This is a genomic window from Sharpea azabuensis DSM 18934 (assembly GCF_000702165.1).
Lineage (GTDB): Bacteria > Bacillota_I > Bacilli_A > Erysipelotrichales > Coprobacillaceae > Sharpea > Sharpea azabuensis.
Genome location: NZ_JNKU01000003.1, coordinates 1 through 57,671 on the forward strand (window position 1 = coordinate 1; position 57,671 = coordinate 57,671).

The 57,671-nt window shown below is 35.7% G+C and carries 61 protein-coding genes and 1 pseudogene (1 of these 62 running past the window's edge); 29 read left to right on the top strand and 33 right to left on the bottom strand.

The features are described 5' to 3' along the window. The 10 genes from T529_RS13440 to T529_RS0101065 form a co-directional block, all read left to right on the top strand. A partial coding sequence (locus T529_RS13440) for a transposase (protein ID WP_033161755.1) occupies window positions 1-216 on the top strand: 216 nt, incomplete at its 5' end. A gap of 239 nt (window positions 217-455) precedes the next feature. After that, entirely contained in the window at window positions 456-1,973 is a 1,518-nt protein-coding gene (locus T529_RS0101025) for an ABC transporter ATP-binding protein (protein WP_033161756.1), read from the top strand. Next, window positions 1,963-3,069 (top strand): ABC transporter permease, encoded by a 1,107-nt coding sequence (locus T529_RS0101030; RefSeq protein WP_033161757.1) that lies wholly within the window; start codon window positions 1,963-1,965, stop codon window positions 3,067-3,069. The genes T529_RS0101025 and T529_RS0101030 overlap by 11 nt, the downstream gene beginning before the upstream one ends. Continuing rightward, window positions 3,069-4,031 (top strand): ABC transporter permease, encoded by a 963-nt coding sequence (locus T529_RS0101035; protein ID WP_033161758.1) that lies wholly within the window; start codon window positions 3,069-3,071, stop codon window positions 4,029-4,031. Before T529_RS0101030 ends, T529_RS0101035 begins: the two co-directional genes overlap by 1 nt. A gap of 78 nt (window positions 4,032-4,109) precedes the next feature. Next, window positions 4,110-5,399, top strand: a complete 1,290-nt coding sequence (gene yfmF / locus T529_RS0101040; RefSeq protein ID WP_033161759.1) for an EF-P 5-aminopentanol modification-associated protein YfmF — start codon at window positions 4,110-4,112, stop codon at window positions 5,397-5,399. Further along, the gene (yfmH, locus tag T529_RS0101045; protein ID WP_033161760.1) at window positions 5,371-6,657 is read left to right on the top strand and encodes an EF-P 5-aminopentanol modification-associated protein YfmH; all 1,287 of its coding nucleotides are present in this window, start codon (window positions 5,371-5,373) and stop codon (window positions 6,655-6,657) included. Before yfmF ends, yfmH begins: the two co-directional genes overlap by 29 nt. Before the next feature lie 212 nt (window positions 6,658-6,869). Next, window positions 6,870-7,094: a DUF896 domain-containing protein gene (locus T529_RS0101050; RefSeq protein ID WP_033161761.1), complete on the top strand. Its 225-nt coding sequence runs from the start codon at window positions 6,870-6,872 to the stop codon at window positions 7,092-7,094. 64 nt (window positions 7,095-7,158) lie between these two features. After that, window positions 7,159-9,129 (top strand): transketolase, encoded by a 1,971-nt coding sequence (gene tkt, locus T529_RS0101055; RefSeq protein WP_033161762.1) that lies wholly within the window; start codon window positions 7,159-7,161, stop codon window positions 9,127-9,129. Window positions 9,130-9,216: 87 nt separating this feature from the next. Continuing rightward, a complete protein-coding gene (locus T529_RS0101060) occupies window positions 9,217-9,426 on the top strand; it encodes a YneF family protein (protein WP_033161763.1) in 210 nt (69 codons plus the stop codon). A 38-nt stretch (window positions 9,427-9,464) separates the two neighbouring features. Continuing rightward, entirely contained in the window at window positions 9,465-10,094 is a 630-nt protein-coding gene (locus T529_RS0101065) for a histidine phosphatase family protein (RefSeq protein ID WP_033161764.1), read from the top strand. A 28-nt stretch (window positions 10,095-10,122) separates the two neighbouring features. On the opposite strand, the gene plsY is transcribed toward T529_RS0101065, so the two are convergent. Next, entirely contained in the window at window positions 10,123-10,734 is a 612-nt protein-coding gene (gene plsY, locus T529_RS0101070) for a glycerol-3-phosphate 1-O-acyltransferase PlsY (RefSeq protein WP_033161765.1), read from the bottom strand. 154 nt (window positions 10,735-10,888) lie between these two features. Here plsY and parE point away from each other — a divergent pair, with 154 nt between their 5' ends. From parE to T529_RS0101120, 10 genes are all read left to right on the top strand, one after another. After that, entirely contained in the window at window positions 10,889-12,853 is a 1,965-nt protein-coding gene (gene parE, locus T529_RS0101075) for a DNA topoisomerase IV subunit B (protein WP_033161766.1), read from the top strand. A 10-nt stretch (window positions 12,854-12,863) separates the two neighbouring features. Beyond that, complete coding sequence (parC, locus tag T529_RS0101080; protein WP_033161767.1) at window positions 12,864-15,479, top strand: DNA topoisomerase IV subunit A; 2,616 nt, start codon at window positions 12,864-12,866, stop codon at window positions 15,477-15,479. 47 nt (window positions 15,480-15,526) lie between these two features. Continuing rightward, entirely contained in the window at window positions 15,527-16,612 is a 1,086-nt protein-coding gene (yqeH, locus tag T529_RS0101085; RefSeq protein ID WP_033161768.1) for a ribosome biogenesis GTPase YqeH, read from the top strand. A gap of 8 nt (window positions 16,613-16,620) precedes the next feature. Beyond that, the gene (gene yhbY, locus T529_RS0101090; RefSeq protein ID WP_033161769.1) at window positions 16,621-16,908 is read left to right on the top strand and encodes a ribosome assembly RNA-binding protein YhbY; all 288 of its coding nucleotides are present in this window, start codon (window positions 16,621-16,623) and stop codon (window positions 16,906-16,908) included. Further along, window positions 16,905-18,008 (top strand): nicotinate-nucleotide adenylyltransferase, encoded by a 1,104-nt coding sequence (locus tag T529_RS0101095; protein WP_033161770.1) that lies wholly within the window; start codon window positions 16,905-16,907, stop codon window positions 18,006-18,008. The genes yhbY and T529_RS0101095 overlap by 4 nt, the downstream gene beginning before the upstream one ends. Next, entirely contained in the window at window positions 17,996-18,340 is a 345-nt protein-coding gene (rsfS, locus tag T529_RS0101100; RefSeq protein ID WP_033161771.1) for a ribosome silencing factor, read from the top strand. Before T529_RS0101095 ends, rsfS begins: the two co-directional genes overlap by 13 nt. Continuing rightward, window positions 18,340-19,050, top strand: coding sequence for a class I SAM-dependent DNA methyltransferase (locus T529_RS0101105; RefSeq protein WP_033161772.1), 711 nt, complete (start codon window positions 18,340-18,342; stop codon window positions 19,048-19,050). Before rsfS ends, T529_RS0101105 begins: the two co-directional genes overlap by 1 nt. Before the next feature lie 2 nt (window positions 19,051-19,052). Continuing rightward, window positions 19,053-19,742, top strand: coding sequence for a 5'-methylthioadenosine/adenosylhomocysteine nucleosidase (locus tag T529_RS0101110; RefSeq protein ID WP_033161773.1), 690 nt, complete (start codon window positions 19,053-19,055; stop codon window positions 19,740-19,742). Beyond that, window positions 19,742-22,048 (top strand): U32 family peptidase, encoded by a 2,307-nt coding sequence (locus T529_RS0101115; RefSeq protein WP_033161774.1) that lies wholly within the window; start codon window positions 19,742-19,744, stop codon window positions 22,046-22,048. The genes T529_RS0101110 and T529_RS0101115 overlap by 1 nt, the downstream gene beginning before the upstream one ends. A gap of 79 nt (window positions 22,049-22,127) precedes the next feature. Then, entirely contained in the window at window positions 22,128-22,463 is a 336-nt protein-coding gene (locus T529_RS0101120; RefSeq protein WP_033161775.1) for a helix-turn-helix domain-containing protein, read from the top strand. 41 nt (window positions 22,464-22,504) lie between these two features. Here T529_RS0101120 and T529_RS0101125 read toward each other — a convergent pair whose 3' ends face one another. Beyond that, window positions 22,505-23,050 (bottom strand): metallophosphoesterase family protein, encoded by a 546-nt coding sequence (locus T529_RS0101125; RefSeq protein WP_033161851.1) that lies wholly within the window; start codon window positions 23,048-23,050, stop codon window positions 22,505-22,507. Between the two features lie 149 nt (window positions 23,051-23,199). On the opposite strand from T529_RS0101125, the gene T529_RS0101130 reads away from it, so the two are divergent. From T529_RS0101130 to purF, 5 genes are all read left to right on the top strand, one after another. After that, the gene (locus T529_RS0101130; RefSeq protein ID WP_033161776.1) at window positions 23,200-23,520 is read left to right on the top strand and encodes a PTS sugar transporter subunit IIB; all 321 of its coding nucleotides are present in this window, start codon (window positions 23,200-23,202) and stop codon (window positions 23,518-23,520) included. A gap of 88 nt (window positions 23,521-23,608) precedes the next feature. Beyond that, window positions 23,609-23,881, top strand: a complete 273-nt coding sequence (locus tag T529_RS0101135) for an ACT domain-containing protein (protein WP_033161777.1) — start codon at window positions 23,609-23,611, stop codon at window positions 23,879-23,881. 11 nt (window positions 23,882-23,892) lie between these two features. After that, on the top strand, window positions 23,893-25,257 hold the full coding sequence (locus T529_RS0101140) for a PFL family protein (RefSeq protein WP_033161778.1): 1,365 nt from the start codon (window positions 23,893-23,895) through the stop codon (window positions 25,255-25,257). Between the two features lie 113 nt (window positions 25,258-25,370). Next, window positions 25,371-27,077 carry a GNAT family N-acetyltransferase gene (locus T529_RS0101145; RefSeq protein WP_033161779.1) on the top strand — a complete coding sequence of 569 codons (1,707 nt, stop codon included), beginning with the start codon at window positions 25,371-25,373 and terminating at the stop codon, window positions 27,075-27,077. A 54-nt stretch (window positions 27,078-27,131) separates the two neighbouring features. Then, the gene (purF, locus tag T529_RS0101150) at window positions 27,132-28,544 is read left to right on the top strand and encodes an amidophosphoribosyltransferase (RefSeq protein WP_033161780.1); all 1,413 of its coding nucleotides are present in this window, start codon (window positions 27,132-27,134) and stop codon (window positions 28,542-28,544) included. 934 nt (window positions 28,545-29,478) lie between these two features. Here purF and T529_RS0101160 read toward each other — a convergent pair. Genes T529_RS0101160 through T529_RS0101175 form a run of 4 tightly spaced genes read right to left on the bottom strand, consistent with a single transcriptional unit; the run spans window position 29,479 to window position 34,855 of the window. Beyond that, window positions 29,479-29,955, bottom strand: a complete 477-nt coding sequence (locus T529_RS0101160; RefSeq protein ID WP_033161782.1) for a hypothetical protein — start codon at window positions 29,953-29,955, stop codon at window positions 29,479-29,481. Beyond that, complete coding sequence (locus T529_RS0101165; protein ID WP_033161783.1) at window positions 29,934-31,796, bottom strand: tyrosine-type recombinase/integrase; 1,863 nt, start codon at window positions 31,794-31,796, stop codon at window positions 29,934-29,936. Before T529_RS0101165 ends, T529_RS0101160 begins: the two co-directional genes overlap by 22 nt. Beyond that, the gene (locus tag T529_RS0101170) at window positions 31,797-33,551 is read right to left on the bottom strand and encodes a hypothetical protein (RefSeq protein ID WP_033161784.1); all 1,755 of its coding nucleotides are present in this window, start codon (window positions 33,549-33,551) and stop codon (window positions 31,797-31,799) included. Further along, window positions 33,548-34,855 (bottom strand): tyrosine-type recombinase/integrase, encoded by a 1,308-nt coding sequence (locus tag T529_RS0101175; RefSeq protein ID WP_033161785.1) that lies wholly within the window; start codon window positions 34,853-34,855, stop codon window positions 33,548-33,550. The genes T529_RS0101170 and T529_RS0101175 overlap by 4 nt, the downstream gene beginning before the upstream one ends. Between T529_RS0101175 and istA the strand changes: the two genes are divergently transcribed. The 4 genes from istA (at window position 34,854) to T529_RS12255 (ending at window position 37,314) form a co-directional block, all read left to right on the top strand. Continuing rightward, window positions 34,854-35,810, top strand: coding sequence for an IS21 family transposase (istA, locus tag T529_RS0101180; protein WP_238560762.1), 957 nt, complete (start codon window positions 34,854-34,856; stop codon window positions 35,808-35,810). The genes T529_RS0101175 and istA overlap by 2 nt on opposite strands. Window positions 35,811-35,837: 27 nt before the next feature. Further along, the gene (locus T529_RS13690) at window positions 35,838-35,963 is read left to right on the top strand and encodes a Mu transposase domain-containing protein (RefSeq protein WP_420801841.1); all 126 of its coding nucleotides are present in this window, start codon (window positions 35,838-35,840) and stop codon (window positions 35,961-35,963) included. Window positions 35,964-36,014: 51 nt separating this feature from the next. Then, the gene (locus tag T529_RS0101185) at window positions 36,015-36,437 is read left to right on the top strand and encodes a hypothetical protein (RefSeq protein ID WP_033161786.1); all 423 of its coding nucleotides are present in this window, start codon (window positions 36,015-36,017) and stop codon (window positions 36,435-36,437) included. Window positions 36,438-36,735: 298 nt separating this feature from the next. Further along, the gene (locus tag T529_RS12255) at window positions 36,736-37,314 is read left to right on the top strand and encodes an ATP-binding protein (protein WP_274518629.1); all 579 of its coding nucleotides are present in this window, start codon (window positions 36,736-36,738) and stop codon (window positions 37,312-37,314) included. A 171-nt stretch (window positions 37,315-37,485) separates the two neighbouring features. Here the strand turns inward: T529_RS12255 and T529_RS0101195 are convergent, their stop codons facing one another. The 27 genes and pseudogenes from T529_RS0101195 to T529_RS0101325 all read right to left on the bottom strand — a co-directional run. Next, window positions 37,486-37,809 (bottom strand): hypothetical protein, encoded by a 324-nt coding sequence (locus T529_RS0101195; RefSeq protein ID WP_033161787.1) that lies wholly within the window; start codon window positions 37,807-37,809, stop codon window positions 37,486-37,488. Window positions 37,810-37,915: 106 nt separating this feature from the next. Continuing rightward, window positions 37,916-38,413, bottom strand: coding sequence for a hypothetical protein (locus T529_RS0101200; RefSeq protein ID WP_033161788.1), 498 nt, complete (start codon window positions 38,411-38,413; stop codon window positions 37,916-37,918). 164 nt (window positions 38,414-38,577) lie between these two features. After that, complete coding sequence (locus T529_RS0101205) at window positions 38,578-38,913, bottom strand: hypothetical protein (RefSeq protein WP_051646787.1); 336 nt, start codon at window positions 38,911-38,913, stop codon at window positions 38,578-38,580. Further along, window positions 38,913-40,112 (bottom strand): phosphopentomutase, encoded by a 1,200-nt coding sequence (locus tag T529_RS0101210; protein ID WP_033161789.1) that lies wholly within the window; start codon window positions 40,110-40,112, stop codon window positions 38,913-38,915. Before T529_RS0101210 ends, T529_RS0101205 begins: the two co-directional genes overlap by 1 nt. A 4-nt stretch (window positions 40,113-40,116) precedes the next feature. After that, window positions 40,117-41,004: a site-specific tyrosine recombinase/integron integrase gene (gene xerA, locus T529_RS0101215; RefSeq protein ID WP_033161790.1), complete on the bottom strand. Its 888-nt coding sequence runs from the start codon at window positions 41,002-41,004 to the stop codon at window positions 40,117-40,119. Window positions 41,005-41,056: 52 nt separating this feature from the next. Further along, a complete protein-coding gene (gene dinB, locus T529_RS0101220; protein WP_033161791.1) occupies window positions 41,057-42,229 on the bottom strand; it encodes a DNA polymerase IV in 1,173 nt (390 codons plus the stop codon). A 160-nt stretch (window positions 42,230-42,389) separates the two neighbouring features. Further along, the gene (recN, locus tag T529_RS0101225) at window positions 42,390-44,036 is read right to left on the bottom strand and encodes a DNA repair protein RecN (protein WP_033161792.1); all 1,647 of its coding nucleotides are present in this window, start codon (window positions 44,034-44,036) and stop codon (window positions 42,390-42,392) included. Between the two features lie 3 nt (window positions 44,037-44,039). Further along, window positions 44,040-44,849, bottom strand: coding sequence for a TlyA family RNA methyltransferase (locus tag T529_RS0101230; RefSeq protein ID WP_033161793.1), 810 nt, complete (start codon window positions 44,847-44,849; stop codon window positions 44,040-44,042). Then, complete coding sequence (gene dxs / locus T529_RS0101235; protein ID WP_033161794.1) at window positions 44,842-46,701, bottom strand: 1-deoxy-D-xylulose-5-phosphate synthase; 1,860 nt, start codon at window positions 46,699-46,701, stop codon at window positions 44,842-44,844. The genes T529_RS0101230 and dxs overlap by 8 nt, the downstream gene beginning before the upstream one ends. A 1-nt stretch (window position 46,702) precedes the next feature. Beyond that, the gene (locus T529_RS0101240; protein WP_033161795.1) at window positions 46,703-47,548 is read right to left on the bottom strand and encodes a polyprenyl synthetase family protein; all 846 of its coding nucleotides are present in this window, start codon (window positions 47,546-47,548) and stop codon (window positions 46,703-46,705) included. Then, window positions 47,520-47,765 (bottom strand): exodeoxyribonuclease VII small subunit, encoded by a 246-nt coding sequence (gene xseB, locus T529_RS0101245; RefSeq protein ID WP_033161796.1) that lies wholly within the window; start codon window positions 47,763-47,765, stop codon window positions 47,520-47,522. The genes T529_RS0101240 and xseB overlap by 29 nt, the downstream gene beginning before the upstream one ends. 8 nt (window positions 47,766-47,773) lie before the next feature. Next, the gene (gene xseA, locus T529_RS0101250) at window positions 47,774-49,150 is read right to left on the bottom strand and encodes an exodeoxyribonuclease VII large subunit (RefSeq protein ID WP_033161797.1); all 1,377 of its coding nucleotides are present in this window, start codon (window positions 49,148-49,150) and stop codon (window positions 47,774-47,776) included. Beyond that, window positions 49,150-49,554, bottom strand: a complete 405-nt coding sequence (nusB, locus tag T529_RS0101255) for a transcription antitermination factor NusB (RefSeq protein WP_033161798.1) — start codon at window positions 49,552-49,554, stop codon at window positions 49,150-49,152. The genes xseA and nusB overlap by 1 nt, the downstream gene beginning before the upstream one ends. Before the next feature lie 99 nt (window positions 49,555-49,653). Next, window positions 49,654-49,998 carry an Asp23/Gls24 family envelope stress response protein gene (locus tag T529_RS0101260; protein ID WP_033161799.1) on the bottom strand — a complete coding sequence of 115 codons (345 nt, stop codon included), beginning with the start codon at window positions 49,996-49,998 and terminating at the stop codon, window positions 49,654-49,656. 94 nt (window positions 49,999-50,092) lie between these two features. Next, entirely contained in the window at window positions 50,093-50,650 is a 558-nt protein-coding gene (gene efp, locus T529_RS0101265; protein ID WP_033161800.1) for an elongation factor P, read from the bottom strand. A 91-nt stretch (window positions 50,651-50,741) separates the two neighbouring features. Continuing rightward, window positions 50,742-51,137 carry a hypothetical protein gene (locus T529_RS0101270; protein ID WP_156032132.1) on the bottom strand — a complete coding sequence of 132 codons (396 nt, stop codon included), beginning with the start codon at window positions 51,135-51,137 and terminating at the stop codon, window positions 50,742-50,744. Then, window positions 51,091-51,444: a ComGF family competence protein gene (locus tag T529_RS0101275; RefSeq protein ID WP_162172983.1), complete on the bottom strand. Its 354-nt coding sequence runs from the start codon at window positions 51,442-51,444 to the stop codon at window positions 51,091-51,093. The genes T529_RS0101270 and T529_RS0101275 overlap by 47 nt, the downstream gene beginning before the upstream one ends. Window positions 51,445-51,477: 33 nt before the next feature. Continuing rightward, window positions 51,478-51,546, bottom strand: a pseudogene (locus T529_RS13695) (prepilin-type N-terminal cleavage/methylation domain-containing protein); the annotation flags it as partial. A 168-nt stretch (window positions 51,547-51,714) separates the two neighbouring features. After that, complete coding sequence (gene comGD / locus T529_RS0101285) at window positions 51,715-52,116, bottom strand: competence type IV pilus minor pilin ComGD (RefSeq protein WP_033161804.1); 402 nt, start codon at window positions 52,114-52,116, stop codon at window positions 51,715-51,717. After that, on the bottom strand, window positions 52,103-52,411 hold the full coding sequence (comGC, locus tag T529_RS0101290; RefSeq protein ID WP_173363820.1) for a competence type IV pilus major pilin ComGC: 309 nt from the start codon (window positions 52,409-52,411) through the stop codon (window positions 52,103-52,105). The genes comGD and comGC overlap by 14 nt, the downstream gene beginning before the upstream one ends. Next, the gene (locus tag T529_RS0101295) at window positions 52,380-52,844 is read right to left on the bottom strand and encodes a hypothetical protein (RefSeq protein WP_033161805.1); all 465 of its coding nucleotides are present in this window, start codon (window positions 52,842-52,844) and stop codon (window positions 52,380-52,382) included. The genes comGC and T529_RS0101295 overlap by 32 nt, the downstream gene beginning before the upstream one ends. Continuing rightward, window positions 52,822-53,265: a hypothetical protein gene (locus T529_RS0101300; protein WP_033161806.1), complete on the bottom strand. Its 444-nt coding sequence runs from the start codon at window positions 53,263-53,265 to the stop codon at window positions 52,822-52,824. Before T529_RS0101300 ends, T529_RS0101295 begins: the two co-directional genes overlap by 23 nt. Then, window positions 53,266-54,264, bottom strand: a complete 999-nt coding sequence (locus tag T529_RS0101305) for a type II secretion system F family protein (protein ID WP_033161807.1) — start codon at window positions 54,262-54,264, stop codon at window positions 53,266-53,268. Next, window positions 54,254-55,243, bottom strand: a complete 990-nt coding sequence (locus T529_RS0101310) for an ATPase, T2SS/T4P/T4SS family (protein ID WP_033161808.1) — start codon at window positions 55,241-55,243, stop codon at window positions 54,254-54,256. Before T529_RS0101310 ends, T529_RS0101305 begins: the two co-directional genes overlap by 11 nt. Continuing rightward, the gene (locus T529_RS0101315; RefSeq protein WP_033161809.1) at window positions 55,236-55,694 is read right to left on the bottom strand and encodes a hypothetical protein; all 459 of its coding nucleotides are present in this window, start codon (window positions 55,692-55,694) and stop codon (window positions 55,236-55,238) included. Before T529_RS0101315 ends, T529_RS0101310 begins: the two co-directional genes overlap by 8 nt. 141 nt (window positions 55,695-55,835) lie before the next feature. Continuing rightward, on the bottom strand, window positions 55,836-57,131 hold the full coding sequence (locus tag T529_RS0101320; RefSeq protein WP_033161810.1) for a dicarboxylate/amino acid:cation symporter: 1,296 nt from the start codon (window positions 57,129-57,131) through the stop codon (window positions 55,836-55,838). Then, a protein-coding gene (locus tag T529_RS0101325; RefSeq protein ID WP_033161811.1) for an SDR family oxidoreductase crosses the window boundary here: on the bottom strand, window positions 57,128-57,671 show its 3' portion. Its footprint extends 308 nt past the window's final position; the window shows 544 of its 852 coding nt (coding positions 309-852); its start codon lies beyond the right edge, outside the window; its stop codon occupies window positions 57,128-57,130. The genes T529_RS0101320 and T529_RS0101325 overlap by 4 nt, the downstream gene beginning before the upstream one ends.

The window sequence follows — 57,671 nt, forward strand, 5'->3', positions numbered from 1 at the left end:
AAGGTATTTGCGGATGGCAAGAGAAGACACGGGCTGGACTATACGCTATATACAGGATTCGAAAGAGTGTATGATAATCTTATGTTGATATTCACAGGAATGAATCTCAAGAAGTTATGCACATACCTTGGAAGGATGCAGGAGGCGCATTGCGCCCAAAATTCCTGCTTTGAGCATCAAAATGAGGAAACGTTAAAGGCGATGGGGATAGGATAGAAGAATCTAGACCCAATTTTTTTATTATCTGGAGAAATATATTCAGAAAAAAGAGGATGAATCATAAAATATATCAATCTATAAAAAAAGACCGCCAACGATGTGGTTAATCGTCAACAGTCTGGAGAGATGAGCTATGCTCATCTCTTTTTCAAAGAAAAAAGCATATCTTTTCACTAAACTTTATAGTATAATACCGAAAGAAAGGGGTGGCGATATTGGACGATTATGCAATCGAGATGCTTAATATCACAAAAGAGTTCCCAGGTATTAAAGCAAACGACAATATCACTCTTCAAGTAAAAAAAGGCGAAATTCATGCTCTGCTTGGAGAAAACGGAGCCGGTAAATCAACCTTGATGAGTATTCTCTTTGGCCTATATCAGCCTGATGAAGGAGAGATTCGCATTAATGGTAAAGCTGTAAAGATCAATGACCCTAACGATGCAAATAAGTATCGTATCGGCATGGTTCATCAGCATTTCAAACTGGTTCATAATTTCACAGTTCTTGAAAATATCATTCTAGGTATTGAAGAGACTGGATTTGGGGGAAAATTAGTAAAGGGAAACGCACGCAAGAAAGTCATGGAGCTTTCTGAAAAATACAAGCTGAACGTTGACCCGGATGCACTTATTGAAAACATTACCGTTGGCATGCAGCAACGTGTAGAGATTTTGAAAATGTTATTTAGAGATAATGATATTTTAATCTTTGACGAACCTACAGCTGTATTAACACCACAGGAAATTGATGAATTAATGCTCATCATGAAAAACCTTAAGGCTGAAGGTAAATCCATTATCTTTATTACACATAAGCTTAATGAAATTAAGGCTGTTGCCGATCGTTGTACGATCTTGCGCAAAGGTAAGTATGTCGATACTGTCAACGTAGCCGATGTCAGCAAAGAACAGCTTTCTGAAAAGATGGTTGGTCATAAGGTACAGCTTGTTGTTGACAAAACACCAGCTAAACCTAAAGATGTCATCTTAAAAGTCGAACATTTGACTTATCATCCAAAAGGTGCCAACAAAGCCTTAGTCAATGATGTCTCTTTTGAAGCAAGAGCTGGAGAAATTGTTTGTATTGCTGGTATTGATGGTAATGGTCAGACAGAACTTGTTTATAACTTGTCAGGCTTAGCACAGCCTACAAGTGGCAAGATCTACTTAAATGATATTGACATTACACACAAGTCTATTCGTGAAAGAATTGATGATGGCATGAAGCATATTCCTGAAGATAGACATAAGCATGGTTTAGTTCTTGATTACAACTTGTCTATGAATATCAATCTCAAGAATTATTACAAACCTGAATACCATAAAAAAGGCTTCTTGAATTTCGAAAAGATGGATCAATATGCAGATAAGCTTATTGAAGAATATGATGTACGAAGTGGGGAAGGCCGCAAATCCATTGTTCGTGGCATGTCCGGTGGTAACCAGCAGAAAGCCATCGTCGCAAGAGAAGTTGAAGCGAATGGTGATTTACTGATTGCCGTACAGCCAACACGTGGTCTTGATGTAGGAGCGATTTCATTCATCCATAAACAGATTGTCAAGCAACGTGATGAAGGCAAAGCTGTCCTTCTTGTCTCTCTTGAACTTGATGAAGTTATGGCTTTAAGTGACCGTATCCTTGTCATATATGAAGGGGAAATTGTTGGTGACTTAGATCCTAAGACAACTGATATTAAAGAATTAGGTCTTTATATGGCCGGAAGTAAGCGAGGCGCTCAATATGCTAAGTAAATTATTCGCAAAAGATGGCACAAAATCTGTTATTGCCTCTCTCATTTCAATCTTCTTTGGTCTTGTTGTTGGATTTATCATTATTTTGATCTTTGCACCAAATGAAGCATTAGAAGGTTTCGGTATTCTCTTATCCGGTGGTTTCTATCGTGGAACTGAATCCTTCTCACAAATGATTTATCTTTCTATTCCAATCATGATGACTGGTCTTTGTGTTGCCTTTGCCTACAAGACTGGTGAATTCAATATCGGTGTTCCTGGCCAGTACCTCATCGGTTCATTTGTTGCCATGTACATCTCTATTCGCTGGACATTTATTCCTGATAGCCTTGTTTGGATAGTAGCTGTAATATGTGCTGGCTTAGCTGGTGCCTTATGGGCTCTTATCCCTGGCTTCCTGAAGGCTTTTAAGAATGTCAATGTCGTTATTTCCGGAATCATGTGTAACTATATTTGTTTACTTCTTGTCATCCAGGGCATTAAGTCAACAATTTATAACTCGACAGGTGCTGAATCTATGACAATTCCTGAATCGCGTTCATTGCCAAGAACACCTCTTGATGGCTTGCTTTCAACTGGTGATTCTAATTTACGTTTCGTTGTTGCTTTCTTGATTGCTGTAGGCTTATGCATTCTTGCCTGGGTCATTATGAATAAGACACAGTTTGGCTATGAATTAAAAGCAGTCGGCTTCAATAAAGATGCTGCGAAATATGCAGGTATGAATGAAAAGAAAACCCTCATTCTTGCCTTAGCTACTGCTGGCTTCTTTGCCGGTGTTGGTGGTGCATTACCATACTTATGCGGTTCTGGTAAGACATTACAGATTACTGAAGTCCTTCCTGATGAAGGCTTTAATGGTATCCCAATTGCCTTACTTGGCTTCTCCAACCCAATTGGCTGTATCTTCGCTGCATTATTTATGGGTTATATTAATGTTGGCGGTAACTACCTCCAGTCACTTAATATCGCTGTTGAAGTTATTCAGATTATTACTGGTGTTATTATTTACTTTGCTTCTTTCACATTGTTTATTAAGCATGTCTTTGCGAAACATGAAGCAAATAAGCGAAAGAAAGAGGAGGGTAAGGTATAATGAGTATTGTTTATTTCTTATTTAATCAAACATTATTGTTTGCGATTCCTCTTATGATTGTTGCCCTTGGTGCAATGTTCTCAGAACGTGGTGGGGTAGTCAACTTGGCTCTTGAAGGTATCATGGTTATTGGTGCTTTCTCGGGTATCTTCTTTATGAACTGGGCACAGACGAATCAAGTATTAAGTGGCATGCCTTTGCTTTTTGCCTCAATGGCTATTGCTGCTCTTGCTGGATTCCTATTCTCAATGCTTCATGCCTTTGCCGCTATCAACTTAGCTGCTGACCAGACCATCTCTGGTACCGCACTTAATATCTTAGGTGCAGGTCTTGCAATCTTTATCGCAAAGACAGTTCAGGATGGCGCACAGAATATTTCCTTTACGAATGAATTCAGAATTGAATCCATTCCAGGTCTTGGATCCATCCCAGTTCTCGGTGACTTGCTCTTTAAGAATTGCTATATTACAACATTCCTAGGATTCCTATTATTGGCTTTCTCATGGTATCTCTTGATGAAGACAAAATTCGGTCTTCATTTAAGAAGCTGCGGTGAAAACCCTCAGGCAGCAGATGCTGCTGGTATTTCTGTCTATAAGACAAGATATGCTGGTGTTGCTCTTTCAGGTATTCTTGCCGGTGTTGGTGGTTTGATTTATATCATCCCAATTTCTACTGAATTTACTGGTACTGTTGCTGGTTATGGTTTCTTGGCATTAGCTGTTATGATCTTTGGTAACTACTCACCACTTCGTATTGGTGGGGCTGCATTCTTCTTTGGTTTTACAAAGACCATCTCATTTGCTTATAGCTCCATTCCATTTATCGCAAAACTCTCTTTACCAGATACGTTCTATAAGCTCATTCCTTATGTAGCAACATTGATCTTACTGGCATTTACTTCTAAGAATAGCGCTGCCCCTCGTGCAGATGGTATTCCATACGATAAATCAAGACGTTAGTCTAAAGGCTCATCAAGAGCCTTTTTCTTTGTTTATAAAACAAATTCAGTTATAATAGGATTCATGGAGGAATGAACAATGCAAAATGTATTTAAGATGGATGGTTACACCCTTCATATTATTCCATCAAAGAAATTTAAAGATATTACAATTCATATTAATTTTAAAGCACCCTTGACAAAAGAAAGTGCTGCTTTAAGAGCCGTTTTAGCTTTTGTCATGACCAGTGCAACAAAGAAATATCCAACTAATGCCTTACTTTCAAGTTATCTTGACGACCTCTATGGAGCTAGTCTTGGTGCCAATGTCTCAACTAAAGGACAATCTCATATCATCTCCTTGCGAACAACAGCTGTGAACCAGGAATTCCTGCCTGTTAATGATGATCTTCTCGAAAAGCAGATTAACTTACTTAATGAAGTACTCTTTACACCATTAGTCAATCATCAAAGCTTTGATCAAGATCTTGTGGAAATCAAGAAGAAAGAAATCATTGCCCGTATCCAGCAAGGACTTGATGATAAAATGAATTATTCTATTGATCAGCTTTATCATTATATGGGTATGAATACCCCTATTGATATCAGTGCGATTGGTGAAAAAGAAGATGTTGAAAAGATAAAAGGTGAAGATGTTTTTCAGGCCTATCTCTCAATGCTTCAAAATGATGATAAGCATGTCTATATCGTTGGTGATATTGATGAACATGTTGTGGAAAGCTTTAAAGATAACTTGCACTTTGAAGCACATAATCAAGAGCATCCTGTGATCTATGATTTTACAAGCGATAAAGATGAAGTCCTTGAGATCATTGAAAAGCAGGAAATCACTCAGGCTAAGCTTAATCTTGGCTATACCCTCAAAACAGACTTCAAAGATGATGATACAGAAGCGATGAGTATTTTCGTTGATATGCTGGGTGGCTATTCACAAAGCAGGCTCTTCTTAAATGTCCGTGAAAAGAATAGTCTTTGCTATTATATTACTGCTAGCTATGATCCCTTCAACAGCATCATGGTCATCGCTAGCGGCATTGAAACAAAGCATTATCAAAAGGCGAGGGAACTCATTGATGAAGAAATTGAAAACTTTAGAAATGGTCACTTTAGTGACGATGAACTCGTGATGGCTAAACAGATGGTTGTTTCTTCACTGACAAAAGCCTACGATTCTTCAAGCTACCTGATTTCACTTGCCTATAACCGCGACCTTGTCCACAAAAAACAATCCATTCAGGACTACATTAACAAGATTAATGCCGTAAGTCGTGAAGACATTATCAGATGTGCTAAGCAGATTAAGCTCGATACAGTTTATCTCTTAACAGGAAAGGACCCTTATGGAAAAGATATATTATCAGACAATTAAAGAAACACTCTATCATGAAGTGATGGCAAACGGTCTTCAGGTTTATCTTATGCCTAAGCCTGATTTCACCAAAACATATGGTCTCTTTACGACAAACTTTGGTTCCATCGATACAACATTTGTGCCTATCAATGAAACAGAAATGATCACTGTCCCTGATGGCGTTGCCCATTATCTTGAACATAAGATGTTTGACATGGATGATGGTGATGCATCCAATGAATTTGCGAAACTTGGAGCAAGCTCGAATGCCTTTACTTCCAATACAAGAACAGCCTACCTTTTTTCGACAACATCTCATGAAAAAGCCTGTGTGAATCTCTTACTTGACTTTGTCCAGGAATGCAACGTGACACAGGAATCAGTGGAAAAAGAACGTGGCATTATCGGACAGGAAATAGGCATGTATGATGATAATCCTGACTGGCAAAGCTATTTTGGTGGCGTTCATAATCTCTATCACAATCATCCTGTCCGTATTGATATTGCTGGTACAGTTGAATCGATTGCAAAAATTGATGCACCTTTGCTTCACCGCATCTACAATACGTTCTATCATCCAAGCAATATGATGCTTTTTGTAGCAGGGCACTTTGATGCTGATGAAATGATGGAAGAAATTAGAAATAATCAAGCGAGAAAGCATTTCTCACCAATGCCACCTATTATCCGTGGCACAATTAATGAACCTGCCCAGGTTGATGTCAAGTCTGAAGTCAAGATGATGGATGTAACCGTCGATAAAGTAGCTGTCAATATTAAGATCAATGACACGCCAAAAGATCCTCATGCGAAACTTAAGCGTGAATTAGCCTTCACGCTTCTGACAGATATGCTTTTCTCTAAAAGCTCATCATTAAGAGAAGAGTGGAGTAATCAAGGCTTAATCAACGACTCTTTTTCAGCCGGCTTAACCCAGGAAAGAGATTATGCCTTCTACAGCATGTCCTGTGATAGTGATCATAGTGACATGCTTAGAAATAAGCTTCATGAGCTTATTAGAAATATGAAAGATTATCAGATTGATGAAGAAGTTCTTGAGCGCGTTAAGAAGAAGAATATTGGTATTCTTATTCAGGCTTTTAATTCATTAGAAACGGTTGCGAATATGTTTAGCCGTTATTATTTTGAAGGCATCAATGCCTTTACACTCATTGATGAAATCAATGCTATAACAGCTTCAGACATCGAGGCTATCTTACCTCTTTTCAATGATGAATACAGTGCTGATTATACGATTGTGCCAATCAAGAAATAATCAATTGACGAGTCAATAAGTTATGATATAATGTGAGTGACCTAAGAGATATATGCATTTCCTACATTTATCATAAGGGAATCTGATTGTTATCTGCGGTGTTGAATACCTGCATTTATGTAGGGATCCTAAAGCGTGATACAAGATACCCACCTGTAATTACAACAGGGATAGACTAAAGCTCTTAGGTCCTTTAATTTGAGGTGAAATACATGTCAGATCAGATGGATGCACTCATAAAGGAGATTAATGCACTTGCCCATAAAAGCAAGACTGAAGAATTATCTCCCGAAGAAAAAGCAAGACAAAAAGAACTCAGAGCGCAATATATTAAAATCTTTAGAGAAGGGATGCGTCAGCAGCTAGAAGGCATTCGTGTTATCGATCCTAATGGCAATGACGTTACACCTGTACGTAGAAAGAAAAAAGTTCATTAAAAGGTGTTCCAAAAACACCTTTTTTATGTTATTGTAAGTTGGAAAATAGGGGGATTATAAAAAAATGGATTCTGAATTATCTATTGCAACCATTCGATCTCTTGGCATTGATATGATCAATAAAGCTAAGTCAGGTCATCCAGGTATGGTATTAGATGCTGCACCTGCTTTATACACGCTCTTTACAAAAGAATTACGTGTTAATCCTAAGCAAGCAAAATGGGACAACCGTGATCGTTTTGTTCTCGCAAGCGGACATGCAAGTGCATTGCTTTATTCATTATTACACTTGTCAGGCTTTGATCTTTCTATCGAAGATCTTAAAGCATTCAGACAATGGGGAAGCAAGACGCCTGGTCATCCTGAATGTGATGTAACCGATGGTGTTGACGCTTCAAGCGGTCCTTTGGGGCAGGGTATTCCTATGGCTGTAGGTATGGCTATGGCAGAAAAATTCTTAGCCACAAAATACAATAAGCCAGATTTCAATATCGTTGATCATTATACATATGTATTATGTGGTGATGGTGATATGGAAGAAGGTGTTTCTTATGAAGCGTCTTCATTAGCAGGTCATCTTGCTTTAGGCAAACTTATTGTGATTTATGATAATAACGATGTTACACTAGATGGTCCTTTATCTTATTCATTTAGTGAGAATGTCAAGAAGCGTTATGAAGCGATGAACTGGCAGGTTATTGAAGTTGCTGATGGCAATGACACAACAGCCATGCTTAGAGCTATTCGTCGTGCTAAGAAGGAAAGCTTCAAGCCATCAATCATTATCATGAAGACAACAATTGGCTATGGTTCAAAGAACCAGGGTACAAATAAGGTTCATGGCGCTCCATTAGGCGAAGAGGATGGCAAGAACGCTAAACTTTCTTACGGCTTTGATCATGAAAATTTCTTTGTTCCAGAAGAAGTTTATGAGGATTTTAAAAAGAATGTCTTTAACCGTGGCAAACGTGCCTACAATAAATGGAATAAGGTTTTAAAAGCCTACAAGGAAGCTTATCCTGAGGCTTATGAGGAATATATGAATGCTATGGCCGGTAAGTTCACATTGGACTATGAAGAACTTGCCAAGACATATCATTTCAATGATAATGAAGCAACAAGAAACACAAGCTTAAAAGTTATTCAGGAAGTTGCTAAGCAGAATCCAACATTCCTCTCAGGTACTGCCGATCTTGCAAGCTCTACGAAAACTACAATTGCTAATGAAGATCGCTTTGGTCCTGATCATTACAATGGCCGCAATCTCTATTTTGGTATTAGAGAATTCGCCATGGTTGCTATCATGAATGGTATGACATTACATCATGGTGTTAAGGTAGCTGCTGGTGGTTTCTTAGTCTTCTCTGACTATTTCAAGGCTGCTGCACGTATGGCATGTCTGATGAAATTACCAATCATTCTACCATTATCCCATGACTCAATTGCCGTTGGTGAAGACGGACCTACACATCAGCCAGTTGAACAGCTTGCCATGTTAAGAAGCATGGTCAACATGCAGGTTTTAAGACCTGCAGATGCTTCTGAGATGATGGCTGCCTGGAAGATTGCAGTTGAAACAACTGATGCACCAACAGCTCTTATCCTGACAAGACAGGATGTCCCAAATATCACTAATGCGACTTATGATGATGTGGCACGTGGTGCTTACATTGTTCGTAAGGAAGATCATGAACTTGATGGCATTATCATTGCTACAGGTTCAGAAGTTGCACTTGCAATCGAAGCAAGCAATAAGCTTAATGCTGAAGGTATTGGTGTACGTGTTGTCTCTATGCCTAGCTGTGAACGTTTTGATGCACAATCAGCAGAATACCAGGAATCAGTCTTACCAAAAGCTTGCCGCAAGCGTCTTTCTGTTGAAATGCAGACTGACTTCGGCTGGTATAAATATGTTGGCTTAGATGGTAAAGCTATGTCAGTTTCTACATATGGCGCATCAGCACCAGCTAGCAAAGTGATTGCTGAATATGGCTTCACTGTAGATAATGTCATTAAAAATTATCAGGAATTATAATCATTGAAAGGGGTCATCCCTTTCTTTTGATTTTACAAATGTTTAACTCTTTGTTATAATATAAAAGATTTATTGGAGGCGAAAAGAATGGCAAACTTTGCAACTGTTTTTATTTCAGTTATTATTGGTGCTTTAGTTGGTTTCTTCTTTGCTAGATGGATGTTCAAGAGAGAACTTAAGAAGAATCCACCTATCAATGAAAAGATGGTTCGTGCTATGTTCCAGGGAACTGGCCGCAAACCTAGCGAAGCACAAATTAGAAAAATCATGAAAAGTATAAATGATCAATACAAATAAGGGTGTAAGCCCTTATTTTCTTTTTTGGGAGGATTATTATGAAAATCTATATCACAAGACATGGTAAAACAGTTTGGAATCAGGAGCGAAGACTTCAAGGATGTCAGGATTCACCTCTTGTTGAACAAGGTATCGAAAACGCCTTAGCTTTGCGTAAAAAAGTAAGTGCAATGCATTTTGATGCCATCTATGCTTCTCCAATCAAGCGTGCATATGATACAGCCAAACTTGTCTTTCCTAAAGAAAACATTATCAAGGATGAACGTATTCGGGAAATGAACTTTGGCTTAGCAGAAGGCAAGTATATTGACCATATGCCTGCTAATCTTAAAGATGCTTATACAAAATTATGGAATGAACCTGATGCTATTGAGGGGATGCCTGAAGGCGAAAGCTATACAAGCATTATTGAACGTGTGAATGATTTTTTAAATGACATTACTCATAAGAACTATGACAGTGTCTTTATTGTGACACATGGTTTCTGCTTCACAGTATTCATGGCCTGTATGCTGCATTTAAGCCGTCATGATTTTGTGAAAGTCAATCGTCAGGTTGTTGATGGCTGTTCGCTAACGATTGTTGATTATGATGGAGATTATCATATTGAAACATTGGGAGAGAATGACTATCTGCCATATCAGTCTAATGAATCCTATACAAAGTAAAAGAGAATGGCTTTTAAACCATTCTCTTTTACTTTAACCATTTGACTTTCGCTTCTTCACCATGAATGATACGTCCAATATTGGCATGATGTCGATAGATCACTAATACTGTTATACAGACATTCGTAATACGTGCGACCATGCTGGGTTCAACAAAGAACATCCCAATACATACAGCAATACATCCAAGCATTGATGAAAGTGAAACAAACTTACTAATCTTAAGTGTCACTAAGAATGTTGCAAGAGCAATGAAGAAGGAATAGATATTTGTCACAAGTGTATAAGCAATGGCGCTTGAAACACCCTTGCCACCTTTGAACTGGGCAAAGCATGGATAACAATGACCAAAGATACAAAGAAAAGCACAAGGGTAGAATAACTCTGGCCAAAGCTGAAATGTGTGAATCATGAAACGGGCAAAGAGCACCGTAACAATACATTTTGTTGCATCTAGTGCAATAACCGCAGCGCCTGCCTTCTTCCCTAAGACGCGGCCAGCATTTGTACCTCCCAAATTATGTGAACCAGACTCCCTGACATCTGTATTATAGAAAACTTTCCCAATTACTAAGGCAAAAGGAATGGATCCATACAGATAGCTTGCTAGTAAACATAGCGTTGTTAGCAGCAATTTCATTATTTTTCACCTCGGTTGTATTATACATGGATTCGCTAAAAATACAATGAAACGAAGCGTAAAAAACACGCATATATGCCCAAAATACAATTTTTATTGACTATCCATCAAGAGAAGATTATGTTATAATATGTCGGTTTTAGGAGGTTATAGAATGCCAAAGAGTCATTATGATGAATCGGATATTCAAATATTAAAAGGACTAGAAGCTGTTAGAAAGAGACCGGGGATGTATATCGGTTCAACAGATAACCGTGGATTACATCATTTGGTATGGGAAATTGTCGATAACTCTATCGATGAAGCTCTTGCCGGTTATGGTAAGAAGATAACAGTTACCATCCATAAGGATAATAGTATAACGGTTGAAGATGAAGGTCGCGGTATGCCTACAGGGATTAATGCTGAAACAGGCAGACCTACAACTGAAGTCATTTTAACAGTATTGCATGCAGGTGGAAAATTCTCCAGCGATGGCGGATATAAAACAAGTGGTGGCTTGCATGGTGTTGGTTCTTCAGTCGTTAATGCCTTGAGTAGCTATCTTGACCTTACGGTTATGCGTGATGGGAAGATCTTTACCCAGCACTTTGAAAAGGGCGGCAGTGTTATTGGAGAACTGAAAACTGTTGGTTCAACAAAGAAAACAGGAACCATTATTCATTTCATGCCTGATCATGAGATTTTCTCCAATATTAATTTCAACTTTTCAACAATCTCAGAAAGACTTAGAGAAGATGCCTTTCTCTTAAAAGGTATTGAAATGGTTCTTCATGATGAACGTACTGATCGCCACGAAAGCTATCATTATGAAAACGGATTGGTTGAATTTGTAAATTGGCTTAATTCCGGGAAAGATAAGCTCATTTCAAAAATTGTTTCTTTTGATGATAATTCGAACGAAATAGAAGTCGAAGTCGCCTTGCAATTTAATGAAGGCTATCAGGAAAATATTGTTTCCTTTGTCAACCTCGTTCGTACAAGTGATGGTGGTACCCATGAAATGGGTTTTAAGAGTGGTCTTACAAAAGTTTTTAATGACTATGCAAGAAAATATGATCTTTTGAAGAAGAAAGATAAGAATCTTGAAGGTAATGATGTCCGCGAAGGCTTAACGGCCATCTTGTCCGTTAAGATTCCAGAAGAATACTTACAGTTTGAAGGACAGACAAAAAGCAAGCTTGGTTCACCAATTGCTAAAAACATTCTTGAAAAGGTAACTATTGAACAGCTAACCTATTATCTTGAAGAAAACAAAGAAGAAGCTGATGAACTTGTCAACAAGATGATCAAAGCTGCAGCTGCTAGAAATGCTGCCAGAAAGGCAAGAGAAGCTTTACGTAATGGCAAGGCCAAAAAAGAAAAAGCCATACTTTCTGGTAAGCTGGCGCCTGCTCAGAGCCGCAATAAAAACAAGAATGAGCTTTATCTTGTCGAAGGGGATTCTGCCGGCGGTAGTGCAAAACAAGGTCGTGACCGTAAATTTCAGGCCATTTTGCCTCTTCGTGGTAAAGTTGTCAATACAGAACGTGCCAGTTTAGCTGATGTCTTAAAAAATGAAGAAATTGGCACAATGATTAATACAATTAATGCAGGCTATGGCAGTGATTTTAATGTAGATGATGCTGCCTATGATAAAGTCATCATCATGACCGATGCCGATACCGATGGTGCTCATATTCAGATATTATTACTGACATTCTTCTATCGCTATATGCGTGGTCTTATCCAAGCAGGCAAGGTTTATATTGCGATGCCACCACTCTATAAAATTTCTAAAAAGAATGGCAAGAAAGATAATATTGTTTATGCCTGGGATGATAAAGAGCTAGAAGCAGCAAAAAAGAAAGTGGGCAAAGGTTATAATGTGCAACGTTACAAAGGTCTTGGTGAAATGAACGCTGACCAGCTTTGGGAAACAACCATGAATCCTGAAACAAGAACACTCATCCAAGTCACCATCGAGGATGCTGCTTTAGTGGAACGTCGTGTTTCTGTTTTAATGGGTGACAAAGTTGAGCCACGTCGTGAATGGATTGAAGATAATGTTCAGTTCTCAATGGAAGATGATTTTGATGCCTTTACAATGGATCAGAAAGAATTAGTAAAGAAACATTAGGAGGAAAAGGATGGCTAAAGAAAAACAACCTGATACAAACATGTTAGTGATGTCTTTAGATGACATCATGGGCGACCGTTTTGGCCGCTATTCCAAATATATCATCCAGGACCGAGCTCTTCCTGATGTGCGTGATGGCCTTAAGCCGGTTCAACGCCGTATTCTCTATGCAATGTATAAAGAAGGCAATCTGCCTAATAAGCCTTATCGTAAATCTGCCAAAACTGTTGGTAATGTTATCGGTAATTATCATCCACATGGGGATTCTTCAGTTTATGATGCAATGGTACGTCTTTCCCAGGAATGGAAAATGCGTATGCCGCTTGTCGACATGCAAGGTAATAATGGTTCCATCGATAATGATCCAGCTGCAGCCATGCGTTATACCGAAGCACGATTAGCGCCAATTGCCTTAGAATTACTAAAAGATATTGATAAAGATACTGTTGAGATGTCACTTAACTTCGATGATACGGAATATGAACCAACTGTCCTTCCAGCAAAATATCCAAATCTTCTTGTCAATGGAGCAACAGGAATTTCAGCCGGCTATGCGACAGACATTCCCCCTCACAATCTAGGTGAGGTCATTGATGCAACGATTTATAAGATCAAGCATCCTAATGCATCATTTGATGATCTCTATCAGTTTATCAAGGGACCAGATTTTCCTACTGGTGCGATTGTCGAAGGGAAGCAAGAGATTCAGAAAGCTCTTAAGAATGGACGTGGAAAAGTTATTGTGCGTTCACGTTGTAAAATTGAGGAAGCAAAGAATATCAATCAGATTGTAGTGACAGAAATCCCTTATGAGGTCAATAAGGCTGAACTGGTAAGAAAGATTGATGAAATTCGTTTCAACAAAACCATTGATGGAATTATTGAAGTACGTGATGAATCTGATCGTTCTGGCTTAAGAATTGTCATTGACTTGAAGAAAGATGTTGATGCCAACAATACCTTAAACTACTTCTATAAGAATACTGATCTACAAAAGAATTATTCCTATAATATGGTTGCCATTAAAGATAAACGTCCTGTCCAGATGGGCATCTGTGACATAATTGATGGCTATATTAATCATGAAATTGATGTTGTAACAAGACGCTCGAAATATGATCTTCATAAAGCTATTGATCGAGAACATATCGTTGCTGGATTGATTAAAGCAGTTAGTATACTTGATGATGTTGTTAGAGTTATTCGTGGTTCAAAGGATAAGAGCGATGCAAAGATGAATCTGATGACGACATTTGGCTTCTCTCAAAATCAAGCTGAAGCTATTGTTATGTTGCAGCTTTACCGCTTGACGAATACAGATATTGTAGCTTTAGAGAATGAACAAATGGCTTTAAATGAAACAATCAATGAACTTAATGCCATTCTTGATAGTGATAAGGTTTTACGTAATGTCATTATTAACGAGCTAAAAGTTATCAAGAAGAATTATCCTTCACCAAGACTCACTGAAATCAAGGATGAAATTAAAGATACTTCAGTCGATCAGCAAGCAATGATCATTCCTGAAGATTGTTATGTCTCACTTACACGTGATGGCTATATCAAGAAAATCAGTGAACGTAGCTATAAAGCAAGCGAGAATACAGCTTTTGGCAAGAAAGATAATGATTATCTTGTTGCCCTGACGAAAGCCAATACACTTGATACACTTTTAGCCTTTACGGATGCTGGTAATTATTGTTTTATTCCCGTCCATAAAATTGAAGACTTTAAGTGGAAAGAACTTGGTAAACATATCAGTTATCTTGTCAAAATGGGTAATGATGAAAAGATTATTTCTACACTCTTAGTCAAAGACTTCAATACACCGCTCTATGTCACTTTAGCAAGTGATAATGGCATGATTAAGCGTGTGCTTTTAAAAGACTTTGAAGTATCTCGCTATACTAAGACTTATAAGGCAATGAATATAAAAGCGCCGCATAAACTTGTTGGAGTAGCTTATACAAATGGCCATGACGGCCTTGTATTAGGTTCAACAGCTGGTTATGCAACACTATTTAGCGAAAGCGAAGTATCCATCCTTTCACCAAAGGCAAGTGGTGTGAAGGCGATGAATTTAAAAAATGATACCTTGGCCTTCATGCAATCCTTTGATCCAGCTCACACTCAGTCCTTGTACATCTTCACTAAGCCAGCCGGAATAAAACGTCTGCATATAAGCGATATTCCTGCAACAAAACGTGGTGCAAAAGGAATTATCATTGCAAAAAAACCAAAGACAAAAGAGCAGGATGTCATTGCAGGATATGTTCTCAACAATGATGATAAGCTGACAATCTATAGTGAAAACAACATTATTGATCTTTCACCAACAGATTATAATTATGCCAATACTACAAATCGCATGAGTGCAATAAAGAAACTAGAAGGGGATATCACCTTTATCTATGATCCTGCAGTCAAATCAACAAATACCATAGATCTTAATGAAGAAGGCAACGATATCATTAATATGGAAGTCGAACAAGAACCTCATCTCTTTGATCTTCCAGTAGAAGAATCCCATGAGAAGAAGCTTGTTAAGAAAACTAAAACAAAAAAAGAAGAACAACATTTTGAAACAATTTCCTTAGAAGATCTTCTTGACGACGACGCTTTCTAATTGAAATTTATGTTTATATGAGTAAAAATAAGTAAAGAGGTGAAAGAATGGAAGAGAAAAGATGTTATGGCTGTGGGGCTGTCATTCAGTCAACAGACCCAAAGAAAATAGGCTATGTGCCACAAAGTGCCAATCAAGGGGAACATGTCCTTTGTCAACGCTGTTTTAAATTGCAGCATTATCATCAGCAATTTGATGCAAGTTTAAGTGCTGAAGACTTCTTAAAAATGATATCCGTCATTGGAGATAAGAATTGTCTTGTTGTCTATATTGTCGACATTTTTGACTATGACGGCTCTGCCATACCAGGTCTAATGCGCCATATTGGCTATAATGATGTCCTCTTGCTGGCAAATAAGCGTGATATTCTGCCTAAGAGTCTTAAAGACCATCATATTGAAATGTGGCTAAGAAGAAGACTCAAAGAAGAGGGAATCAAGCCACTTGATGTCATCTTAACTAGCTGCAAGAAGAATTATCATTTTGATGAAATCTATGATGCCATCGATAACTATCGCAAGGGCAGGGATGTCTTTGTCGTAGGAATGAGTAATGTTGGTAAATCAACATTCATCAATGGCTTACTTAAACATTATGGCCAAAGCGATGGCTTCATTACAACAAGTGAATTCCCAGGAACAACCCTTGACCTCATCAAGATCCCACTTGATGAAAAAAGTGCAATCTATGATACACCTGGCATTATCAATAAGCATCAGTATACGCAGGTCGTTGATGCGAAAACACTTAAACTGATCATGCCTCAGGGAGAAGTCAAACCAATGACCTACCAGCTTAATGGTGATCAGACATTATTTATAGGGGGATTAGCTCGCTTTGATTATTTAGGTGATACAAAAGCAAGCATCACAACCTTCTTTTCTAAGCGCCTTAAGATTCATCGTACAAAGACAAGCAAAGCTACTTCACTTTATGACAATCATAAAGAATTATCACCTTGTCTTGATCAAATTGCTAGAATGCAGGACATGGTCATGCGTGAATATTTCCTTAAAGATGGTCAGGAAGTTGTGATCAGTGGTTTAGGTTTCATCACCGTTAAGCCAGCAAATAAAGTAAGAATATATGTACCAAAAGATATCGATGTCTTCGTAAGAGATGCATTAATTTAGGAGAAAATATGTTAACAGGTAAACAAAAAAGATATTTACGAGCACAGGCTCATCAATTAAAACCCATCTTCCAGATTGGTAAGGATGGTGTTAGTCATAAACAGGCCAGCAGCATTAATGATGCACTAAAAGCCAAAGAACTCATTAAAGTCAGGTTATTACAGACATGCCCTCAGACAGCTAACGAAGCAGCTTTAGAAATTGCTGCCCAGACAAAAGCAGATGTCATCCAGATTGTTGGCCGTGTCATCACATTATATAAGCGCAGTGACAAAGTCCTCTATAAGCTACCATGAAGATAGGCTTATTAGGCGGAAGCTTTGATCCTGTCCATTTAGGACATATCCAGATTGCCCAAGACGCAATCGCTTCATTACAGCTTGACAGCTTCTGGTTTATTCCAACAAAGCATAATCCCTGGAAAGAAAATGTCACTGCCAGTAACACTGATCGCATAAACATGCTTAAACTAGCGATAAGCAAACAGGAAAAGATGCAAGTGAGTACAATCGAAATCAATCAGGATTCAAACGAAAAGAATTATACGATTGATACATTGCATACCCTTACTTCATGCTATCCTGATGATCAGTTTTATTTCTTAATGGGAATGGATCAAGCCTGTGCGTTTGAAAAATGGAAATCTGCCAAAGACATTTCCAAACTTGTACAACTTGTTGCCTTCAATCGAGGCGGATATCCAGAAGATCATGAAAACTTAAAAAAGTATCATTTTCTTAAAATGGATAATCCAGCAATCACTGCTAGTTCAACAGAGATTAAGGATGGGGCAATCCAGATGCTTGATCCAAGCGTACTGCACTATATCTCATTACATGGTCTCTATCTTGATAGCATGATCAAGAATCGTATGCATAAGAAACGTTATCTTCATTCTCTATCTGTTGCCAAGCTGACAGCTGAGTTTACGAAAAATAATGGACTTGATGAGAGAAAAGGCTATATTGCAGGTGTCATGCATGATGTCGCAAAAGAAATGCCTATTGAGAAAGCTTTGAAGCTGATGCAGGAATACTATCCTGAATATATTGATAAGCCCAAGCCAATCTGGCATCAATGGCTTTCAAGCTATGTCTGTGAGAAAGAATTTCTTATTGATGACAAGGAGATTCTTAAAGCCATTGAAGACCATACAACAGCATCTACGACGATTTCAAAACTTGGCAAATGCTTATATTGTGCCGATAAGCTCGATCCACTAAGAGGTTACGATTCCTCATCGGATATAGCTTTATGCAACAAAGATATTGATGTTGGCTTTAGAAAATCATTACAAAGCTTTTATGACTTTTCTAAGGCGAACAACCGTGAAATCGACCCCGTATTTTTTAAAATCTATCATAAATTCATAGGAGAAATGAAATGGAAAAATTAGAATGTATCGTTCGTGCCATGAACGACAAGCTTGCCACAAATATCGTCGCTATTGATATGCGTGAAACAAGCCCTTTATTTGATTATTTTGTACTTTGTACTGGCAGTAACCAACGTTTGCTGAATGCCATCAAAGACAATGTTGAAGAACAGTGTGAACTTAATGGATATGAAGTTAAGGCTATTGAAGGCCTTCGTAACAGCCAGTGGATTTTAATGGATTTAGGTGACATTGTTGTTCATATCTTTGAAGGCGAAGCAAGAGATAATTATAACTTAGAGAAACTTTGGGGCGATATGCCAAGAGTTGATATTAGCGAGTATTTAAAATAATGAGTTACGAGAATTTTAGTTATTACTATGATTCCTTAATGGATCCTGCTTTCTATAATGACTATATTGATTTTATCAATAAGCATGCAAAATTCCAGTCCGTTCTTGAACTGGGCTGTGGGACAGGAGAAGTCGCTATTCGCTTAGCAAAACAAAACAAGTCTGTTGTCGCAACAGACTTGTCCGATGATATGCTTTATGTCGCAAAAGAGAAAGCCATGGCTGAAAATGCTGAGGTGAATTTTAAACGTGTCGATATGACTAATTTTGAAAGCAATCAGCAAGCAGATTTAGTTTTATGTTTATGCGATTCATTAAACTATATATTGGATGAGAATGATGTTAAAAAAGTCTTGATGAATGCTTATCAGGCTTTGAAGATGAATGGTACATTCATCTTTGATGTTGATAGCCTCTATAAATGCAATGTCATTCTTAATGACTATCATGAAGAATCCCACGATGATGATTTTGATTTCTGCTGGGATGTCAAAAGTGATGGTGCAGGCAGCATTGAACATCATGTTGTCATCATCGACAGAGAAAATGATGATTGCGTCGATGAAATACATCATCAGAAGACATTACCTGTGCATGTGTATGGTGAGATGCTGAAAGAAGCAGGGTTTTCCTATACAGTCTTTAGTGATTTTGATTCATACAAAGAAGAATGTGAACGTCTGATTTTTGTATGTAAGAAGGAGATGTAATTATGTTAGGTATTATTGGTGCCATGAAAGAAGAAGTGGATGAAGTTGTTGCCCTAATGAAGGTCATTGATGAAAAAGAAGATTGTGGTTATCATTTCTATCATGGCTTTTTAGGCAATAAAGAAACTGTTGTTGTACAAGGAGGAATTGGCAAGGTCAATGCAACTATCTCAACAACAATTCTCTTAAAAGATTATGATATTGATCATGTCATTAATGTAGGTTCAGCAGGTGGCTTGAATCTTGAAGAAGAAGTGGGGGATGTCGTTATTGGTGAACGCGTCTCACACCACGATTTTGACTTAACAAGCTTTGGCCGTGCAATGGGCGAAGTACCAGATATGCCAGTTAGCTTCTTAGCCGATCCAAAAATGGTCCAGCTTGCAAAAGAAATACTCGAGGAAAATGGTACGCATGCCTATGTTGGATTAATCGCATCCGGCGATCAGTTTGTCAGCACAAAAAAACAAGTTGAACGCATCAAAAAATACTTCCCTGATGCTATGTGCGCAGAAATGGAAGCTGCATCGATTGCTCAAGTATGTTATGTCTTCAAGAAGCCTTTCATTATTACAAGAGGGCTTTCTGATATCTTTGATAAAGGTGAAAATGCCATTCAATTCGATACATATCTCAAGAAAGCTGCCAAGACATCTGCCAAAATGTGTTACCAGCTGGCTAATAAATTATAATGAATAGAATTGAAATACTTGCTCCAGCAGGAGATATGGAAAGCTTGAAAGCAGCCATTGCGAATGGAGCTGATGCCATTTATCTTGGTCCAGACCTTTTCTCAGCACGTGCTTTCGCAAAAAACTTTTCCCTTCCTGAAATCAAGGAAGCTGTAGAATATGCACATTTACATAATGTGCGTATTTTCATTACTGTTAATATTCTCTATCATGATGAAGAATTTGAAAAGCTATTCCATTATATCGATTGTTTTTATGAATATCAGGTTGATGCTTTGCTTATTCAGGATATCGGCTTACTGAAGGCAGTCAGAAGAAGATATCCGGATTTTGAGGTCCATGTATCGACCCAGATGACATTAAATTCTTTAGAAGCGGTTCGTTATTTTGAAGATCTTGGCGTGACTAGGATTGTTGTTTCAAGAGAGAATTCCATTGAAGAAATTCGTTATATAAAAGAACATTCTCCCCTTGAAGTCGAAGTCTTTGCCCATGGCGCTCTTTGTGTATCCTATAGCGGCCAATGCTTAATGAGCAGTATGATTGGTAAAAGAAGTGGTAATCGTGGTGCCTGTGCACAGCCTTGTCGTATGACTTACCAGCTCAAGGAAGATGGTCATGTGATTGAAGATGAGGCATTTCTCTTATCGCCTCGTGATCTTTGCACAATTGATCATTTACAAGAATATATTGATGCCAATGTAACAAGCCTGAAGCTTGAAGGACGCATGAAGAAGCCTGAATATGTCGCAGCTATTACCAAGGCTTATCGCAAAGCTGTTGATCATTGCTATGGGGCGAAAGAAAACTATACAAAAGATGATATCCACGATATGAAACAGATGTTTAATCGTCATTATACTACTGGATTCCCATTTCATGATGCGCATATAGTTGATACTGATTTTTCTGGTAACAGAGGGATGCCTTTAGGCGTAGTTGTGGGCTATAATCGCAAGCGTAAAGTTGTGGCAATAAAACTTTCTGATGAACTTAAACAAGGTGACAGCATACTCTTCAAAAGTGTCGATGCCGGCCGTCCTGTCAATAAGATCTACCTTAAGGGCAAGCTAGTCAATAAGGGAAGTCCTGGTGAAATTGTCGAAATTGAATTTGATACACCAGTATTCAAGGGTGAAGTCATGAAGACAGTATCAATTGATACACTTAAAAAGCTCGATGAAACTTTTATGCATGAAAAGAAATATCGTTCAATAACCTTTATCTTACATGCCCACAAAGACTTGTATTTAACGCTAGAAGCAATAAGTGGAAATGAACATGTAACAATCACCTCTGAACATCTTATTGAAGAAGCACGCAATACACCTACTGATGCAGCGCGCATTACAAAACAACTCAGTAAGCTTGGTTCAACCATTTATACAATTGATGATATTAATCTAGATTTGGATAAAAATATCAACATTCCTATTTCTCTTCTTAATAGCTTAAGAAGAGATGCTGTAGATGCCCTCAATGAACGCTTTGCGCATATGAAGCTCCATCATTTACAGCCACAAGCCCTTCCTTTACCTAAAGTGCGCACACCCCATAAAAGTAACTACATTGTTGTAAGAACAATTGAACAGCTACAAACAGTTATTCATGAAGACAATGTCTATATGTATTATGACGAAGAAACTGCCGAGGAGGCCTTTGAATTACTTACAGGGCATAATCAACCAGTTAACTTCTACATGCCTCGTATCAATACCGATGAAGATATTCAGCGCATATTAAGTAATCCAATAATCGACAAAGTCAAATCATTGATTGTTAATGATTATGGACTTTATCGATTATTAAAAGATAAGCATGTAATCCTAGGAACAGGCTTTAATATCACAAATAGCCTTAGTGCATCCAGCTTTGATGAAAGCATCATTGCCTCTTATGAAACGAGTCGTTTAGAACTAGAGAAGATGAGTAAAGTGACAAACGAATTAATCGTTCAAATTTATGGAAAAACGGAAAATATGATTACAGAACATTGTCTTGTTTCCCAGCACTATTTCCAAAAAAAGATCAAACATTGCCATCGCTGCAAAGGACATACGTATACGCTTGTGGATCGCAAAGGCTATGAATTCACACTCTTTACAGATGAACGCTGCCGCAATCATATTCTGCATAATGTGCCATTATTGATTGAAAGCTATGGTTCACTTGATGTTTCTACATTACTCTTCTTCCTTGATGAAGAGCCAGAAACAATTAAAGAAGTACTAAAAGCTTACAAGACAAACAGCTTTCATGAATATCGCAAACAAATCACTTCAACATCGGGATATTACAAAGCGTAAATCGTGTAATTTTCTTATAATCCTAAATTGTATTAATCACAACAATATGTTATAATTAATGCAAAAGGAGGGTTGTCTCATGTCCTTGGATTTAGATTTAGCCCAGCGACTAAAAGCATATCGCAACTTCAAGCATCTTACACAAAAAGAAGTGGCTGCACATTTAAATGTGCCTCACTCAGCTATCTCAGATATTGAAAATGGTAAACGTGATGTTACTGTTGGCGAATTAAAGATTCTCAGCCATCTATATGGACGTTCTGTAGAAGAAATCATGAGCGGTAAAAAGTACGATTATTATAATATTGCTAATATCGCAAGACTTTTATCAGAACTCCCTGATGAAGACCTTAAAGAAGTCATGTTTATTATCGAATATAAACGTAAACGTCTTGAAGAAAACAAAAACAAATAAGGGATAGGCTTATTAATGCCCATCCCTTTTTGCATGTCTTTCTATTTATTATATTTATGTATTAGCTGTTTGAATTCTTCCAATGTCGCAAGTCCTTCTTCTAGCACAACCTGATCAACCTCTTCAAATGTCGTATGATGATAAAAATGTACATCAATTTTATCATCTTCAATAGAAGCTAAGGCAAATGTCCCAAAGCCATAAGAGCCACGATTCATCATTGTACTTCCAGGATTGATAAAATGTATGCCTTCAATAATCTGGTACGTTGGAACATGCGTATGGCCATGGAAGCAATACTTGATATGATGCTGATGACAAAAATCCAGCAATTCCTGATAGCCATGATAGACATGAAAAAGGTGTCCATGCGTTATCAAAACATTGCCTAAAATAATCTTGTCAGGAAACTCAAGCGTATCATGATTCCCTCTAACAACATGATAGCCTTTTAATAATGGATCATGACAAGGCAAAGATGAGTCACCACAATGAATCATTATATCCACATGTTCATAAAAATGCTTTGTTATATTCTCAAATATATCATTGTACATATGTGTATCACTTACAACTAAATATCTCATAATAAACACCATTCCTACACTCATTATACCACCAAAATATACTACCACAATACTACATTCAAGGTGTCAATTATTTCGAAAGTGTTTACAATCGTTATGAAAGCGTGTAAAATATATATAGAATTTAAAAACAAAGGAGTAATGATGAAATGAGAACTATTTTATTAGTATGTTCTGCAGGTATGTCAACATCTTTATTAGTAACTAAGATGGAAGCTGCAGCTAAAGAACAGGGAGTTGAAACAAAGATCTTTGCTTTACCATTCTCTGATGCACCAAGAGTATTGGAAGAAGTAGATTGTATCTTACTTGGCCCACAGGTTAGATTCCAGAAAGCTTCTATCGAAAAATTAGCAGCTTCTAGAAAAGCTGGTCCAATTCCTGTTGATGTCATCGATATGAGAGATTATGGCACAATGAATGGTAAGGCTGTTTTAGATAAAGCTTTGACAATGCTTGGTGACAAATAATAGATTGATATGAAAAAGGGGCAAGTGCTCCTTTTTTTATATGTCGATGTTTGTTATAATCGATAAAAAGAAAAGGAGAAAGTGAATTATGGAAAAAGGAATTATCACTGTTGTAGGTAAGGATGCGGTTGGTATAATCGCTAAAGTATGTACATATCTAGCTGAACATAACGTCAATATTCTTGATATCTCACAAACTATTCTTGATGGATATTTCAATATGATGATGATTGTTGATGCAACAAATGCTTCTGAGCCTTTTAATACATTGACTGAAGAAATGAAAAGCTTAGGTGAAGATATTGGTGTAAGAATCAAATTACAACATGAAAATATCTTTGATAAAATGCATCGATTATAAGGGGACATAAAATGATCAATATTTTTGAAGTTGCAGAAACAAATCGCATGATTGAAGAAGAGAATCTTGATGTACGAACTATTACGATTGGGATTTCTCTATTAGATTGCATGGACAGCAATGTCGATCAGCTTTGTAGCAATATTTATAAAAAGATTACAACCATTGCCAAGGATCTTGTGAAAACAGGTCAGGAGATTGAAAAGAAATATGGCATTCCTATTGTCAATAAGCGTATTTCTGTTACACCAATAGGAACAATTGGTGCACCTTGCTGTAAGAGCACGAGTGACTTCGTGAAAATCGCTAAGACTCTAGATCGTTGTGCACATGAAGTTGGGGTAAACTTCATTGGGGGCTATAGTGCCATCGTATCTAAGAATATGACAGCCGCTGAAAGACTGCTTATTGAATCCATTCCTGAGGCTATGAAGGAAAGCGAGCTTGTCTGCGCAAGTGTCAATGTTGGTTCCACAAAAACAGGTATCAATATGGATGCTGTCAAGCTTGTAGGTGAAATTGTCAAAGAAACTGCTGAACTGACAAAAGAAGACGATTCAATTGGTTGTGCTAAGCTGGTCATCTTCTGTAATGCACCAGATGACAATCCGTTCATGGCTGGGGCTTTCCATGGCATTACTGAGGGTGATGCTGTCATAAATGTCGGTGTATCGGGTCCAGGTGTTATGCATGAAGCCATCAGAAAGGCTAAAGGTCAGGACTTTGGAGAGCTTTGTGAAACAATCAAGAAGACAGCTTTCAAGATTACACGCGTAGGTCAGATGGTTGCCAATGAAGCAAGTGAAGCGCTTGGCATTCCTTTTGGCATTATTGACCTTTCTTTAGCACCAACACCAGCCATTGGTGATAGTATTGCTGATTGCTTACAGTCAATGGGCTTAGAAAGAGTAGGGGCACCAGGGACAACAGCTGCTTTAGCTATCTTAAATGACCAGGTTAAAAAAGGAGGCGTCATGGCAAGCAGTTATGTTGGCGGTCTATCAGGTGCTTTCATCCCCGTTTCTGAAGACCAGGGAATGATTGATGCAGTGGAAGCTGGTTCACTTAGCCTCGAAAAACTTGAGGCAATGACTTGTGTATGCTCAGTTGGTCTTGATATGATTGCTATTCCAGGGAAGACAAGTGCCAAGACAATTTCAGGCATTATTGCTGATGAAATGGCCATTGGTATGATCAACCAGAAAACAACAGCTGTCAGAGTCATTCCTGTTATTGGTAAGGATGTTGGCGATAGCGTAGAATTTGGTGGCTTACTAGGCTATGCACCTATCATGCCAGTTAATACTTTTTGCTGTGATGAATTTATTGATCGTGGCGGTCGTATTCCTGCTCCAATTCACAGTTTTAAGAACTAACGAATCAGAAGCATATGCTTCTGATTTTTTCGTTGCACATAGATTGATAATTCAACAAGAGAATCTATAATAATGTTGTAAAAAGAAGGGAGTTTAGACTTTTTGTCACATTTATGCAACAATTACAATTAACCGATTTCGAGAAAATAAAACCCTATTTAGATGCCGCTAACTATGAAGGCTATAATTCTAATTTTGTCACAATGATGATGTGGAATCATGAATATCATGTTGAATATGAAATCCATGATCATTTTCTAGTGATGGTTCATAACTACAAGGGAACACGATATTTTGCAATGCCTTATTGTTCTAAAGAATATCTTAAAGAAGCACTGGATTATATGAAAGAGTATGCAAGAAAAGAAAAGTTTCCTTTTATGATTGAATTCGCAGTAAAAAGCTTCGTTGAAGACGTCAAAGAGATTTATGGTGACGAATTTATTTTTCAGCGTGAAAGAGAGCAGGACGATTATGTCTATGAGAAAAACATGCTGATGAATCTAAGTGGAAAAAAGATGCAGAAGCGCCGCAATCACTACAACAACTTCGTCAAGGAATATCCTCAGCATGAGTATCGAAGCCTTGATATCAATCGTGATTTTGATACAATTCTTTCCTGTTTAGAGCGTTGGGAAGGCAATAAGGAAGCAAGCGAATCACTCGCTAGTGAAGTCTATGGTATCCTTTTCTTGCTTTCAAGTAATTATCTTCTTAACATCAAGCTTGGTGGAATTTATATTGATGATGAACTTAAGGCCTTTATTATTGCTTCTCCGCTCAATCATTCAACTATTCAAATTCATGTTGAAAAAGCTGATAAAGATATCCGTGGTCTTTATCCAGCTATTCAAAAAGAATTTCTTGAACATGAATATCCAGATTTTCAATATGTCAATCGTGAAGAAGATATGGGCATAGAAGGTTTGCGTAAAAGCAAAATGCAATTGCATCCTTGCCACATGGTGGAAAAATGCCGTGTTTTCATCAACGATTCCTACATTCGCCAAGCTTGCAGCCAGGACAAAGAGGAAATCAAGAAACTATGGCTTGATCGCTTTGAGGATGAGGATGAAAAAACAGCAGCATTCTACTTTGATAAGCTCTATCATGAGCAATATACCTATGTCACACGTTTTGATCATCATGTTATCTGTGCTTTACAAATACATCCTTTCCAGGTTTCTGGATATGAGAATAGCAGTTTTATTCTTGGTGTCTCTACAGATATTAAATATGAACATCAGGGTATTATGAAAAAACTCATGAAATATGTCTTAGATCATTATCAGGGACAGCGCATATACCTTCAAGCTTACCATCCTGAAATATATATTCCTTTTGGCTTCCAACCTTCACACAAACATCAAATCATTAAAGTCAACAAGCATTTTTATAAAGATGAGACAAGCAACATCTTCATTTCCAACAATAACTATGACTATCAATCCATGTACAACAAATATACAGAACGTTTTGAAGAATATTTGATTAGAGATAAGTCATATTATTGTTACATTAATGAGCGTAATCAGGCTTTTGGCGATAAAATTCTAACCTTCCTCAATAATGGTCAGCCAGTAGGATATATGATTGCTCATGAAGATGAAGAAGAATTAAGAATTAATGAATTCATTTATGACAAAGATCTATTAAAAGATATTGTCGTTGCATTATGCCAGAAATATGATAAGCGTATTATTATTGAAACGGATTTGCAGGCACAAATAGAGGGAAAAGTTCAGGAAGTCATCACAATGATGTGTAATCAACCATCTTCTAGTAATGAAGAGATAAGATTTATTAATGAAATTTATTAACTTTTTATTGAATATCATGTATCATAAATAGGGATTCAGGGGGTAAAGTCATAAATGATTAATGATGATCGCGAATTACATGAAGAATGTGGTGTGTTTGGTGTTTATGAAGCTGAAGATGCAGCTCGTTTAACTTATTATGGTTTACATGCATTACAGCACAGAGGCCAAGAGGGGGCTGGTATCTGTGTCAGACACAACAAACTGCATCTACACAAAGGTGAAGGTCTTGTTACTGAAGTCTTTGATAAAGCTCGTTTAAAACAGTTACCAGGTAATGCAGCTATTGGTCATGTTCGTTATTCTACTGCCGGTGGTGGCGGAATTGCGAACGTCCAGCCTTTCTTATTTAGAACAATGAAAGGTTCATTAGGCGTGTGCCATAATGGTAATATTGTCAATGCTAATATTCTTAAAGCACAGCTTGAAGAAGAAGGGGCTATCTTCAATTCGACAAGTGATACAGAGATTCTAGGGCATCTTATTAAACGTCATACTGGTCGTTTTATTGACCGTATCTGTAAAAGCTTAAGAGAATTAGATGGTGCATTTGCATTCCTTATTTTATGTGAAAATGCTTTATATGCAGCAAGAGATAAATATGGATTAAGACCATTATCCATCGGTCAGCTTCCTAATGGTGGCTATGTCTTTGCGAGTGAAACTTGTGCACTGGATATCGTAGGTGCACGTTATCTAAGAGACTTAATGCCAGGGGAAGTCGTCCGTGTCAAAGATGGTGAACTTAAGTCAAAGTTCTACCTTCCAACAGACCAGATTGTTGATAAGATCTGTGCAATGGAATATATCTACTTCTCAAGACCAGATAGCACAATAGAAGGCATCAATGTACATACTGCAAGAAAGAATGCAGGAAGAATGCTTTATCATGAGTCACCAGTTGAAGCTGATCTTGTCATTGGTGTACCTGACTCATCAATATCTGCTGCCATTGGCTATGCAGAAGAATCAGGCATTCCATATGAAATGGGCTTAGTGAAAAACAAATATGTAGGCCGTACATTTATTCAGCCAACGCAGGCGCTTAGAGAGCAAGGTGTAAGAATGAAGCTCTCTGCCGTTAGTTCCATTGTCAGAGACAAAAGAGTTATCATGATTGATGATTCGATTGTGCGTGGTACGACAAGTAAACGTATTGTACGTCTCTTAAAAGAAGCTGGTGCAAAGGAAGTACATGTCAGAATCGCTTCACCAGCTATTAAGTATCCATGTTTCTATGGTGTAGATACTTCAACAATCGAAGAACTTATTTCAAATAGAATGGATGTCGAAGAACTTAGAGATTATATTGAAGCTGATTCGTTAGCATTTTTATCTGAAGAAGGTTTACAGAAAACAACATCTGTAACTGATACATGCTCAGGCTTATGCTTGTCTTGTTTCAGTGGGCATTATGTAACACCACTATACGATTCCTACAAGAATGCAAATAAGGATGAGAAATAGAAGACTAAGAGGGTGATATGAAAACCCTCTTTTCTTTATATGACATAATATACTACTTCGCATAAAGTGAGTTGATACTCACTTTTTATTTATGCTCAATAATGCTTGTATGACGGATTTATTGGAGGCTATTGATTACTAATGACGGAGAATTCTTGCTTTCTATAGAATTTTAATAGAAGGAGAAAGGGGACTATGACATGATGGAAGGGAGTTTTCTGTCTATACAAAATGACTCTGATGAAACAGAGTGGAAGTTTTATGCCAAATTTTATATAACTTCTTATCTTGTTAAGTGTTATACATATTTGTTGAGAAGGCCTGTGAAAATTATGAGATATCAAGAGAACTTTAAAAATATTAAACAATTTACTGATTATAAATTCAAATAGAATAAAGTCAAATTATGTTTTAAAAACATAGTGTAAAATATTTTGTGTAAATTCTATTCATTGCATTTCTTGTTTATTTCAAACGGTGTTTAATAGACAAAAAAGGCATACCCCTTGTAAAGTGATTTCTGCAAGAAAACCCATCAAAGGAGTATACCCATGAATCACTCTACATCATTGCTTGTCAGAAATCTATTAAATAACGATCACAAATAGTGAGATTGCCGAGGCCGTTGACAGGATGTATGGCACAAAGGTATCGAGAAGCACTGTTTCCAACAATGTTTTAAATAAATTGAAGCTGTTCGCAATAGTGTTTTCACTTTACATTAAGCAATTGAGTTTGACGATATTTTAGCTCTAAAAATGACATAATATGCATTATGCGAAGTAATCCCAGTCTAAAAACATCCCCTCTGAAATATAAATAAATAGTACCCCTCTATATAAGGATATTTAATTATTACGTATGTTTATGTATAAAAAATACTAAGGGGACGATTTCAATTCAAAAATTACTGTCGCCCCGGATAGTTGTTTATTCAATTTGCTAAATTTCGATATGCAATAACCTTATTTAATCTCTCAATTTCTTTATGTAATTTAGAAATTTCCTTATTTTTTTCTTCAAGCGCAATCTTTGTTAATTCGTAAGCAGTATCTCTATCTTTAAGAAGTTTATTTTGTCGTTTTACTTCAGTAATGTTTGTAGCCTTCTGGTTTACAAATGTATGAAGCATTTGGGTATATTCCTTATTTTTAAAATCTATATACTTCGCAATGCATCTATGTCTAGTAGCTGTATTCTTACCAAGCTCTAGCTCCTTTAACACTTTTGTCGTTGATACACCTTGAAAAGATACATCATGTAGAACACGTTTTAAGTCAGTTAGCTTGTCATTAAAATAACTATCAATTTTCAGAATGCAATCCGCTTCATAATTTGATAAATCCACTCTAGAGATATTTAATTTAGTTAAATTATCATCTAGATTTTCTATATTGTCATGCTTACCCATTTATTCATTTCTCCTATGACCTTATCATAATTTTCAACAAAATATTCCAAATCTGGAAATTTATCTAATAGGATATCAACTTTATTATTATAAATCTTTTCTTTTAATTCCTTCATTTCTGGAGTCAACTTTGCTTTAATGATATTTTGTAATTTCTTAAGTTCATGTTCTGCAAAGTTTGTTCTTGGCAATTCCAAGTTTAAATTATAATCAATTATCGTTAAGAGGTTTTCACATTTCTCATAATAGTATGGAATATTAAAGATAAAATGATGTTGATTAGGACATCTGCCATAAGCACATTTACTTATGTCTGTTACATCGTCATAAGTGCATTCCATCCCTTTTGAACTCTTTATACAACATCCACCTTCCATCATTCTTATTGGTACGTCTTCTACTGCGAGTTTTGCTGCTTCTATATAATCACTCGCAGTCTTAACTGGTCTTTTGAGGGCTCTTTTAATCTGACGAGTTCTCTCTTTTGCTTTTGGACCATGGATTTTGTATTCATCAGCAAGAATATCTGCACTTAACTTTATAGTTACTTCTTTTTCTTGTTCCTGGATTTCAATATCATGAATACGAACATAATATCCCCACATTTTTTCGTCAGATTGATTCATCATTTTTGCTATGATTGGATCAGGCACACCTTGATCATGTAATTCAGTAGCAAAATAAACTCGAAATTGATAAAGCTTAGGTATTGAAATATATTTATCTCTAGGAATTTCTGGATGTTTTTTTAATAATTTTGAAACAGCGCTTTTATGATTTGTTGAGCCATAATTCATAAATTCAGTAGCGGTTTTTGTTACATGGAAACTTGAAGATTCTGATGATTTCAATAGTCCTAAATCTTTGCAATGTTGTATGCATATAAGTTTTAACTTTAGCGATAAATGTTTTGATGTACGATTTCTTATATCAAACAAGTATTCTTCATCATTTGATACTTCCAATACTCTATCTATTACAGATTTAAGTTTCGCACTTCCTCGTGTTTTACAATAAACATATTTATCAGAATTCTTTTTTGTGCTTTTATAGTTGAGATAACATATTGCTTTATTTTCATCAATGTAATCAATCTCAATACAATCTCTTGGTAGTATTATAGATTCCATAGGTCTCAGACCGCATTGAGTCAAAATATACAACTGTACATATTCATATAAGTCTTGTTTATTATCAGTCTGCATAGTCATAATTTGATTATATAGAAAATCTTTAAACTTATTCATGAAAGCAAATGGTAATAATTTTGTTCTATTATTTAAATTATGTGCTTTAACAGCATCAGTATTTCTTTCTAATAGATAATCTTCCAAATCTTTATCCATATTGGTATTATTCAAGCCAGCCCAAAAATTTAGAAAACTATGAACTGCATATTTATATCTATTTTGTGTTTCTGGTGAGTATGCTTCAGTTCCTTGATATTCTTCAAAATCCAAATAATCAAGATAACCAATATCAGTTAAATTTGAGTAATAGTTCTCAGATAAGAAATTAATAAATTTAATAATAATATTGTGATAGAACAGATTCACTGTTTGTAGAGGACCTGTGCTGAAAAATCTAAACATATCATAAGCTTTTAATAATTGTTTGTATTCGTTTCTTTTAATTCTATTAAAGCAAAAACGATATCTTTCTGGATTTTTTCCCTCAGGAGCTAAGGATGACAGATCCCATTTATCATCTGCAATACTGATATTGATATCATTAATTGTAAACGATTCTTGATCCATAAATAAATCTTTATATGGTTCAAAATAGTCATTATCTTTAATAATATCATCTATATTATGAATGCCATCGATAGATATAAACATTTAGCATGCCTCCTTTAGTGATTTCTTTAATAGCATCAATTCACTAAGATATCTAACCAATAATGCTTTTTTATATGTAAGAAATTCTCTTTCATGGTCTGATTTTTGATTAATGATTTCATTTGTGATTTTCTCAATCTTTGATTCAAAGTATGGAATATTATCTATCGTCGCTACAAAGTCTTTACAGGATTGGCATTCATCTGAATGAGAATTTAAACAGTGTTCCTTGCAACAAAATCCACATCCATCTTCCACTACCCTATTATTATCTAAATCCACTTTTGACATTATTTTTCCTTTTAAATCAATTTCACCAATCTCCACATTATAATAATCTCCACACACTGTTAAATAATCTTCAACAACTGAGTAATGTTTTATATGTACAGCCATTGAATGCTTTGATACAGCACTTACTATTGTTCCATTAGCCTTTCCCTCAAAATCAAATTGGTTTAATTTTCTATCGAAATGATTTCTAATACCTTTTGTACCAAGCTGAGGAATACATAATTCTTTAGCAGTGTTATTAATAGCTCTACATAATTCAGTTCTTGTAAGTTTATTAATTGTTTGTTTATTATCTGCCTCATATAAGAATATGTATTTCTTTTTGCTATTTGGTGCTTGTTCTCTAGCATCTTGAGTTATTGTAATTAATTTTTGAATTAGTTTTCCGGTATAAATATCAATCGGATCATAATCATCTGGATTTGTTTTAGTAGAATCTTTTACTTTAAATCCATCAGTTCCTTGAGAAATTAAACAATCTATTTCCAAGTTACAAATAGTTTCTGGACGCATTGCTGATCTTCTTTGAATTTCTATGCAGCAACCGACTAAATAATTCTTTAAACCTGAAATCTCATTTAACTTTATAATCATCTCATCAAGTTGTTTTTTGTTATATGCTCTCGTATCACCAACACTTTTAACATTTGTACTGGTAACTTGATTTCTTGCAAAACTACTAATTTTAATATTATTTCTACCTTGCTCGTAATCAATAAATTGACGCACTCTACTTAATGCTACTCCACGAGAACTATCTTCCATATCCTTTAAAGTGTTTTTATAAGTTGTAATATCTGTACCAGTGATTTCTAAAGGTAATTCTAATGATTCTTCTTTTGAATCTAACGACTTCAAAAAACGTAATAACCAATAATCTTTTGCTGGTTTCCCTGTGTAATCTTCCTGATAATTCCAAAAGAAATCAAGATATAATACTCTCAACGTTTCATGTATTAATTCTGAAGAATCAAATAATATTACTGATTTTGATTTACTGTTTCTTTGAGCCTTTGTAATATCCACAAGCATTTTTGTATAAGTTGGAGTCGTTAGATATGGTGAATAGATAACAGGTCTAAATCCATTTAGTAATAGTTTTACTATATCCTTATTCTCTAACATTTCTAAAGTAAAATAATTAAATGTACCAAAGTTGTTTTCTAACAGATATCGGTAAAAGTTTATGAATCCGTTTAAAGATCGTCCATTAACTTCACCTTTTTTTGTTAAGCATGCGGTATTTAGATATTCTAATTGCTCAATTAATAGCTGGTCATTAAATTCTGATATATGCTCTATTGTGTGCTTATCAAACATTTTTTCTACGAATAGTTTATAGCCAACTTTTACACCTTTATAATTATTTAGGAAATCTTCAATTATATTTGTTATCTTATCAGGATAATCTGTTTTTATTTTAGAAGTTTTACCATTGTTTTCGTATACGATAATTCTCATAGCAAAATATCTCCATTATTCTTTTCGTTGAATTCTTTTAATTTTCGTACAAGATATTCATCAGTTGGATTATTATATGGCTCTAATCCAGCAACCGATGTATGTCTTGTATACTGAATAACTAGATTTGCTGGCATATTATCTATATAAAGAAGTTTCATTACAAATCCATGACGAAATCTATGATTAAGATTGTTTGTTTTAACATCCATATCAGTGTCAATTCCACAGTTTTCAAATATATAACGTACCCGTTGCCTTAAAAGTTCATAGTTTTGGTGTGAACCTACATTATCATTTAGAAAGATGTATCTATTATCTTCAAATCTTCCTGTCACACTATCTGCACTATTGTTTTTAAAAGATTTGTAATACTTCATTCGCTCATATGATAAATCTACATATTCCTGTATATCATGATACAACTCTTCATTAATATTTACTGTTTGGTATCCATATCCTTTAGTGTTTTTATAATCGGGATTAAAATAATCTCTATTTGAATGTACATTCATGCATGTTTTTGCGTTTTGATGCCTGTCATCACTAACTCTATTTCTTAGAATAACAACTGGAACACCTACACCAGATGTTAATGATGGAATTAAATCTTCTAATGTTAAGCCTAATACTTCACCAATTCTCAATCCGAAATTAAACATCAGACTAAACATGGATGTATACTTTAATTGCTGTTCTTCTGTAAATGATTCTGAGTCATATATAAAACCAATTATCTTGTCATATTCGTCTGGTGTAATAAATCGAGGAACTATTTTGTTATAATTTTTAGATGCTGCTTTAGTGGCTTTTGAACAAACAAATAATTCATGATTTTTCCATCTTTGTGCTTTTATATAGTTCTTACAGTTATTCATGATCTTACTAATAGAAGTTTGAGTTCTTTTACTAGTTAATAGAATGTGCTTGTCCATCGATGTTGTATCACTTTGTCCAGAAAGGAAATATTCAAATGCAGTAATATTTTCTTCTTTCATTTCTTTGATATCTAATTCAAAAATATCGCAAAAGGCATATAATAGCGCAATTGAATAAACGTATTGGAGTTTTGAATTAAGTGATTGTCTTTTCATTTTTGGATTAAAGTTTATGTATTTAAAAACTCTTTCCATAATGTTCATATCATAATCGTATAGTGTAAAGAATGTATTTTCGTCAATTGTTGTCGTATGTGTACTATACATAACCTTTTTTACTAATGTTTTATGATTATCTATTACCCGAGATATTTCATACATACTTGTTCCACCGTATTGTTTCTCCTCTATTTCCATATAAAACATGTTACATACACCACCTTTTATAATTGCTTTTTACAGTTTTATTATAGTTGATATATGTATATGTTTCTATATTGTTCAACATTTCAGTCAGCGAAAGATAGCTGAAGCACTTAAGGTATCAAGAGATACAGTAAGAAAAGTGTCTAAAGCAGCTGATGAAAATAATATTTGCTGGTCCATGATCCAGAATCAGAATGAAATGGAAGTACAGAAACTATTATTTGGAAAGGAGACTAAACTTAATCTAATCATTAAACAACCTGATTATCAGTATATTCATAAAGAACTGTTAAGACCAGGGACAAACATCAGATTATTATGGGAAGAATATGCAGAAGATTGCAGAAACAGTAACTTCCCATTCTATCAGTACAGTTACTTCTGCGAAAAGTATCGTGATTATGTAAAGAAAAACAATCTTACAATGCATATCACACATAAACCAGGAGATAAGCTAATGGTAGATTGGAATGGGACAACCATGTGTGTATTTGATCGTTATACTGGTGAAAGTATTAAAGCGTATCTATTTGAAGCAACACTTCCATTCAGCATGCTTTGTTATGTTCAGGCTTGTCCTACTATGAAAATTGCAGACTGGATTGATTGCCATATCAATGCCTACAGATACTTTGAAGGCGTAACTAGACTGCTGGTTCCTGATAACCTTAAGACAGGTGTCATATCAAATAAGAAGTATGAGGATCCTGTTCTCAATAAGTCTTACCAGGAAATGGCTGATCACTATGATACAACTATTATTCCTACAAGAGTCAGAAAACCGAGAGATAAAGCGGCTGTCGAAGGGGCTGTTGGTGATTGTACAATCGCAATTGTTGGTAAACTAAGAAACAGAAAGTTCTTTTCTTTTAACGATTTAAATACAGCTATATTAAAGGAACTGGATGTTTTCAATAATAAACCATTCCAGAAAAGAGAAGGCTCAAGAAGATAAGTTTATCTGGATGAGGAAAAAGATTATATGCTCCCTCTTCCTGAAACTCCATTTGAACTGAGTTCCTGGAAGCGTGCAAAGGTTCAACTCAATTATCATATTTCAGTTGATAAGATGAATTATTCTGTACCGCATGAATTACTTGTTCTATAATAATATTGAAGAAGTTTTAAAATATAAAATAAATAAGAGGAGGAAATAAAAATGACAAAAATTTTATTAGGTAATACAAAATGTGGTTGGTCAGTAGATGATGAAAATAAAGAAATTATTATTTATCATCCACAAAGTCTTGTGGATAAAATGAAAAAAAAATCAAATACCACTCAAATAAAATTTCTAGATATAGAATATATAGAAGTAGGTTGGAATAATGTCCCTTTAGCAGTAGGACAAAATCAACATTTTGTGATTTTTATTATAGAATTAAAAAACAAAGAGAAGATACAATTTGATGGAACTTCTAATGGTATTACAAGAGATACTTTTAAAGAAGCTATTCTAGTTCTGCAAAAGAACAATATTGTCTTTAAAGATGAATATCATATTATGGATGACATAATAAATACAGATAATTCAATTTGGAATATTTTGAATAAGGCTGAACTAAAAAGGAGAAATAAGTAATTATAGTGGTGATTTAAAAATCTGGCGTGGTCGATTATAAAAGTATAAATATTTACACGTGGTGATTATGAAAAACTTTAAGGTAATTATGTGATGTGATGAAAGAAGCTGTAACGAAATAATTTTTTATGAAGTTATTATTCGTTTAGCTTCTTTTTTGGTGCTTACCAAAGCGTAAGGAGAAAAATGACTAAATGGAATTTGAATTTATGACTGCAAACACCGTTCTGCCGTCCGGAAACACTTTGCGCTGTAAGCTGTTCTCATTCAGCAAGTTTAACACAGAGTCAATCATACAATCACAAAATATATAAAAGATGCCCATTTTTATGATTCTACAGCGAGCATAGAAGATATCAACTATAATCCAGATAGAAAACTTAATCGTTCTCAAATGGAAGAACTGGCTACAAACAACTACATACAAAGAGGTCTCAATATTATATTTGTAGGTGCTTCAGGCTGTGGAAAGACATGGCTATCTAATACATTAGGCGTACATGCCTGTCGTAATAGAAAGACAGTGCTGTATATCAGACTGCCTGAATTATTTTCAAAATTTGAAGAAAAGAGAATTCAAGGAAAATACAATGAATACTTAAAGAGATTGGGGAAGTATGATCTGTTGATCATCGATGAATTTTTATTGAAACCAACAAACGAATCTGAAAGAAGCGACCTTCTAGAGTTGATGGAAATTCGTTGTAATAAAAAATCAACCATTTTCTGTAGTCAATACTCATTCGATGGATGGCATCATTTATTAGATGGAGGACCTATTGCAGACGCTATTTTAGATAGAATCATTAATAGTTCCTATCTAATTACTTTACACGGAAAATCATTACGCGAAGAATACTCAAGAATAAAACAATAAAGCTAGGAAAGGCATAACAATGATAAAAAATTGTCATGCCTTTTTCAAATCCATAGTGGACTTTTGAGCGTATTCAATTTTTGAGTGGGGTGGGCTTGGTCAGCGTACTGAGTGGACTTCTCTACCGTAACGAGTGGTCTTCAATTAGCGGAATACTCATCTCACTTTTGATTATTTCTTACTTAAATATTCAGTTAATGCTCTTGTAACAATCTCAGTCTTTGTTAATCCTGTTTTTTTGATTGCTTTATCTAGTTTATTTATAATTTTTTGATTAAGTACAAAGTTCACTGCTCGCCCTATTTTTTTGCCTTCTGGAGCCTTTTCGCTATCTGGAGGTGTTATTCCCTCTTTTTCAAATTCGTTGTTCAGAATGCGTTCTACAGCCATTGTTTTCGTCAGCCCAGTAATCTTGCAGTATTCTTCGAGACAAAGATGTGTACTTGTTGCTAGATTCATGTTTAACGGCTTCGAATCTTTCTTTGCTCTAGGCATTAAATCACCCCCGAAAGTTTATCGAATGCTTTCCTGATTGTTTCAGTCATAAGTTTTCTTCTTTCTTTTAGGAACTTTGTATATTCCATTTCCCAGAAGTTATCAATTAGAGATGAGGATTGGTGGAATATAAAAATATTAAAAGAACAATACGAACGAATAGTGATAAAGGTAGCGCATTTTGATTACATGAAGTTATAAATGTTTCTTCACCAAGTATTTCCTTGTATTTTAAAGCATAAACATCTGGTGCTTCTTTTCCAATATCAATGTTGGTGTTGTAATCAAGATGTGTGAAGTTAGCAATCTGGTTTCTAAGTCTGTCATTCTCAATACCTATATCAGCAAGATAATCCTTTGGGAAGATATGATGCTTATCAATAGCATTTTTCGTCCAACTATAACCAATTGTCAAGTACTGAGCAAGTGTACTATTACTGAACAACATTGGCGTTCCTAGCACATTAATTGATGCTAAATATGCATTCCATACTGGTGATGTTGCTGAAGAAGTAACCATTGATTCAGGTAAAATTACATTAAAGTAATCTTCAATGTGATACCCCTTGTGAATATTCGTTTGAGTCTGAGGATTGTCTTGCATGTAGACCAACTCTCATTAGGTATTGGCGTATTAATAATGAACAAGGTGAAGCACTTGGAACGTTGAAGCCAAAATTATCCTTAGAAGATATGAGAAAACTCTATTCATAGATCATTTAAATTAGTTACTTTTATGTTATCTTACTTTCCTATTTAATTATTGTTTTAGAATAAAACTAAATAGGTAAATCGTGAAGACGAGGGATATAAATGAAGTGGTAATACTGCGAAATGGTTATTAACCATATAGAATGTCAGTAAAGCCATAAATAATACATTTACAAGCATCAAATAGCGAAATATTTTATGGCTTTGTATTTTATTGTTGTTATAAAGAGCAAGGACACTGATCAACATCAATACAATTGATAGAATATAATAAACTAAATCTAATAGAATATTGCCTTTTGATATCGTTCTACCAAATATAAAGAACAATATTGCAAGAAGTGTCGATGCAAGGGAAAGAACAACAACCTTTCTCATTTTATGTTCATCCATTATCGAGTACGAACCACCTTATCTAATAAAGAATAACCAATGCCTGGGTTCTCGACATTGAAATTATCAGCAATTGTTGCACCGATAACAGCATAGCTATCAAGTATGCCCAGTTTTTCTGGATGAGCTAATGATTTGCTATACATAAGGAGTGGGACATGTTCACGTGTGTGATCTGTTCCCTTCCATGTTGGATCATTGCCATGATCAGCTGTAATCATCAATAAATCATCATCATGCATATTACGCATTAATTCATCAAGCTGTTTATCAAACAATTCGATTGCATCCCCATAGCCAATCGCATTACGACGATGTCCATAAACCGCATCAAAATCAACAAGATTTACGAAGATAAGACCTTCTTGTTCTTTCTTTGCAAGTTCAATCGTTTTCATCATACCATCTGTATTATCATCAGTATGAATACCTTCAGTAATTCCTTCATTTACAAAGATATCAGGAATCTTTCCAACTCCAACAACATCTAATCCATTATCCTTTAGACTGTTTAAAACAGTGCGGCCAAATGGCTTAAGGGCATAGTCATGACGATGTGGAGTACGCTTGAATTCCCCTTTCTTATGTCCTACAAAAGGGCGAGCAATGACACGGCCGACTTTCCATTCATCCTTCATTAATAATTCTCGAGCAATCTCACAAGCTTTGTAAAGCTCATCAAGAGGTATGATTTCTTCATTAGCAGCAATCTGGAATACAGAATCTGCTGATGTATAAACAATCCAATCACCTGTTTCAAGCTGATGTTCCCCAAACTTATCAAGAATAACCGTGCCACTCTCTGCATAATTGCCAACACATTTACGACCAGTTTTTTCTTCGAATAGTTTTATAAATTCATCAGGAAAGCCAGTATCTGTAAATGTCTGGAAAGGCTTATCGATCTTTAAGCCCATCATTTCCCAATGGCCAGTCATAGTATCTTTCCCATTTGAAACTTCACGTAAGGCAGCTGTTGTCCCTAGCTGATGAGGAACTTTATGAATACCCATAAAATCACCTAAATTACCAAGTCCAAGTCCTTCCATGTTTTCGACGTAAAGACCATTTTTAGCCTGTGCAATATGACCAATGGTATTTGCTCCTTCATCGCCAAATTTTGCTGCATCTTCGGCATTTCCAATGCCCATTGAATCACAGACAATCAGAAAAACACGCTTATACTCTTTATAACTCATTTTTTCATCCTTCTTCCTTGTTTCTATGAAAGAAACGTTTATAATCTTCAACAATCTTTTCATTTGCTACATGCGTATAGATTGTTGTTGTTGCTATATCGCTATGCCCAAGCAATTCTTGAATGCTTCTTAAATCTGCTTCGCCATCAAGTAAAGTTGTGGCAAAAGTATGTCTTAATGTGTGTGGGCTAAAATGTTCTTTAATACCTGCTTTATGCGCATATTTTTGCAGAATATTATAGAAATTCTCACGACTGACCATCTTGCCTGAATGATTTAAGAAAATCAATGTGCTATCTAGCTTATCAAGTTTATGACGATCATGCCTAATAAAGTCTTCAAGCATTTCACTCGTCTTATCATCTAATGGTATTAAGCGTTCCTTATTCCCTTTACCAATCACGCGAATACGTTTAGCCTTAAAATTAAAATCATTGGTTGTAAGATGGACAAGCTCACTGACTCTAACACCACTTGTTAAACAAAGTAAAATCATTAAGTAATCTCGTTTACCTTCAGGTGAAGTGAAATCGATTGCTTGTAAAACCTGCGTTATAGTTTCAAGACTGATAATACGGGGTAGATGTTCATGACTTCGAGGCATATCAATATTGTCCATGATATTATGACTGACAAGATGATTTCTTGTTAAGTAAAGAAAAAACTGTCTTAGCGTCACGAGCTTTCGCGTAATTGATGATGAGGCATAATGTTCATTAAGATAGCTTAGATATTGCTCTACATCATGCTCATTTATTGCTTGGACATCTTTATTTATATAAGAGAGAAACTGCCTGAGATCACGAAGATAATTTGTTGTTGTATTCTCACTCAAACCTTTCTCTAGAAGCAAATAAGTTTCAAACTCTTTTAAGTAATCACTCTGTCGCATAATATCACCATCAATATTATATCAATATTACATATTAAATACCAAGAAGGTACTAAGAATTCTTTTGCAGTAAATCACTAGCTTTCATAAGGCCCAAGTTCTCCTTATTAAAGAACTTAATGAGCTGCTCAACATTATCTTCTTGCGGTGCTTCAATACGATCAAATAGAGATATTTGTTCTTTGACTTCATTTTGTGGTTTGACATCATTCAAACTGATACCAATCAGCCTTACTCTTTCACCATTATAAACATTTCTAAGAAGCATCAAGGCATAGGAATATATGTCTTCAGAATTGTTTGTATAATGCTCCAAAGGTATTTGTCTCGTGATTGCATGCACAAGATCAAACTTTAATGTGATTGCAATATTATTCGTTACCATCGCACTCTTTTTCGCCCTTTTAGATACACAATCGGCAATATTTTTAAAAGCTTCAGCTATTTCATCAATACCCTCTAAATCATTTTCAAATGTTTCTGAATTACTAATAGATTTAGCTTGTCTTTCTTCATAATGCACTTTTCGATCATCACGACCATTAGCTTCATGAAAGAAGATCAAAGCATTATTACCCATGACCTGCTTCAACAGTGTATAGTTATCACGATTAGCCACATCTCCAATCGTCATAATACCCACTTCTTTTAATTTTGCAGCTGTCTTCTTACCAATCCCAAACATTTCACCAACATCCATTGGCCACAATATTTGTCTAATATTACTTTGTGTAAGAATAGTAATACCCATTGGTTTCTTCATATCACTTGCCATCTTGGAAAGAAATTTATTGGGTGAAATGCCTATTGAACAAGACAATCCTAATGTTTCATAGACTTCTTTTTGGATGGCTAAAGCTATACCATAGGGTTGTTCATGTGTCTTGGTAATACGTTCCGATAAATCCAGATAACCCTCATCTATCGAAGCAATCTCTAAATAGGGGCTATATTTTTTAATAATGGTAAAAAACTTATGTGATAGTTCATGATAATAATCAAAATGTGGCTCTATAATAACAAGGTTCTGACATTTACTTTTGGCCATATAAAGGGGCATGGCTGAATGAATTCCAAGTTTTCTTGCTTCATAGCTAGCTGTTGAAACAACAGAACGCTTTGAATCATGAGCAATGACAACAGGCATCCCTTTGAGTTCTGGATGCTTTATAAGTTCACATGATACATAGAAAGCATTTAAATCAATATGAAATATCACACGCATAATAATCCCCCTTGTTTCTATCACTTGATCTAAGCCAAATACTTTAAAATAATCGGCATTAAATATCTTGCAATATAGTGACGCCATTCATCCCATAGCCTAAGGGCCATGGGATGAATGCAGATAATATGTAATCTTTAATTTCCTCAACAATGCACTTCTAATTATGAACTAATAAGCTACGTGCATTATTGAGTGCTTCTTCTGTAATACTATCACCAGATAGCAATTTAGCAATCTCTTTAATACGATTTTCACCAATCACTTGCTGGATGCTTGTATATGTTTCATTATCCTCGCTCTCTTTATTGAGGACATAATGATTCAATGCATGAACTGCAACTTGTGGCAAATGCGTAATACAAATGACCTGCTTGTTTTTGGAAAGCTCCTCCATCTTGCGCCCAATCGCATCAGCGACTTTCCCACTAACTCCAGTATCAACTTCATCAAAGATAACCGTATCAACAAATGCCTGATTCAAGGTAATAATCTTAATTGCTAGCATCACACGTGATATTTCACCACCGGATGCTGATTCATTAAGAGGTGTAAAAGCCTGGCCGGCATTCATGGAAACCTTAAAGACAACCTTATCAATGCCTTCTTTACTTAACTCTGTTTCTTCAAAATCAACCTTGAACTGCGCTTTATCCAAATAGAGATCAACTAATTGCTGTTGAATAAGACTTTCAAATTCTAAGGCATATTCCATTCTTTGCTGATGCCATTGCTTGGCCTTGTTCAAAGCAAGATTATAGTAATGATCTTTTTGTTCTTCTAGTTCTTCAAGAACCTCATCACGATGCAGACTAGCATCAATTTTTTCTTTAAGCTCATCACGAGCTTCATAAATAGCTTTCATGCTATAGCCATATTTACGCTGCAATCTTTGAATCTTGAATAATTCTTCATTGATTTCATTAAAACGATATTCATCAAAATCAATATCATCATAACTATTCATCAATGAAGAGATAATATCGGACAACGTATAGTATTCATTATAGAGCTTATTATAATCATCTTTAAAATCATCATAATCTTTAACACTTTCCAATTCATCAATCGCATTCTGTAACTGTTCTAGAACTCCATGGCTGTCATTGACAAGATGATCAAATGTGCGCATATGCGTATTCAATTTCTCATAGTTCTTCATCATTTCAGCTTCATGTTCAAGATTTTCAATATCATCATCAGTATATTCTAAATCCTTCAGTTCTTCATATTGTGATTGGTAATATTCAATACGTTCATCACTCATATCTACTTCATTAATATCTCTAATCTTTTTTACAAGATCACGATAGTGTCGATAGTAATCAAGATAGTCATTTCTGAATGTATCATCATCAATAAAACGATCTAATATTGTGATGTGGTTTTTAATAGAAAAAATTGTTTGTGTCTCAAATTGTGAATGAATATGAATAAGATAGGGCGCTATAATCTTTAATGCAGCATTTGTGACCGGACGATAATTCACTTTAATCGTAGATTTCCCATTCGCATGTATCTCTTTGTGAATAATAATGTCGTTATCAAAGTCTATACCTATTTCTTCAAAAGCTTTTACTGCCTCCTGATTTTCATCAATCTCAAAGAAACCTTCAATAATAGCTTTTTCCTTGCCATGTCTGACAAGCTGAGCACTTGATCGATTACCACACAGCTGACCAATTGCATCAATAATAATGGATTTACCAGCACCAGTTTCCCCGGTTAGGACACTCATGCCTTCATGAAAATCCACCTGCATCTCATCAATAATAACAAATGAAGAAATATAAAGACTTTTAAGCATATGTTACTCACCTCTTTCAAAATGATAATGTGCTTCTTTAACGACACTTTCAATATCAATTGGCATATCTTTTCCTTTTTCAAGAACAAAGTGTCCTAAAAATTCGATATTGCCTTCCCCACCTGTTATAGGTGAATATGTTAAACCTTGAATAGAGAAACCATTCTCTATAGCATAACCAATAACTTTTTTAATCACTTCAGTATGCACTTTACTATCTTTGACAATGCCATGTTTGCCAACTTGTTCACGTCCCGCCTCAAATTGCGGTTTGATCAAAGCAGCAACATGACCACCAGGTACAAGAATGTTTTTCAAGGCTGCAAAAATATGAGAAAGGGAGATAAATGAAACATCAATAGAAGCTACCTCCGGCTGACCTTCTTTAAAATCATCAAGCGTGCAATAACGAAAGTTTGTTTGTTCCATAACAATAACACGCTCATCATTACGCAATTTCCAGACTAGCTGATTTGTACCAACGTCAAGCGCATAGACTCTCACTGCTCCATTTTGTAAAGCACAATCCGTAAAGCCACCAGTAGATGAGCCTATATCAAGCATTATTTTTCCTTTCAGATCCAAATCAAATGATGAAATAGCTTTTTCTAGCTTAAGTCCTCCTCGAGAGACATATTTAAGCTTTTCACCTTTGATAGCTAGAATTGTGTCAGTAGGAATTTTCATACCAGGTTTGTCTAATTTCTGATGATCATCGTGAACCAGGCCGGCCATAATAGCTCGTTTTGCTTTTTCTCTTGATTCAAAAAGTCCTTGCTCAACACACAAAACATCTACTCGTTCCTTAGCCATTTTGACACTCCTTAATCTTTTTCAGAAGATCATCGATGGATAATCCTTCAACCTTTAATAACTGTCTAACATCACCATGTGTTACATAATGATCACCAATGCCCATTGCATGCAATTCAATAGAATAGTTATGTTGTGTATAGAAGAAACTCATTGCTTCACCTAAGCCCCCCATCAACATATCCGTTTCATAAACAATAATCTTTGTCTGGGCAATTTTCATAAGCATCTTTTCATCCATCGGCTTAAGAAAACATGCATTGATCAGATTGACTGGTAAATCATTTTCTCTAATTAGCTTCGCTACTTCTTTGAGATGATCACCATATGTAACAACACTTATCTTATTATTTTCATCAAAATATTTTTCTTTCCATGTTCCTACTTCAATAACATCATCTTGATGTTCAGAATGCTTGTGAATCATATTCTTGCTATAACGAATAATATAAGGGTGATCATGATGATAGTAAGCTGTATTAATCATCAGTTCCGCTTCTTTCTGATTATGAGGTGCCATGATTATTAGATTAGGAATAGGCATCATATAGCTGATATCAAAGACACCATGATGCGTTGGGCCATCTTCACCCACTAATCCCGCACGATCAATGCCAATTAAACAAGGCAAGTTCATCCGTGCAATGTCATGATTAAGTTGATCATAGGCACGTTGGGAAAATGAAGAATAGATGGATAGGAAAGGAAACTTATGACTAATAGCAAGTCCAGCAGCAAAAGTCATCGCATGTTCTTCCGCAATACCAACATCAAAACTACGATCAGGATAATGCTTGAAGATTTTATTTAGCGCACTGCCGGTTATCATTGCTGGTGTTATCACACATATATCATCATGCTTGCCCATTAGGTATTCCACATGATTGGCAATTGCTTCACTCCAGCTTTGATGTTTGTTATGAATGACTGGCACAATACCTTTTTCTAGATTAAATGGCTTAACACCATGATATAGTCCAATCTTGTCATTTTCAGCTTTTTCATAGCCTTTACCTTTTATTGTTTCAACATGGACTATAACACTATGGTCATAATCTTTTGCCGTATTCAGTGTTGAAATCAATTCTTCTATGTTATGGCCATCAATAGGTCCTAAATAATCTAAACCAAGCTTTGTAAAAACAGACTCATCAAGTATATGATCCTTGACAGCATCTTTCATCTTCTTAGTTACTTCATAGACACGTTCACCAGTCTTGCTTTTCTTCATAAATGTCACATAGTTATTACGGGCATTTTTATATTTCTCTGATACCCTGATTTCGGAAAGCATATTGGAAAGGCCGCCAACATTCTTAGTGATTGACATATTGTTATCATTAAGAATAACAATCACTTTATGCTTACATGTTCCAAGATAGTTTAAAGCTTCAAATGACTCACCAGACATCATTGCGGCATCGCCGACAACAGCGATGACCTGATAATCTTCTTTGTTCAAGTCTCTTGCCGTAGCAATTCCGATTGAACCAGAAATGGCTGTTGAAGAATGACCTGCTTCCCAGCAATCATATGCACTCTCTTTGCGTTTCTGAAAGCCAGAAATACCGCCAAACTTTCTTAAATCAGGAAAATCCTTTGCCCGGCCTGAAAGAATCTTATGGACATAGGATTGATGGCCTACGTCAAAAGCTATTTTATCTTTTGGAAAATCAAATACATAATGCAAGGCAACAGTCAGTTCTACAATTCCTAAATTACTAGAAAAGTGTCCTCCTGTTTTTGCAACAGAATTCATGATAAATGAGCGAATATCCTGAGATAGATCACTCAGTTCTTCTGTTGTCATTGATTTTAAAAATTTTGAATTTTCTATCTCTTCAATTTTCAAGTTAGTTCACCCTTTTTATTACCTTTTCCAGCAAATCAATCATTATGCCGTGGTTACAAGTCATTCCATAAATATCCTCTAAGCATTGCTTAAATAATTCATTTGCATATTCTCTAGATTTTTCTAGACCTAGCAGTGAGACATAGGTTGATTTCCCGTTTTCTATATCGCTGCCTGCTGTTTTTCCTAAAGTAGCACTGTCGCTTGTGACGTCAAGGATATCATCCTGAATTTGAAAAGCTAATCCTAAATGAAAGCCCAACGTACGAAGTGCTTCCTGCTCCTTACCCACAACTATACCTGCCATTTCTAGTGGTGCAGCAATCAGACATCCAGTTTTATAGTGATGAATATCTTCTAATTCTTTTAGACTAGCCTGATGATTTTCATAATACATATCCTGCTGTTGACCATAGATCATGCCAGAAGCGCCTGAAGATTTAAATAAAAGTGAGGCAAGCTGAACTTTTAAATGGTCTTCAATAGATGACTGCATAATGACATTCATTGCCTCATTTAATAAGCCATCACCAGCAAGAATTGCTGTTGCTTCATCAAACTGCTTGTGACAAGTAGGACGCCCTCTTCTTAGATCATCATTGTCCATGGCTGGTAAATCATCATGAATGAGTGAATAAGTATGAATCATCTCGATTGCACAGGCAACATCCAGATATTCTTGGTAAGGGTAGCCATATGCCTTAAGAGCACTTAATAATAATACTGGTCTCAAGCGTTTGCCACCAGCCATGACAGAATATTTCATAGCTTCTTTAACAGCACCATCTTTTGGCTTGTTCAGCAATATTTCAAGATGGCTATTGATTTCCTCTATCATTTGTTTCATTAGAATCACCTTCATATGTCTGCATGCCACCATTTTCATAAATCTTGACAACACGATCTTCAATACTCTTCAACTTGCTGTCACATAGCTTAGCTAGCTCTATTCCCTCTTCATAGAGAGTTATGCTTTCATCAAGTGTTGCTTTATTTTCTTCAAGAATCTTAATGATCTCATCAAGTCGATTCATTGCTTGTTCATATGTCATATTTTTATCCATAATAACCTCTATCCAATAATAGCTTTTTTTCGGCCATCCGCAAATTCAATAGCAACATGATCGCCACTTGACAATTGACTTGCATGCTCTATAACCTGATTGTTTTTTAAAACAATGCTGTAACCACGATTAAGAATTTTTAAAGGACTAACAAGATCTAACTTGGTAACTGAAGCTAGATAATGGTGTCTTTCTTCTTTCAAATAGTCTTGAATGAATGTCTGGAGATTATCACTATTTCTAGCTAAGCGATATTCCTCATTCTTTGTGTAGCGTGTCATCTGCAGTTGTAATGCTGCCTTCTTGTTCTGAATGATACTATTATTGTTATTTATAAAATCATGAGAAAGCTGTATAAGCTTTTGTTTATTTCTTTGTAAGCTATCTTGTCTATCAGTTATGAGCTTTTCTCCTAAATGCCCTAAAGCATCACGGTTATGGGCAAGATGAAGCAATTCATTTTCATAGAGATAGCCAGGATTCTTAAAAACATAGGAGTTCAAGACATGCTGTAAAATCGTTTTTTTATTTTCTAACTGATAACTCATTAGGGCGTGCAGACGTTTCTTTTTCATTAGAACATTATTACTTAGTTCTTTGGCATCGGGAACCGATGCCACTGCTGCTGCCGTAGGTGTTGCTGCACGCAAATCACTTACAAAATCAACAAGTGTTGTATCTGTCTCATGTCCGACGCCAGTAATAATAGGAGTCTGAAGCTGATAAATGCAGCGAACAAGTTCTTCCTCATTAAAGTTCCATAAATCCTCGATGGAACCGCCGCCCCGACAAAGCAAGATTGTAGATGGTCTAGCCTTATCGACTGCTTTAAGCATTGCAATAATATGCTTATAAGCATCCTTACCTTGTACAGGAATAGGAAAGATATAAATTGGGACGCTTGGAAATCGCTGCTTAATAGTTCTTAAAACATCCTGCAAAGCTGCTGACTGTTTTGCTGAAAGTACAGCAATGTTTTTAGGAAAGCGTGGTATGGGCTTTTTATGTGCTTCATCAAACAGTCCTTCCTTAAGCAACTTTAACTTAAGCTCCTCATATTTTACAGCCAGATCACCAAGGCCATCTTCCTGCATTGCATCAATATAGAGCTGATATACGCCAGTTTTTTCATAAACCGAAACATGGCAATGGGCAATCACTTTCATGCCATTTTCAGCACGAAAAGGTAACTTTTTTGCATAGGAAGCAAACATAATCGCATTGACTGCCGCTTTCTCATCTTTCAAAGTAAAATACATATGCCCACTTGGATGTGGCCGGTAGTTTGATATTTCTCCTCGGACAGTTATGTCCTGTAAACGAAAATCACGATCAAACAATGCCTTCACATAGCCATTAAGAGCATGAACACTAATGGGTTTCATTAGATAACCTCGTTGAGTACCCCATTAATAAACTTATAGGAATCTTCATCACAGAATTCCTTAGCATTAATAACAGCTTCATTAATAATAATACGCTTATCAAGCTCACTATCTGCAAGTTCACATGTTGCAACAAGCAAAATAGCCTGTTCCATATAAGAAAGACGATTAAAAGTCCAGCCTTTCTTTAATTCTTTGCTAATGAGAACAATATAATTCTCTTTATTCTCTAATACCGTTTTGACAAGTCGCACAGCAAATTTCTTTGCTGAATATCCATCTTTTAACTCTGGATCCAAATCAATAAAATGCAATAAATCCTCTAATGAAGCATCAATCAATAAATTCTGATAAACACAGAAAATTGCTTTCTGTCTAGCATATTGTCTGATCGTTTTTTCCATTTTCAAAAACCTCCAAATTTCTATTCATTATAATACCATATTAATGCATAAAAGTCATATCAATACACAAAAAGAAAAGCAAGATAAACTGTCTTGCTTTTAGAACTCAATACTTTCTACATTAATATCAATAGATTTCACATCAACATTACACATATCTTTTACTGCAGCAGCAATAGCTTTCTGTAGATCTTTTACTTTACGTGTAACTTTTACACCATATTTCACTTTAATGTGTAAAGTTATTGTTACGTTATTATCATCAATACGTGCATTTACAAGACGTTTAGATCCATTGATTGAAAAACCTTTTGAAGTATCTAGGCTTACATCTTTGTCTTCATTGATGACTTCTTTTGCAATGATATCAAAGACCTGGACACTCATCATGATATCGCCATTAATTGGACTTTCTTTGTATGTATAGTATTCATTATGTGCCATAACTTTACCTCTTCCTTCTACCTTTATATTGTATAAGAAAAATTGTCACAATACAAGGCAAAAAAGAATCAGCCTCAATGACTGATTCTACAAATTAAGCTCTTCCGCCGTAAGTACCATCAACTGTATTGACAATAACTGTTTCGCCTTCTTCAATAAACAAAGGTACTTTGATTTCGAAACCTGTTTCAATCTTGGCAAACTTAGTTGCCCCCTGTGCAGTATCGCCTCTAACAGCAGGTTCAGTTTCAATTACTTTAAATGGAACATTTACAGGCAATGCAACACCTAAAACTTCACCTTCGAAAGAAGTAACTTCAACTTCGTCACTTGCTTTCATGAAATTCTGTTCCCATTTCAAGCGGTCAGCAGGAATTTCAATCTGGTCATATGTTTCATTATCCATGAATACGAGCATGCCGCCATTATCATAAAGATATTGCATTTTACGCTTTTCAACAGTTGCTCTTTCGACCTTAGCATTTCCGCCAAATGTAATTTCAGTTGTCGAACCTGTTCTTAAGTTCTTCATTTTTACACGGATATTAGCAGCTGCACGAGCAGTCTTATTATGTGAATAGTCTAAAACAATATAAAGATTTCCATCATACTGGAAAGTAGTTCCTGGTCTTAAATCACCAACACTAATCATTTTATAGCTCCTTTCTAAAAAACCGAATAAATTATAACAAAACTGCTTACACTTGTAAAATAGAAATCCTCTTGTAATTTGAGATATTCTTCTATGAAAGATACTTAAATTCTATCACTGATAAATCTTTTGTGCTGATATGCATTTCAAATCGATATCTATTTTGATTATCGGATATGTCACAATCAATCAAATAGTACGACCACATATCATCAACAGTATAATGAATACGCGTATTGTTTACTGTAAAATCATCACTCAGCAATAAATTAGTATCCATTGTTTCACGAAAATAGCGCTTTAAATAAATCTGTATTTGCCTTTGTTCATTAAGTTTTACTTCATCCTTATGAAAAGCAAATAAATCCGCATAAATACGGCTTGTCATTAAGAGACTCATAACAACAATGATAAAAATCATTAATGTAACATTTAGAACACTACCTTGTTGATTGCTCAGTTTGACCTTCCTGCTTTTCTTCTTCATTTTCCTTTTCACTCTTTTCATACAGATCAGCAATAAGATAACGGTATTCTCGTTTGCCACGACGCACCTTCATGAGAAGAAAACGATTGTTTTCAAAAAAAGCTACGTCATCAACATCATAGAGCAGTGTTTCATAGCCCGGCGTTTTAACAAGCCGATGATCACTCAATTCAATATGGAATTCCTTTCCATCTTTGTCTTTATAGACAATTCCATTGTGGTAGCTTTCAATCTTAGCCGTCATGAGATAGTCGGAAAGTTGTTTTGTTCCAATGGAAAGATCACTATCAATTTTTACTTCAGGCATCTTTAAAGACCTTATCATGCCATAAGCAGTCGAAGTGATCAGAATCGTAATTGAAAGTGCTAATAACATTTCTACGAGCGTAAAACCTTTTCGATTATATATGGGAGGTCACCTCCATACTGCTTCGTTATTTCTTCTTCCACCTGATGACTATTGGCATGCAATACTCTTTGGTAAGAACGATTTAGGCTAGCTTGTAAAGAAATCATTCCAACGAGTACAGAGCAGAAAATCATAAAGGCGAAAAGCGCTTCAATCATAGTACTTCCCTTACTTGACATAAAACGCACCACTTCCTAACTGAAAAACAAATTCATAGATTTTTCCCGGCGAGCTAAGTCTGATTGTTTTAGCAATCTTGATATGTCCGGAAGCATTAAATGTAAACTGGTAATGATTGAGGAATTGATAATCATTCGCTAAAACGACTTCTTTCTCGAACTGATTACTGCTGATTTCAACACAATTGCTGTCGCAAACAACTTTAACAGTCTCATGCTTGACCATGGCTTGACTTCTTGCTAATTGAAAGGCGTGTGTAACCAACGCTATTTGTGCCTGTGCACTCGCCTTAGGCTTTCTGAAAGTCAATGTAATTGATGAAATGATTACTGTAATAGCTAAAACAAAGATCATTTCAACAAGTGTAAATCCCTTTCTATTTGCTAACATAGGCCTGACCATCACTGATATAGATGCTTTTGCCATTTGGGCATACAGCCTGCTTCTCTGTCAGGTAAGGTGTCGAACCGCTTGTAAGCTGGGAAATGCTTGTTGGAAGCTGTTCATGTTCAATTTCATAAAGGATAATTTGTGAATTCACGACTTCTATTTGTGCTTGGCAGCCCTTGTCCTTGACTATTCTATTTTTATTAGTCACATAAGGGATAACAAGCAACAGTATCACAAGAATAACAGAAATACAGAAAATCATTTCAATGAGTGTAAACCCCTTGTTTTTCATCATCTTTAACCTCTTCTTTCTTTGCATAATGATGCATGAGATAACTTTGTGCAATACAAGTTTGTATTTCCGATAAGCCTGTCGCAATAATACTTGCACAAGCAATCGTCAGGAAGCTTTCTTGCTGAGTGTGATTTAGATAGCCCTTTAAGGCAATCTTATTGCCATCATAAATAACTTCCATCTCCCCTTCTGTCATTTCTATGATGCCATTTTTAAACAAGTAATGTCTTTGACAGTCACAATGGTCCCTTAACCAGCGTCCTAATGAAAATGCATTCATCAGCACATCCACATATGCCTGATCCTCGCTCTTTTTTAGCAAATGTTCGACTGATAAGACAGTCATCTTGACGGGATTTAGGTCATCCCAGTCTGGATTCTTACCAACACAAACACTGTCTTGATCCATGCTAACATAAATCAGCGATTTCATGCTCATCACGCTCCAGATTCTTACTCATTACATCCACATAATAAGAATGTAGCTCAAAAACAATAGCATTTTGAACATCGACAGGCATCGCCCCAAGCAGAAGCCCGCCCAAAAAGAAGATTTGTTCTTCATCAAGATCAGATAATGCATCCTCATTCATCAAATCCACAAACACAACATCATCACCAAGAAAAATTCCTTTGAAATCTATAAGCTTTCCCTCATTACGATAGACTTCAGCATAGAGCATCATTTTAAACAAATGCCTAAAAAGCACTGCATATTGTCCCATATCATCAATAAGCCAAACAAGCTTTTTATACTGACGTAAAAAACAATCCTTTAATATTTCATCATTCTGAATATCGGAAATACAAAAACCTCCAACATCATCAGCTATAACTTTTACTACTTCTATCATTTAAATTTCTCCTATCACATTCATCATTGGTAAAATGATTGCAATATAAACAACAATCACAAAAAACGCAACAAAGGAGTATACCGTTGGAATCAAATATCTAATAAACTTACTTATTGCCATATCCATTTCTCGTCTTACTACATCGATATATCCCGAGAGATCTTTGATCTCTTTTGGTGACTGCAAATACATCTTATACATAATCACAAAGAGTCGATCAAAATATTCAAAGTCTTCAATAATATCCTCAAACGCTTCACCTTCATCAATTCGACTATAAATCTCATAAATCATAATTTTAATATCACTTCTTACCATTGTTTCATTTAACAAGTAGATAATTGTATTGGCATCCATGCGATCTTTCATAATCTCATTAAAGTAAATCGCAAATTTCAAAGTAAAATATTTCTGAATAAAACGCCTTAATAGCTTTGTATGTAAGTATCGTTCAATAATACGATAATTCTTGTGCTTCAAGGCTCTCACAAACCGTAGAAAAAACGCAACAATAATAATAACCAGCAAGATAAACAATAGAGGAATCAGCTGCATTAAGCCTATTAATACTCTAAAGAGAATACTTTTTTGAATCGAAAACGAGGCAAATAAGGCATTGACCTGCGGAAAAAGCACAAACGTAGAAAAGAGGCAAAACATGACAAGAAAGCTCATCAGGATAAGTGGATAAGTCATCTTGGCAATTAAATCCTTCTTCGTCTTTTCAAGTGTCTGTGTTATTGCTAAGGCATTACGAATAGCGGCACTAATTGTCAGACGCATGGCAAAGAACTCAAAGAACTCCAGAAATTGTTTTGGAAAATCACATTCAAGAATAGCATCCTTAAAATCAATTCCTTCCTTAAGCTTAATATTAATTGCATCAGCATTATGATGATGTGTAATTTCCTTACACAAAAGCAGAGTCTCCTCAATGCCATATCCTTGTTCAAGAAGCTGATAAAGATTTTCTAAAAAGAGATAATCATTGTTCATTAAGCTCATCCTTTAAAATATATGAATCACATTTCTTCTCTGCGATTAAACTTAATGCTGACTGCTTAAATGTCTGATAGCTAAAATCATCATGATGTAAATATTGCATGATAGCTTTACGGCTCATCATTTCTGGCAAAATGATGACACGCTTTCTTTTCAAGTCATATTTAATCTTCTGCGAGACAATCCCAATCAGGACATCTTCAAGATCTGTTTCACTCACGCCAAGATTCAGCATACGTTTAATGACAAGCAAAGCTGTTGAGGCATGAATTGTACTCAAAACAAGATGTCCTGTAAGTGCACATGTAATAGCCAAAGAAGCCGTCTTCTCATCACGGATTTCTCCAATCATTATCACATCAGGATCATGCCGAAGAATCTGTTTGAGTGAGTCATGATAATTGATGCCAAGATCTTCGTTCATCTCGATTTGTAAGCAATGTTCCTTAACCATTTCAATTGGGTCTTCAAGCGTCACTATATTCTTGCCTCCCATTTCAATCAGACGATCAAGCATTGCATAAAGCGTTGTGCTCTTGCCACTTCCCGTTGCTCCTGAGACAAGGAAAAGTCCTGATGTCTGGCGACATATTGATGCGAGGAAGCCACTGAACTCCTTGACAAGCGACAATTCATTAATAGTCAGTTTCTCATGATTATTGAGAATACGAATAACAATCGACTCAAAATGTTCCCCTGGTAAAAAGGAAACGCGCAGGAAATAGATATGGTTGTCAATAAAATAATGAAATGCACCTGTCTGAGGGAAAAGCTTGTAGTTAACATTAATAAATGACTTATATTTGATATAATTCATAATTTTATGGCCAATATCTATTTCATAGCTGGCATAGTGTTCAAGCTTGCCAAGCACCCTGAACTCTATATCAAGCTGCTGATCAATTTTCATATGAACATCTGTTGCATGTCGTTTTAGGGCATGAAAGATGATTTTTTCAAAGAGTTCATCCATTTTCATCGCCACCTTGTTCAAAAAATAAGCAATAAAGTGAAAAAAGCAATAATTGCTGATTCTTAGCTGACAAACTTTTTGCAATAACAATTGCATAAATAATAACTGCTAATTTGACATCTGTTTCATCATTGTTGACCTTCACTTTGTAGAAACCATTTTCTTCATAAAGAAGAATATCCACCGCCTGATATTCAAGATCATATTCTTCAAATAAATAGCATCCCTCAAAGCTATCATGATAACGTAAATAGCATGCCAAGGCTCCTATTGCCTCTATTTTGCGATATTGCCTTATGACGCTATCCACATCTTCGATATCGACTTGCTGATCCACAAGCAAATTCGTAATACCTAATGCAATACTTTGCATCATTTTCTGTTCATCAAGCTGTTTCTTTTCTTTAACAATGATATTTTCATTCCATTCAATTTTTAAGAGCTGTTTCATGAGCATCCTTCCTTTCTACCCTCTATATATTTATTCGCAAAAAAAGTAGATTTTTCTCACCTAAATTTAACTTTTTTCAAAAAACGAAAAAAGGCATGGAGTTTTCTCCATACCTTGTGAAATCAATATTATTGAATTGTATTACTTATTTGGTATCGCCTTATTGTAAACCTCTTTATCAACTGCATCATTCTGATATGCAACAATAGTTGTACAAACAGCATCACCAGTAATATTTACTGCAGTTCTTGCCATATCAAGAATTCTATCAATACCCATAATTAATGTGATACCTGCTGCAGGAAGACCTACTGAATTGAATACCATTGTCAGCGTAATCAATCCAACTGAAGGCACACCAGCCGTACCGATTGATGCCAATGTAGCTGTCGCTATAACTGTCAGCATATTCATTGGTGTTAAAGTAATGCCATAAGCCTGCGCAACAAAGACTACAGCAACACCCTGCATAATGGAAGTTCCATCCATATTGACCGTTGCTCCTAGTGGAATAGTGAATGATGAAATCTTACGACTTACACCAATTTTCTCTTCTAGTGTTTCGATTGATAATGGGATTGTTGCATTAGAAGTAGCTGTTGAGAAGGCAAATGCCATGACGGGGAAGAACTTTTTAATGAACTTGAATGGATTCAGTCTTGTAAAGATGAACAAGAGAATCTGATAAACCCCAAAGCCTTGCAATAACAATGCTATCAAAACAGCTATAACATATTTCAGCATATAGATAATAACAGAGAAGCCCATTGATGAGAATGTTCTTGCGATAAGACAATATACAGCAATTGGTGCAACTTTCATTACCATCATTGTCATTTCCATCATAATATCATTCCCTTGTGAGAAGAAGTTCGTCATCAGCTGAACTCTCTCTCCAAGTTTTGCAAGAATAATACCGATAAGTAATGCGAAGAAAATAATGGCTAGCATATCCCCATTAGCAAGTGCCTGAATAGGATTTGTAGGAATAATATTTAAAATAGTATCAACAGCACTTGTTGAAGTTGTTGTCTTGCCCACAGTCGATCCCGCCGCCTTTGCAGCAGTCATCATTTTAGCAAGATTAGCACCCTTTCCAGGATTAATAACATTGGCTACGCCTAAAGCTAATGTCACTGCCAGGACTGTTGTTGCCATATAGAACATAACTGTCTTCAAGCCGACTTTACCAAGTGTCTTTGTATCACCAATTGCAGCAGCACCACATACTATTGAGCAAAAAACAAGTGGTACAACGAGCATCTGCATGCCACGAATAAAGCCTTGTCCGACAATATAGAAAGCCCCATTAACAACATAGTCCATCACGAACTTACTTGAAGACAAAGTAAGATTGATAATAACACCTGTTACAGCACCAAGTATCAGGGCAATGAAAATCATTGTTGTTAAACCTATTTTCTTTTCTTTTTTCATAGGACACCTCTATCTCTTAAACGTTCAAGATATGCATCAAGATCATCTTCCCATTCAGGCATTGCATAAATACCAGTAATTCTAAGCATCATGTTATCAAGCACAGAATAAGCAGGTCTTGCCTCCTGATCTTTAGCTACTTTTACCTTAGCGTCTAAGTTTGCCTTCTTTAAAACTGTTTCAAAGAACTCCTTTCGTGAACAGCTTCCACGATCAGAAGCATGGAATAATCCATATTCATGTAAACCTATTAAAGTCGTTATAAAATTGACCAGACTTCTAGTTGAAGTAGGTGTCGAATATTCCTGTTTAGGAATAATAATATTTTCATGACGTTTTGCTTTAAGAATGGCTTGTTCAACCAAATCATAATTCTTGCCATAAAGCCAGCTGCTTCTGACAATGACATGCTTATCCGTTAATCGTTCAACAAGCGTTTCACCAGCAAGCTTACTTTTACCATAGACAGTAACAGGATTTGGTATTTCAAACTCATTATGTGCTTCTTCATTAACGCCATTAAAGACATCATCTGTAGAA

Bases quoted from the DNA above. Each gene is read 5' to 3' on its own strand.
- T529_RS0101025 (WP_033161756.1), top strand. From the start codon at position 456: ATGCTTAATATCACAAAAGAGTTCCCAGGTATTAAAGCAAACGACAAT.
- T529_RS0101030 (WP_033161757.1), top strand. From the start codon at position 1,963: ATGCTAAGTAAATTATTCGCAAAAGATGGCACAAAATCTGTTATTGCC.
- T529_RS0101035 (WP_033161758.1), top strand. From the start codon at position 3,069: ATGAGTATTGTTTATTTCTTATTTAATCAAACATTATTGTTTGCGATT.
- yfmF (WP_033161759.1), top strand. From the start codon at position 4,110: ATGCAAAATGTATTTAAGATGGATGGTTACACCCTTCATATTATTCCA.
- yfmH (WP_033161760.1), top strand. From the start codon at position 5,371: ATGGAAAAGATATATTATCAGACAATTAAAGAAACACTCTATCATGAA.
- T529_RS0101050 (WP_033161761.1), top strand. From the start codon at position 6,870: ATGTCAGATCAGATGGATGCACTCATAAAGGAGATTAATGCACTTGCC.
- tkt (WP_033161762.1), top strand. From the start codon at position 7,159: ATGGATTCTGAATTATCTATTGCAACCATTCGATCTCTTGGCATTGAT.
- T529_RS0101060 (WP_033161763.1), top strand. From the start codon at position 9,217: ATGGCAAACTTTGCAACTGTTTTTATTTCAGTTATTATTGGTGCTTTA.
- T529_RS0101065 (WP_033161764.1), top strand. From the start codon at position 9,465: ATGAAAATCTATATCACAAGACATGGTAAAACAGTTTGGAATCAGGAG.
- plsY (WP_033161765.1), bottom strand. From the start codon at position 10,734: ATGAAATTGCTGCTAACAACGCTATGTTTACTAGCAAGCTATCTGTAT.
- parE (WP_033161766.1), top strand. From the start codon at position 10,889: ATGCCAAAGAGTCATTATGATGAATCGGATATTCAAATATTAAAAGGA.
- parC (WP_033161767.1), top strand. From the start codon at position 12,864: ATGGCTAAAGAAAAACAACCTGATACAAACATGTTAGTGATGTCTTTA.
- yqeH (WP_033161768.1), top strand. From the start codon at position 15,527: ATGGAAGAGAAAAGATGTTATGGCTGTGGGGCTGTCATTCAGTCAACA.
- yhbY (WP_033161769.1), top strand. From the start codon at position 16,621: ATGTTAACAGGTAAACAAAAAAGATATTTACGAGCACAGGCTCATCAA.
- T529_RS0101095 (WP_033161770.1), top strand. From the start codon at position 16,905: ATGAAGATAGGCTTATTAGGCGGAAGCTTTGATCCTGTCCATTTAGGA.
- rsfS (WP_033161771.1), top strand. From the start codon at position 17,996: ATGGAAAAATTAGAATGTATCGTTCGTGCCATGAACGACAAGCTTGCC.
- T529_RS0101105 (WP_033161772.1), top strand. From the start codon at position 18,340: ATGAGTTACGAGAATTTTAGTTATTACTATGATTCCTTAATGGATCCT.
- T529_RS0101110 (WP_033161773.1), top strand. From the start codon at position 19,053: ATGTTAGGTATTATTGGTGCCATGAAAGAAGAAGTGGATGAAGTTGTT.
- T529_RS0101115 (WP_033161774.1), top strand. From the start codon at position 19,742: ATGAATAGAATTGAAATACTTGCTCCAGCAGGAGATATGGAAAGCTTG.
- T529_RS0101120 (WP_033161775.1), top strand. From the start codon at position 22,128: ATGTCCTTGGATTTAGATTTAGCCCAGCGACTAAAAGCATATCGCAAC.
- T529_RS0101125 (WP_033161851.1), bottom strand. From the start codon at position 23,050: ATGAGATATTTAGTTGTAAGTGATACACATATGTACAATGATATATTT.
- T529_RS0101130 (WP_033161776.1), top strand. From the start codon at position 23,200: ATGAGAACTATTTTATTAGTATGTTCTGCAGGTATGTCAACATCTTTA.
- T529_RS0101135 (WP_033161777.1), top strand. From the start codon at position 23,609: ATGGAAAAAGGAATTATCACTGTTGTAGGTAAGGATGCGGTTGGTATA.
- T529_RS0101140 (WP_033161778.1), top strand. From the start codon at position 23,893: ATGATCAATATTTTTGAAGTTGCAGAAACAAATCGCATGATTGAAGAA.
- T529_RS0101145 (WP_033161779.1), top strand. From the start codon at position 25,371: ATGCAACAATTACAATTAACCGATTTCGAGAAAATAAAACCCTATTTA.
- purF (WP_033161780.1), top strand. From the start codon at position 27,132: ATGATTAATGATGATCGCGAATTACATGAAGAATGTGGTGTGTTTGGT.
- T529_RS0101160 (WP_033161782.1), bottom strand. From the start codon at position 29,955: ATGGGTAAGCATGACAATATAGAAAATCTAGATGATAATTTAACTAAA.
- T529_RS0101165 (WP_033161783.1), bottom strand. From the start codon at position 31,796: ATGTTTATATCTATCGATGGCATTCATAATATAGATGATATTATTAAA.
- T529_RS0101170 (WP_033161784.1), bottom strand. From the start codon at position 33,551: ATGAGAATTATCGTATACGAAAACAATGGTAAAACTTCTAAAATAAAA.
- istA (WP_238560762.1), top strand. From the start codon at position 34,854: ATGTTACATACACCACCTTTTATAATTGCTTTTTACAGTTTTATTATA.
- T529_RS0101175 (WP_033161785.1), bottom strand. From the start codon at position 34,855: ATGTTTTATATGGAAATAGAGGAGAAACAATACGGTGGAACAAGTATG.
- T529_RS13690 (WP_420801841.1), top strand. From the start codon at position 35,838: ATGCTCCCTCTTCCTGAAACTCCATTTGAACTGAGTTCCTGGAAGCGT.
- T529_RS0101185 (WP_033161786.1), top strand. From the start codon at position 36,015: ATGACAAAAATTTTATTAGGTAATACAAAATGTGGTTGGTCAGTAGAT.
- T529_RS0101195 (WP_033161787.1), bottom strand. From the start codon at position 37,809: ATGCCTAGAGCAAAGAAAGATTCGAAGCCGTTAAACATGAATCTAGCA.
- T529_RS0101200 (WP_033161788.1), bottom strand. From the start codon at position 38,413: ATGCAAGACAATCCTCAGACTCAAACGAATATTCACAAGGGGTATCAC.
- T529_RS0101205 (WP_051646787.1), bottom strand. From the start codon at position 38,913: ATGGATGAACATAAAATGAGAAAGGTTGTTGTTCTTTCCCTTGCATCG.
- T529_RS0101210 (WP_033161789.1), bottom strand. From the start codon at position 40,112: ATGAGTTATAAAGAGTATAAGCGTGTTTTTCTGATTGTCTGTGATTCA.
- xerA (WP_033161790.1), bottom strand. From the start codon at position 41,004: ATGCGACAGAGTGATTACTTAAAAGAGTTTGAAACTTATTTGCTTCTA.
- dinB (WP_033161791.1), bottom strand. From the start codon at position 42,229: ATGCGTGTGATATTTCATATTGATTTAAATGCTTTCTATGTATCATGT.
- recN (WP_033161792.1), bottom strand. From the start codon at position 44,036: ATGCTTAAAAGTCTTTATATTTCTTCATTTGTTATTATTGATGAGATG.
- T529_RS0101230 (WP_033161793.1), bottom strand. From the start codon at position 44,849: ATGGCTAAGGAACGAGTAGATGTTTTGTGTGTTGAGCAAGGACTTTTT.
- T529_RS0101240 (WP_033161795.1), bottom strand. From the start codon at position 47,548: ATGAAACAAATGATAGAGGAAATCAATAGCCATCTTGAAATATTGCTG.
- xseB (WP_033161796.1), bottom strand. From the start codon at position 47,765: ATGGATAAAAATATGACATATGAACAAGCAATGAATCGACTTGATGAG.
- xseA (WP_033161797.1), bottom strand. From the start codon at position 49,150: ATGAAACCCATTAGTGTTCATGCTCTTAATGGCTATGTGAAGGCATTG.
- nusB (WP_033161798.1), bottom strand. From the start codon at position 49,554: ATGGAAAAAACGATCAGACAATATGCTAGACAGAAAGCAATTTTCTGT.
- T529_RS0101260 (WP_033161799.1), bottom strand. From the start codon at position 49,998: ATGGCACATAATGAATACTATACATACAAAGAAAGTCCAATTAATGGC.
- efp (WP_033161800.1), bottom strand. From the start codon at position 50,650: ATGATTAGTGTTGGTGATTTAAGACCAGGAACTACTTTCCAGTATGAT.
- T529_RS0101270 (WP_156032132.1), bottom strand. From the start codon at position 51,137: ATGAAGAAGAAAAGCAGGAAGGTCAAACTGAGCAATCAACAAGGTAGT.
- T529_RS0101275 (WP_162172983.1), bottom strand. From the start codon at position 51,444: ATGCCTGAAGTAAAAATTGATAGTGATCTTTCCATTGGAACAAAACAA.
- comGD (WP_033161804.1), bottom strand. From the start codon at position 52,116: ATGTTAGCAAATAGAAAGGGATTTACACTTGTTGAAATGATCTTTGTT.
- comGC (WP_173363820.1), bottom strand. From the start codon at position 52,411: ATGATGAAAAACAAGGGGTTTACACTCATTGAAATGATTTTCTGTATT.
- T529_RS0101295 (WP_033161805.1), bottom strand. From the start codon at position 52,844: ATGAAATCGCTGATTTATGTTAGCATGGATCAAGACAGTGTTTGTGTT.
- T529_RS0101300 (WP_033161806.1), bottom strand. From the start codon at position 53,265: ATGATAGAAGTAGTAAAAGTTATAGCTGATGATGTTGGAGGTTTTTGT.
- T529_RS0101305 (WP_033161807.1), bottom strand. From the start codon at position 54,264: ATGAACAATGATTATCTCTTTTTAGAAAATCTTTATCAGCTTCTTGAA.
- T529_RS0101310 (WP_033161808.1), bottom strand. From the start codon at position 55,243: ATGGATGAACTCTTTGAAAAAATCATCTTTCATGCCCTAAAACGACAT.
- T529_RS0101315 (WP_033161809.1), bottom strand. From the start codon at position 55,694: ATGAAACAGCTCTTAAAAATTGAATGGAATGAAAATATCATTGTTAAA.
- T529_RS0101320 (WP_033161810.1), bottom strand. From the start codon at position 57,131: ATGAAAAAAGAAAAGAAAATAGGTTTAACAACAATGATTTTCATTGCC.